The 41,414-nt window shown below is 31.4% G+C and carries 39 protein-coding genes and 1 pseudogene; 33 read left to right on the top strand and 7 right to left on the bottom strand.

All coding sequences use genetic code 11. The features are described from left to right. The first annotated feature begins 94 nt into the window (after positions 1–94). The 3 genes from IJI80_RS05100 (at position 95) to IJI80_RS05090 (ending at position 1,994) form a co-directional block, all read left to right on the top strand. Positions 95–535: an RNA-binding protein gene (locus tag IJI80_RS05100; protein ID WP_292788192.1), complete on the top strand. Its 441-nt coding sequence runs from the start codon at positions 95–97 to the stop codon at positions 533–535. Positions 536–670: 135 nt separating this feature from the next. Beyond that, positions 671–1,627, top strand: a complete 957-nt coding sequence (gene rnp3, locus IJI80_RS05095) for a ribonuclease P protein component 3 (RefSeq protein ID WP_292788190.1) — start codon at positions 671–673, stop codon at positions 1,625–1,627. Next, positions 1,617–1,994 (top strand): Rpp14/Pop5 family protein, encoded by a 378-nt coding sequence (locus IJI80_RS05090; protein ID WP_292788188.1) that lies wholly within the window; start codon positions 1,617–1,619, stop codon positions 1,992–1,994. The genes rnp3 and IJI80_RS05090 overlap by 11 nt, the downstream gene beginning before the upstream one ends. 241 nt (positions 1,995–2,235) lie before the next feature. On the opposite strand, the gene IJI80_RS05085 is transcribed toward IJI80_RS05090, so the two are convergent. Beyond that, positions 2,236–4,680, bottom strand: coding sequence for a putative glycoside hydrolase (locus tag IJI80_RS05085; RefSeq protein ID WP_292788186.1), 2,445 nt, complete (start codon positions 4,678–4,680; stop codon positions 2,236–2,238). 642 nt (positions 4,681–5,322) lie between these two features. Here IJI80_RS05085 and psmA point away from each other — a divergent pair. From psmA to IJI80_RS04975, 22 genes and pseudogenes are all read left to right on the top strand, one after another. Beyond that, entirely contained in the window at positions 5,323–6,216 is an 894-nt protein-coding gene (psmA, locus tag IJI80_RS05080) for an archaeal proteasome endopeptidase complex subunit alpha (RefSeq protein ID WP_292788184.1), read from the top strand. Positions 6,217–6,516: 300 nt separating this feature from the next. Next, a complete protein-coding gene (locus IJI80_RS05075) occupies positions 6,517–7,221 on the top strand; it encodes a ribosome assembly factor SBDS (RefSeq protein ID WP_292788182.1) in 705 nt (234 codons plus the stop codon). A 139-nt stretch (positions 7,222–7,360) separates the two neighbouring features. Next, a pseudogene (gene rrp4 / locus IJI80_RS05070) lies at positions 7,361–8,149 on the top strand (exosome complex RNA-binding protein Rrp4); the annotation flags it as partial. A gap of 740 nt (positions 8,150–8,889) precedes the next feature. After that, entirely contained in the window at positions 8,890–9,600 is a 711-nt protein-coding gene (gene rrp41 / locus IJI80_RS05065; RefSeq protein ID WP_292788180.1) for an exosome complex exonuclease Rrp41, read from the top strand. A gap of 11 nt (positions 9,601–9,611) precedes the next feature. Next, the gene (gene rrp42 / locus IJI80_RS05060) at positions 9,612–10,403 is read left to right on the top strand and encodes an exosome complex protein Rrp42 (protein ID WP_292788179.1); all 792 of its coding nucleotides are present in this window, start codon (positions 9,612–9,614) and stop codon (positions 10,401–10,403) included. Between the two features lie 520 nt (positions 10,404–10,923). Continuing rightward, complete coding sequence (gene rpl37A, locus IJI80_RS05055; RefSeq protein WP_292788178.1) at positions 10,924–11,193, top strand: 50S ribosomal protein L37Ae; 270 nt, start codon at positions 10,924–10,926, stop codon at positions 11,191–11,193. Continuing rightward, positions 11,194–11,325, top strand: coding sequence for a DNA-directed RNA polymerase subunit P (locus tag IJI80_RS05050; protein WP_292788177.1), 132 nt, complete (start codon positions 11,194–11,196; stop codon positions 11,323–11,325). Positions 11,326–11,550: 225 nt separating this feature from the next. Beyond that, complete coding sequence (locus tag IJI80_RS05045) at positions 11,551–12,042, top strand: ribonucleotide-diphosphate reductase subunit beta (protein ID WP_292788176.1); 492 nt, start codon at positions 11,551–11,553, stop codon at positions 12,040–12,042. 19 nt (positions 12,043–12,061) lie between these two features. After that, positions 12,062–12,337, top strand: a complete 276-nt coding sequence (locus IJI80_RS05040) for a KEOPS complex subunit Pcc1 (protein ID WP_365953864.1) — start codon at positions 12,062–12,064, stop codon at positions 12,335–12,337. A gap of 127 nt (positions 12,338–12,464) precedes the next feature. Continuing rightward, entirely contained in the window at positions 12,465–12,812 is a 348-nt protein-coding gene (locus IJI80_RS05035) for a prefoldin subunit beta (protein ID WP_292788174.1), read from the top strand. A 137-nt stretch (positions 12,813–12,949) separates the two neighbouring features. Next, positions 12,950–13,243: a DUF3194 domain-containing protein gene (locus tag IJI80_RS05030; protein ID WP_292788173.1), complete on the top strand. Its 294-nt coding sequence runs from the start codon at positions 12,950–12,952 to the stop codon at positions 13,241–13,243. A gap of 36 nt (positions 13,244–13,279) precedes the next feature. Further along, on the top strand, positions 13,280–14,038 hold the full coding sequence (locus IJI80_RS05025) for a 4Fe-4S binding protein (protein ID WP_292788172.1): 759 nt from the start codon (positions 13,280–13,282) through the stop codon (positions 14,036–14,038). 370 nt (positions 14,039–14,408) lie between these two features. Next, entirely contained in the window at positions 14,409–14,921 is a 513-nt protein-coding gene (locus tag IJI80_RS05020) for a hypothetical protein (protein ID WP_292788170.1), read from the top strand. A 295-nt stretch (positions 14,922–15,216) separates the two neighbouring features. Further along, entirely contained in the window at positions 15,217–16,413 is a 1,197-nt protein-coding gene (locus tag IJI80_RS05015; protein ID WP_292788168.1) for an NAD(P)/FAD-dependent oxidoreductase, read from the top strand. 455 nt (positions 16,414–16,868) lie between these two features. Then, positions 16,869–17,657, top strand: coding sequence for a TlyA family RNA methyltransferase (locus tag IJI80_RS05010; RefSeq protein ID WP_292788166.1), 789 nt, complete (start codon positions 16,869–16,871; stop codon positions 17,655–17,657). 403 nt (positions 17,658–18,060) lie between these two features. After that, the gene (feoB, locus tag IJI80_RS05005; RefSeq protein WP_292788164.1) at positions 18,061–20,088 is read left to right on the top strand and encodes a ferrous iron transport protein B; all 2,028 of its coding nucleotides are present in this window, start codon (positions 18,061–18,063) and stop codon (positions 20,086–20,088) included. 41 nt (positions 20,089–20,129) lie between these two features. Further along, the gene (locus IJI80_RS05000) at positions 20,130–20,339 is read left to right on the top strand and encodes a hypothetical protein (protein WP_292788162.1); all 210 of its coding nucleotides are present in this window, start codon (positions 20,130–20,132) and stop codon (positions 20,337–20,339) included. Between the two features lie 72 nt (positions 20,340–20,411). After that, positions 20,412–21,035, top strand: a complete 624-nt coding sequence (locus IJI80_RS04995; RefSeq protein WP_292788161.1) for a metal-dependent transcriptional regulator — start codon at positions 20,412–20,414, stop codon at positions 21,033–21,035. A 38-nt stretch (positions 21,036–21,073) separates the two neighbouring features. Further along, the gene (locus IJI80_RS04990; RefSeq protein ID WP_292788160.1) at positions 21,074–21,769 is read left to right on the top strand and encodes a HisA/HisF family protein; all 696 of its coding nucleotides are present in this window, start codon (positions 21,074–21,076) and stop codon (positions 21,767–21,769) included. 103 nt (positions 21,770–21,872) lie between these two features. Beyond that, entirely contained in the window at positions 21,873–22,052 is a 180-nt protein-coding gene (locus tag IJI80_RS04985) for a hypothetical protein (RefSeq protein ID WP_292788158.1), read from the top strand. Positions 22,053–22,204: 152 nt separating this feature from the next. Next, on the top strand, positions 22,205–22,591 hold the full coding sequence (locus tag IJI80_RS04980; RefSeq protein ID WP_292788157.1) for a metalloregulator ArsR/SmtB family transcription factor: 387 nt from the start codon (positions 22,205–22,207) through the stop codon (positions 22,589–22,591). 82 nt (positions 22,592–22,673) lie between these two features. After that, complete coding sequence (locus IJI80_RS04975; protein WP_292788156.1) at positions 22,674–25,259, top strand: cation-translocating P-type ATPase; 2,586 nt, start codon at positions 22,674–22,676, stop codon at positions 25,257–25,259. A 94-nt stretch (positions 25,260–25,353) separates the two neighbouring features. On the opposite strand, the gene IJI80_RS04970 is transcribed toward IJI80_RS04975, so the two are convergent. Next, a complete protein-coding gene (locus tag IJI80_RS04970) occupies positions 25,354–25,776 on the bottom strand; it encodes a hypothetical protein (protein ID WP_292788155.1) in 423 nt (140 codons plus the stop codon). Between the two features lie 134 nt (positions 25,777–25,910). Here IJI80_RS04970 and IJI80_RS04965 point away from each other — a divergent pair, with 134 nt between their 5' ends. Next, positions 25,911–26,885: a bile acid:sodium symporter family protein gene (locus tag IJI80_RS04965; RefSeq protein WP_365953852.1), complete on the top strand. Its 975-nt coding sequence runs from the start codon at positions 25,911–25,913 to the stop codon at positions 26,883–26,885. Positions 26,886–27,003: 118 nt separating this feature from the next. Then, the gene (locus IJI80_RS04960) at positions 27,004–29,418 is read left to right on the top strand and encodes a glycosyltransferase (protein WP_292788152.1); all 2,415 of its coding nucleotides are present in this window, start codon (positions 27,004–27,006) and stop codon (positions 29,416–29,418) included. Between the two features lie 119 nt (positions 29,419–29,537). Here IJI80_RS04960 and IJI80_RS04955 read toward each other — a convergent pair whose 3' ends face one another. Beyond that, the gene (locus tag IJI80_RS04955; RefSeq protein WP_292788150.1) at positions 29,538–30,077 is read right to left on the bottom strand and encodes a YgjV family protein; all 540 of its coding nucleotides are present in this window, start codon (positions 30,075–30,077) and stop codon (positions 29,538–29,540) included. Positions 30,078–30,269: 192 nt separating this feature from the next. On the opposite strand from IJI80_RS04955, the gene IJI80_RS04950 reads away from it, so the two are divergent. Beyond that, on the top strand, positions 30,270–31,103 hold the full coding sequence (locus IJI80_RS04950) for a PfkB family carbohydrate kinase (protein WP_292788149.1): 834 nt from the start codon (positions 30,270–30,272) through the stop codon (positions 31,101–31,103). 185 nt (positions 31,104–31,288) lie between these two features. On the opposite strand, the gene IJI80_RS04945 is transcribed toward IJI80_RS04950, so the two are convergent. Beyond that, positions 31,289–32,746 (bottom strand): NAD(P)/FAD-dependent oxidoreductase, encoded by a 1,458-nt coding sequence (locus IJI80_RS04945; RefSeq protein WP_292788147.1) that lies wholly within the window; start codon positions 32,744–32,746, stop codon positions 31,289–31,291. 270 nt (positions 32,747–33,016) lie between these two features. Between IJI80_RS04945 and IJI80_RS04940 the strand changes: the two genes are divergently transcribed. Next, complete coding sequence (locus IJI80_RS04940; protein WP_292788145.1) at positions 33,017–33,634, top strand: CatB-related O-acetyltransferase; 618 nt, start codon at positions 33,017–33,019, stop codon at positions 33,632–33,634. A gap of 125 nt (positions 33,635–33,759) precedes the next feature. Here the strand turns inward: IJI80_RS04940 and IJI80_RS04935 are convergent, their stop codons facing one another. From IJI80_RS04935 to IJI80_RS04925, 3 genes are all read right to left on the bottom strand, one after another. Further along, positions 33,760–35,424, bottom strand: coding sequence for an AMP-binding protein (locus tag IJI80_RS04935; RefSeq protein ID WP_292788143.1), 1,665 nt, complete (start codon positions 35,422–35,424; stop codon positions 33,760–33,762). A 103-nt stretch (positions 35,425–35,527) separates the two neighbouring features. Further along, entirely contained in the window at positions 35,528–36,097 is a 570-nt protein-coding gene (locus IJI80_RS04930) for an XRE family transcriptional regulator (RefSeq protein ID WP_292788141.1), read from the bottom strand. Between the two features lie 178 nt (positions 36,098–36,275). Next, positions 36,276–36,683, bottom strand: coding sequence for a hypothetical protein (locus tag IJI80_RS04925; RefSeq protein WP_292788139.1), 408 nt, complete (start codon positions 36,681–36,683; stop codon positions 36,276–36,278). A gap of 544 nt (positions 36,684–37,227) precedes the next feature. Here IJI80_RS04925 and IJI80_RS04920 point away from each other — a divergent pair. The 4 genes from IJI80_RS04920 (at position 37,228) to IJI80_RS04905 (ending at position 41,245) form a co-directional block, all read left to right on the top strand. Then, complete coding sequence (locus IJI80_RS04920) at positions 37,228–38,439, top strand: ammonium transporter (RefSeq protein ID WP_292788137.1); 1,212 nt, start codon at positions 37,228–37,230, stop codon at positions 38,437–38,439. A gap of 26 nt (positions 38,440–38,465) precedes the next feature. Beyond that, positions 38,466–38,804, top strand: a complete 339-nt coding sequence (locus tag IJI80_RS04915; RefSeq protein ID WP_292788136.1) for a P-II family nitrogen regulator — start codon at positions 38,466–38,468, stop codon at positions 38,802–38,804. Positions 38,805–39,072: 268 nt separating this feature from the next. Next, positions 39,073–40,236, top strand: a complete 1,164-nt coding sequence (locus IJI80_RS04910; protein WP_292788134.1) for an adenosylcobinamide amidohydrolase — start codon at positions 39,073–39,075, stop codon at positions 40,234–40,236. Positions 40,237–40,414: 178 nt separating this feature from the next. Beyond that, on the top strand, positions 40,415–41,245 hold the full coding sequence (locus IJI80_RS04905) for an ATP-binding cassette domain-containing protein (RefSeq protein WP_292788194.1): 831 nt from the start codon (positions 40,415–40,417) through the stop codon (positions 41,243–41,245). The last annotated feature ends 169 nt before the right edge of the window (positions 41,246–41,414 follow it).

Raw genomic sequence — 41,414 nt, 5'->3', positions numbered from 1 at the left:
TTTTTAATTATAATCTTACTTTTTTTACAATTATTATCATTTCATTTTATAATTTAATTAAATTGAATTGATTTTATTATTGGGATTGTTAATCATGATTCATAATATCAGATATCGTGTCTTTATTTACGAAAATGAGGATAAAGATGAAGTTTTAGAAGCTCTTTTGAATATATTGCCTACTGCAGAACCTGAAGTGGAAGAGGCAGAAGGTCTTTTGGAAGAGAAAATGCTTATTTTGACTGGAACCGTTTCCAAAAAAAGGGAAACAAAAGAATTCCTAAACACTCTTGTGGAATCCATTGGAGAAGACCAATTGATTAAATTATATAATGATTTGGATAGGAAAATGGATGAAAAGGGTAATCTGTTCTTAAGGTTATCTAAAGAAAAGGCTTTGGAAGAAGAGTGGGAGATTCTCGATGGTGGAGACAGCATCCATCTAAAGATCAAAATAGCTGCTTATCCTGCTAAAAAAGAGGTTGCAATTAAGAAAATCTCTGAAATATTCCCTGAGAATATCAAGAATGATTAGAAACTATTTTAAACAGTAAAAATAAATTATAAAATATATTCTTTTTTATGAGTTATTTTAAAGAGAATTAATCAATATTGTTTAAATAAATTATTTTTATATAAATTATTTTTAAAAAGCGATTAAGGTAATCAAATGAAATTTTATGACTTGAATTTAAGAGGACAGAATTACGAAAATGACTTGGCTTTAGTCAAGGAAGCCAATAAGTTCGGTTGGGATTATCTTAATTTGAATTATTCTCATGACAATTTTGAAAAAGCTCTAGAATATAAGGATGATTTGATTGATGAATTGTCAAATATAGACTTCAATCAGACCTATAGGAATAAAAAAACTAATTTTGAGCATGCTGAGCTTTCTATGGGAATAAATATTCTCAATGCTGATTCCAATGAAATTAGAAAAATCATCAATAGATATCGCAATAAATCCAATTACATCAGTTGCTTAGGTGGAGACTTAAAGATCAATCGCAGTGTATGTGAAAACCGCAGAATTGATGTTTTGTCAAGACCTTACTATAAGAGAAAGGATTCTGGAATGAATCACGTCTTGGCAAAGGAAGCTCAAAGGAATAATGTAGCTATTGAATTATGCTTTAGGGATATTTTAAACAATCGCCTTAAATATAGGGCTCGTGTAATAAGCAGTTTTAAGGAAATAATGATGTTTCATCGCAAATTCAAGTTTCCTTTGATTCTAACAACAGATTCCAAATCAATTTATCATGTCCGCTCTACAAGAGACATTGCAGCTTTCTTCAAATCCATTGGGTTTAGTGATGAAGAAATCTATAATGGATTTTACTATTACCCTAAAAAGATTGTTGATTTCAATAAGGAAAGACATGACATGATTGTAAATGGTGTAAAACTTATTGATACCGATGATTTCACAGACACTTATGATAATATGGATAGTGATTTGGAAGAATTTAATGAATCTGAAGACTTTCAAGATGATTTAATTGATGATGATTTTATGGATGATGATTTTGAATTGATTGATGATATTGATGAGGTTTTGTTAGATGATGATTTTGAATTGATTGATGATATTCAAATTAAGGAGGATGAATATGAAGCTTAAGGTATTGCCTCCTACACTTAGGAAGAATCATCATTATTTGATTCTTGATATAAAGTCAGAAGTGGAAATTTCTATAGAGGATATGCTTTCATATAGCTGGGATGCTTGTATTAGATACTGGGGAGAGAACCATTCAAGCAACTTTGATTTATGGGTTATGAGACACTACCTTATTGAAGAAAGCACTCAAAATAATGAAGCTATTTTCAATTATAAGACAGTCTTAAGATGTGGGAGATCTTATGAAGATGATGTAAGGGTTGCACTGTCTACTTTAACAAGGCAAAATAAAAAAAGAATTGCCATCAACACAATTGGAGTTTCAGGAACAATCAAATCTGGAATTTCTAAATTTATTGAAGATTAGTTTTCTTAAATTAATTTTATTTTTTATATTTTTTAAAAAAGATTTCATACCCTTTTATTTTATATATTTTTTAAAAAATGGGTTTTAACTTTTTTTATTATTTTTAATTATTCTTAAAAGAGTTTTAAATATTTTAGAAAATTTTTGTAAAATCTAATTAATTTATAAAAAAATAGCAATGAATCCATCAATGATGGATTCGAAATTTAAATATTTATTCTTGGATTATTTTTTTAATCAGCTATTTTAGGGAAAGGAAGTCTAGCATTTGGCTAAGTCCCCATCTGAACATCAATACTCCATCACCATTTCCATTCAATGCAGCTTGCGCATCTGTTTTAAGTGCATTATAAGAAAGTTTGGTAACATCAGCATCTGATTTATATGATTGTAATCCCACCCAAACTTTTGCTCCTTTAGAGTTTGTTTTATACCATTTTGTAGTAGTGGTAATCCAAGTGCTATTCTTATGATAATTGCCTTTATAAATCATTGGCATGACTATATCCATATATTTACTTATCACTGAGTAGTCTTGACCATAATAATAAGCGCTACTGGTTTTTTCTGGCATAATGGATGCAGAAAGAATGGTTTTTGGATGTGAAGCATGAAGTGCATTGCATGCTCTTTTCACAAAGGTGCTTATTGCATTGGTTGATCCTTTAGTTTTGTAAGCGTTTCCAGGATATCTTAAATAATCAAAGTGAATGCCTGAAACACCTTTTACACTTGCATAATGTTTTGCCTTGGCAATTATTTTATCAAATTCTGCATAATTTGGAGCGCCATTCTTCACTGGGTTTATCCAAGTTGAACCATAATGGAATGTTTGCATCCAGATATGGACTCTTATGCCTAATTTGTTTGCATTGCCAATCCAGTTCTCTACTGTGGATTCGCCATGCAATGTTAATGCTTGGAAATTTAGGAATATGTCAGTGGTTCCTTTATTTGCAAGGAGATTAAGATCTACTTTTTTCATGTTTGATCCGAATAACCAATATCCAAATCCATTGAAATCCCTTTTCTCAACAGAGATTTTTTGCTTATTTGAACTTGGGGCATAGTAATTGTCACCGGCAAATGAAAAGTGTACAGTGGTATTGCCTGGGCGTACATTTGCAGTGAATTTAGCAATTCCATTAGCATTTGTTGTAGCTTGATAATTTACATTGTTAACTGTCAATTTTAGAACTTTATTTGCTAATCTGTTATTGTTCAAATCAGTTAATTGGACATAATAATACTGAGGGCCTTGGTAGAATGAATCGGAACTTCTCCAAGTAATATTTGTTCCAGTTCTTTCCCTAACGGTAATGTTTGTTTTTCCGCTTGCAGCATTTACTTCAGAGTCCCCATTAAATTTATAAGACATTTCATAATTGCCTATTCTCATTCCAATTGTAAGATAAGCGATACCTGAATTATCTGTTACTCGAGTGTAATTCATATTTTTCACGCTTATTATGATTTTCCTATCTGGTATTGCAAACCCGCTTGCAGTTAATTTTACTTTAAATTTTGTCTTTGCACCATATCCGAATACTTTAGTGCCCACTGCATTTAATTTAGAACTTTTATTAGGCAAGATGATTACTTTACTCTTAGCGCTTGATGCCTTGTAGTATTTGTTTCCTGCGAAGTAATATTTTACAGTGTAAGTGCCCTTTTTTAATTTAGGGAGAGTTAAGATTGCAACACCTTTGGAATTAGTCTTTTTCTTGTATGATTTACCATTGACAACAAATTTAACTACTTTTCCACGGCCAGGCGCATAATTAAATTGATTATGCAAAGTAACTCTAATCACTTTTTTATCACCAATAAGGAATATGTAATTCTTTGCTAAAAGTTTAGTTTTAGCTGTTTTCACAACTTTGACATAATTGACTTTACTTAAGCCATCAATATTATAGGAAACTATTTTGTAGGTTCCTTTCTTAAGATTTATTAAGGATAAGCTTGCTACACCATTGCCGTTTGTTTTCACTTTGTAAGTTTTGCCATTGATCTTAAATTTAATATGTGTGTAAATAAAGGGTTTTCCATTATTAGTTAGGAAAGTAGCTTTGAATCTTCTGGCATCTTTTACAACTTTAGAAATATCGCTTGATTTGATGGTGCTTAAAATTTTTACAGTTGATGTCATTTTAGTGCCGCTTGTAAGATCCTTAACTAATATTTTATAAGTTCCTACATTTGCATTAATTGACAGTGAGACATATCCGTTTTTATCAGTTGTTCTATTGTAAACCTTATTATTGAATGTAATTGAAACAAGTCTATTTGGAATAGCATTTCCATTCTCATCCACCAATCTGGCAGAGTACTTAGCAGTTCCCTTATAATATTTAGTAAGGTCTTTAGCTGTAATGCTTACTGTTTCCTCCTCAGGTTCTGTTGTATCATCGCTTGTTTCATCATTGCTTGTTCCATCATCATTTGTTTCATCATTAGAGGAATCATTGGAATCCCCTTCATTTAAAATTGTATCTTCACCGATATTCCCAATTTCATTATTGTTTATATCACTTTCAATAGCAGTATCTAAACTTTCTCCATCATTTAGATTAATATTGTCACCTTCACTTGCTGAAACACTTGAAATTGAAAGGATTAAAGCAAATATCAATAATGTGATTAAAATATTTTTCTTACTAAAAATAGTTTTTCCAATGCGCATAAATAGTCCTCAATCCTGGCTTTTATTCATTTTCCTTATTTTTAATCATATGTTATTTTTTTGAATAAAAGCTTAATATTTTTATAAATATAGTTTTATTTTTTATTTTTTATTTTATTTAATGTTTTTCTATTTTTTTTATTTGGGCTTATTTTATCTTTTTAGGCAAAATTTCGCCTTTTTTAATAATATTCCAGTTCTTTGAATTAAGATAATATGGATCATGTTCATAAAAAATCATAAATAAATCATTACATTTATAAGTAACTTTATAATAATATATTATTGACAGAAATATCAATAAAATACATATTACCAAATAACAGAATGTTTGGTTTATTTTTTAAGATTAATTTGAATTTGTTTAAATGCAATTGTTTAATGAAAATTACAGTTAAAATTTTATATTTTCTTTTTAAATAACTGTGATTTTGAAATAAGATGAAATAAGATAGAATAAGTAAATATTAAATAATTCAGTATTTGATTTAAATTTCATTTAAATCTTTTAATTATTATTTAATAGATTATAAACATCATTGCTTAGCTTAGATAAATTGGATTGATTTTAAATAAAATATGTAATTTATTAAGTAATTTGTTTGTGAAATTTAAAATTTTAGAAAAAATAGGTGATATTAAATGCAACCTTTACAACAACAAAATGCTGGATACGACAGAGCAATTACTGTATTCAGTCCAGATGGAAGACTTTTCCAAGTAGAATATGCAAGAGAAGCTGTAAAAAGAGGAACCACCTCTTTAGGTCTTAAATCCAAAGAAGGTGTAGTTCTCATTGTAGATAAAAGAACTGTAAGCAGATTAGTTGAAGCAAAATCTATTGAAAAAATATTCCAAATCGACAATCATATCGGTGCTGCTACCTCTGGTCTTGTAGCTGATGCAAGAGCATTGATTGAAAGAGCACGTATTGAGTCTCAAATTAACAGAATAACTTATAATGAACCAATTCTCGTTGGAGGTTTAGCTAAAAAAATCTGTGACATGAAACAAATGTACACTCAAAATGGTGGTGTAAGGCCTTTCGGTTCAGCACTCATCATTGGTGGAGTGAATGGTGATGACGTTAAATTATTCGAAACAGACCCAAGTGGAGCTTTAATTGAATACAAAGCAACTGCTATTGGATCTGGTGTACAAGCAGCTATGGACGTCTTTGAAGAAAGATATGATGATGACATTAGCTTAGAAGATGCAATCAGCTTAGGTTTAGATGCACTTTATGAAGCTACTGAAGGCAGAACTACCGCTCAAAGCGTTGAAATAGCTGTCATTGAAGTAGATACTCAAAGCTACAGAAAACTTTCTGATGATGAAGTATCTGAGTATGTCGAAGCTCTTCTTGAGAGAAATGCTGAAGAAGAGGAAGAAGAATCTGAGGAAGAGGCTGAAGAAGTAGTTGAAAAAGAAGCAGATGAAACTGCAGAGGCTGAAGCTTCCGAAGAGACTTCTGAAGATGTAGTCGATGAAAATGTTACTGAAGAAAGCGATGGTGAAAAAGATTCTGAAGAGTAAGGCTTTAAGGGAAACTGCAAAGTTTGGCGTAAAGCTAGTTCTTTCAGAAAAAGTCTTAAGCAAACATAAACATTTAAGGATGATCGTTAAGTATATCTAATAAAACTTACTGGTTTGAAAAAGCCCTAAGTTTTCTAAAATTATTTAACTATCTCTTAAATTTTTATATTTTAATTTTTGAGTTCATTTTGAACTCATTTTCATTTTTACATTTTTATTAATGTATTTAAATTTTCATACATTTTTTATTTTTTAAATGTATTAAAAGATATCAAATTAATTGGTTTTTGGTGAGTAAGCATGGTAAATGTAGATGATGCTATTATTGCAAGATTAGAATCTTTTGGAGAAAAATTTGAAATTTTAGTTGATCCTGATTTAGCTGCAGACTTTAGAAATCCAGATAATGAAAAAGAAATTGAAATTGAAGACATATTGGCTGTTGAAGAAATATTCAAGGATTCCAAAAAAGGAGATAAGGCTTCTGAAGAAGCTATGGAAAAGGTATTTGGAACAACTGATGTTTTGGAAGTGGCTAGCCAAATTCTTAAAAAAGGGCATGTTCAATTAACTGCTGAGCAGAGAAGACAAATGCAAGAGGACAAGAGAAAACAGGTTATTGCCAAAATAGCTAGAGAAGGTATTAACCCTCAAAACGGTCTTCCCCACCCTGCAATGAGAATTGAAAATGCAATGAATGAGGCAAAAGTTAAAGTCGATGCATTTAAATCTGTTGATGAACAGGTTCAAATAGCTTTAAAAGCAATTAAAGTTTTAATCCCAATTAAATTTGAAAAAGTTAAAATGGCTGTTAGATTGCCAAGCACAGCGGCAGGTCAAGCCTATTCTGCAATTCGCCCATTTGGAAAAATTGTAAATGAAGAATGGCAACAAGATGGTTCTTGGATTGGAATTGTGGAAATGCCTGGTGGTCTTCAAGATGATTTTAATCATAAAATGGCTTCTATCTCAGGAGGAGAAGCTGAAACTAAATTAATAAATTAACTATATGTTTCAATCTATGGCAATAAATGGCTATGGATTTTAATTTGATTAGAGAATAAGAGACTAATTGAATTAACTTATAGGTGTTTTAATTTAGGTGTGTAGTTGAATTTAATATACTCTTATGGGAAGTATATGTATGATATATGTGAATGAAAAAGATTTAGTTGTTCCTGGAGAATTATTAGCAGAGGATGATTATTATCCAGGAAGAGGAACCTTTGAAGATGATGGAAAAATATGTTCCAAACTCTTAGGTTTAGTTTCTTTAAGAAATAAGAAAATTAGTGTAATTCCTTTGAAAAGCAAATATCTTCCTAAAAAAGGAGATGTGGTTATTGGTAAAATCGATGATGTCAGATTTTCAATGTGGGGAGTAGACATTAACTCACCATACTCTGGTATCTTGCCTGCATCTGAAGTATTCGGAAGAGAGAAAAAGGAATTAAGTAGAGTATTTGATATCGGGGATGTTCTTTTCTTAAGAATCGTTGATGTTGATGAAGTTAAAAAGGTTAAATTAGGTTTAAAAGGCCGTGGAATGGGCAAATTCAAAGGTGGAGTTATCGTAGATATCGCTCCAACCAAAGTACCTCGTTTAATTGGTAAGAAAGGTTCCATGATCAACATGATCAAGGATAAAACCGGCTGTAAGATTGTAGTCGGTCAAAATGGTCTTGTTTGGGTAAAAGGTAATGAAGACATGGAACAAATCGTTAAAAACATTATCAAGTTAATCGAAAAAGAAGCTCATACATCTGGTTTAACTGATAGAATTAAAAACAAGCTTTGTTTACTTATTGACGGCGAATTGCCTCCAGAAGAGGAAGAAGTTGAAGAAGTAGAGGAAGAGATTGAAGAGGATGCATTCGAAGATGGCTTGAAAAAACCTGAACTTCAAGATTTCAGAGATGAGGTCGAAAAGGAATTAGCTGAAGAAGGATTCATTGACGAAGACTCAGAAGAAGACTTAGATGATGATTCTGAAGATGATGAATTTGAAGAGGACTTAGAAGACTTCAATGATGAAACTGAAGATTACGAGGATATTGATGAAGAAGACTTAGATGATGAGGATTCTGAAGAGGAAGATAAAGATGATGATTTAGAGACTTCAGATGATGACATCGAAGACTTTGAAGACGATATCTCTGATGAGGAATTGGAAGATGTAATCTCTGATGCTATTTCTGAAGACGGAGATGAAATTGTTGAAGAATCTGAAGACGAAGAAGATTCTGAAGATGATTCTGAAGTTGAAGAAGATTCTGAAGATGATGAAGATTTAGATGATTCTGAAGAGGAATCTGTTGAAGAATCTGAAGATGAAGAAAACATTGAAGAAGATTCCGAAGAAAGTCCAGAAGAGGAAGATGAAGAAGCTGTTGAAGAATCTGAAGATGAAGAAAATGAAGACGAAAATGAAGAGACTTCAGAAGATGATTCAAAGGATGAAAAATCCAAAAAGCCTAATTTCATGGACACTTATGAATACATCAATGAGCAAAAAAAGAACAATAAATCTTCTTTTGATTTAAGTCGTGCAGATAATTCTAAATCTCCTACTTTAAACATTTCACAAGGAAGAGGTATTTAAGCTGTTGAATTTAAAATTTAATAATTATTGTTTGTATTAAATGATTAATGATTAATGTGATGCAAGAAGAGGTGTTTTTTATTATCTCAAATGACAAAGAATTAAGAGCTGATGGAAGAGCTTATGATGAGCTCCGTCCAATTAAAATTGAAGCTGGAGTCTTGAAAAGAGCAGATGGTTCTGCTTACTTGGAAGTTGGTGGAAATAAAATTTTAGCATCTGTTTATGGTCCTAGAGAATCCTATATCAGACGTTTATTAAAACCTAATACTGGTGTAATTAGAGTAAGATACAATATGGCTCCATTTTCAGTAGATGACCGTAAAAGACCTGGTCCAGATAGAAGATCAACTGAAATTTCCAAAATAGCTGCTGATGCACTCAGACCTGCTTTAATGTTGGAATCTTTCCCAAGATCTATGGTTGATGTATCAATTGAAGTTATTGAAGCAGAAGGTGGAACCCGTTGTGCAGGAATTACCGCAGCTGCTGTTGCTTTAGCTGATGCAGGAATTCCAATGAAGGATATTGTAGTGGGCTGTGCTGCAGGTAAAGTGAATGACCAAATTGTATTGGACTTATCTGAAAAAGAGGATAAGGAAGGACAAGCTGACGTTCCTATCGCAATCATGCCAAGAACCGGTGAAATTACTTTACTCCAAGCAGACGGTAACTTAACTGAAGAAGAATTTGAAGAAGCTTTGGATTTAGCTATGGAAGGATGTATGAAAATTAGCGAACTCCAACATGAAGCTTTAAAAAACAGGTATAGTTCTGAATAGGTTGTGAAAATATGGATATTGTACCAGAAATTACTAGAAGAAGTATTACAAGACTTATAAATGATGGTAAAAGAGCTGATGGAAGAGCTTTTGATGAAAGAAGAGATATTTTCATTGAACCTAATGTGATTGAAAAGGCAGAAGGTTCTGCAAGAGTTAAATTAGGTGACACCCAAGTTATTGTAGGTGTGAAACCAACTATTGGTGAACCATTTGGTGACACTCCTAATTTAGGTGTATTAATGACTAATTGTGAACTATTGCCAATGGCTGCTCCTGGATTTGAACCAGGTCCACCTAGCCCTGAATCCATTGAGCTTGCTCGTGTAGTAGACCGTGGAATTCGTGAAAGTGAATTAGTGGACTTGGAAAAGCTTTGTATTGAAGAAGGCAAAAAAGTATGGATGCTTTTCATTGACTTACACGTTATTGATTACGATGGAAACTTATTTGATGCATCTAATCTTGCTGTAATGGCAGCTTTAATGAACACTAAATTGCCTGTTGCTGAATACATTGATGATGAAGTTGTATTGTCTGAAGATGAAACCATGGATTTACCTATCAGAGACAAATTGGCTTTATCCACCTTTGTAAAAATCGGTGATGGCTTGATTTTAGATCCTTCTTTAGAAGAGGAAGAAATCTTGGAAGCTAGAATAACCATTGGTGTTACTGATGAAGGAAACCATGTCTGTTCTATGCAAAAAGGTGGAGAAGCACCTTTAACCAGGGATGAAATCCTTGATGCTGTACATATGGCATTTACCACTAAAGACGATTTATTAAGTAATTTAGACTAGTTTGGAACTAATCCTTACTAGTTTTAATATTTTTTATTTTTCTATTAATTTTTTATTTCTTATAATTTATTTTCAATTTTATTTTTATTTTTAAAAATCCTTTGAATATAAATAATTATTGTAAAAAATGGTTTAATTTAATGTTAAATTGTAAATTTAAAGATTTATTTAAATCTAAAATAAAAAACAGCTATTTTTCTCAAATTAAAATATCTAAAAACCATTAACTTTATATACTTTCAAATACTATATTATATTATTAGTTAAGTTTATAGCCTAATTGCTGTAATGGCTTTATACTTTTAACGAATTCTCTTTATTTTAATTATTATTTTAGTTTTATAATTAGTAAAGCAGATTTTTTTATTTAATCTTACAATTTAAGACAAGAGTATGTCTTATCACTATCATATTTATTGTTTATCATGTGAAGGATTAAATAATATTTCAGATTAAGCTTTGTAGGTGTTGAAGCTTAATAACTTATTTAATTAATTCAATTTTACTGGAGATATTTTAAATGGCAAGAACAAAAAAAGTAGGTATTACTGGCAGATTTGGTGCTAGATACGGAAGAAAAGCAAAAAGACAAGTTAAAAAGATCGAAGAAAACATGAAAAAGAAACATGTTTGCCCTAAATGTGACAGACCTTACGTAAAAAGAGTAAGCGCTGGAATTTGGGAATGTAAAAAATGTGGTACTGTCTTTACCGGTGGAGCATACGTACCTGAAACTCCAATGGCAAAAGCTGCTACCCGTAACATTAAAAGAGTAGTTGGAGGAAACTAATTGTACAGATGTCCTGAATGTGGAACTGAAGTGGACCATAAAGGTTACATGGAAAATAAATGTCCTAAATGTAGATATAGGATTTTATTTAAAAAAGTTCCAGAAGTTAGAAAACCTGTAAAAGCAAGATAGTTATTAATATTTTTTATTAGTAATTAATTCTTTAATTATCTTTAATAACTATTTGGCTTATGGCAGTCGCAATCACTGCTTTCATTCCTATTTTTATTAGCTATTTAGTTATTTTAGCTGCTAATTTTAATATTAATATATTAAAATTAGTTTTTTATACTTTTCACTAATTTTATGCATTTTCAATTCTAATTCTTATTTAAATTATATAAAAAGAGGATTATCATGCTTATTTCTACATCAAGAAAACCATCTCAGAAAACAAGAACTTTCTGCAAGAATTTTTCCCATGCCTTTGGTTTTGACTATACCAATAGGGGAAAAAGCAGCTTAAGGGATTTGCTTATTAAAGCAAAGCAATTAGGTCATGACAGTCTTGTTTTAGTGTATCAGATTAAGGGAAATCCAAGCAAATTGACTTTTTATGACCTTGAGGCAAATGAGAAATTGGCTTTGCTTGTTTCTGTAAACACTACAAATGAGCGTCTTCACATCAGTCCTAAGGATTTGAAAATCAGATCCACTGTAAGGGAACTGGATGTTTTGGCTGAAGTCTTAGGGATTGAAGTTACTACCGAGCCTCAAGACTCAAATTACATTAGGATATCCTATGCTGATTATGATGATGACAAGAACTTTGCAATTCTCTATTTTGTAAATAAGAAAGGAGAACAAATAGATTTCCAAATAAACGTTAAAAAGATAGTTGAAAATTAGATAGAAATTTTTAGGAGAGATTCATATTAGTGAAAGTGATATATTAAAGTCAATCAATAGTGACATTGTCATTGATTTTGACACAGAAAAGCAAGCTAAAATAGTTTACGATTCAATATTGCTTGAATTTGAGACTTCTCCTGATTACAGATCTTCCATGGATTTGAAATTGGATAAGAATTCTATCATAATCACAATAGATGCAGAAGATGCAACATCATTTAGAGCATCCATCAATTCAGCTATCAAATGGATTAAATTATCTGTTGAGATAAATGAATTGACTGAAACTTAATTATCAATCAATAGTTTTAAATATTTAACTAATGATATATTATACTATAATGATTTATTAGCTAATTATATTGAATAATTAAAAATTAAACTAATATTATTATAAAAAAAAGATTAAAGGTGAAAATATGGAAATTCCACAAAATATACAACATCAATTAAACCAATTCCAACAATTACAACAACAAGCTCAAGCTGTAACCATTCAAAAACAAAACGTTGACATTCAATTAAGAGAAACTGAAACCGCTCTTGCAGAACTTAAAAAGACTCCAGAAGGAGCTGAAGTATTCAAATCTGCAGGAAACTTACTCATTAAAGTTGAACGTAATGAAACATTAGAAGAGCTTGAAGACAAAGTTGAAACTCTTAAATTAAGACAACAAACCATGACCCGTCAAGAAGAAAGAGTCATGAAAAAACTTGAAGAAATGCAAGCAACCATCCAACAAGCTATGGGTGGAATTCAAGGATAAATAGATTAAATTTATTTTTTTCTATTTTCTTTTTTTATTTTTCATTTTTTTAATTCGTATTGTATAAAATAATTTTTTTGTTTTATTCAATCCATTAAATTTTAATTTTTTATTAATAATTTTTTTAAGGTGTTATCATGGTATCAAAACTTAAAGAATTATCTGAAGATGATCTTGAAGACATTTCAAATTTTTTATCTGAAACTATTGTGAAGAAAATCTCATCTTCAGTAAAGTCCCAAAAGGAAATTTTGGATATGGATGTAAGCATTGAAATTGATTATCCTAATGAAAAAGGGGAACTTGATGTATGGGCGTCAATAGAAATTGATACAGATGAGTTGTCCGATTTATCTAATGAAAGAATCGATGAAGTAATCGATGAGTCTTACTTAGAACTTGATGAATACATTAACGAACATTACAGATAATGAATTGAATTTGATTTCATTAAAATAGGTGAGAAAATGAGTAAGGTTATTGCAGTTTTTTTCAGTCCATCTGAAACTACAAAAAAAGTAGTTAGTCAAATAGCTAACAATTTTGATGAGGAAAGTGTTGTTTGTGACTTGTTGTATTTCAATGATGAAAAGAATTTTGAATCAGATGATATTGTTGTAGTTGGTATGCCTGTATTTGCAGGAAGAATTCCAAAAACCGCAAGGGATAGGTTATCAAAATTGACAGGTGACAATACTAAAGCTATTGCTGTTGTAAATTATGGAAATGCCCATGTAAGTGATGCATTGATTGAACTTGTTGACTTGTTGAAGGAAAACAATTTTGATGTAATCGCAGCAGCATCCACTATAAGCCATCATTCCATCTTTGATGGTGTTGCAGTTGGAAGGCCTGATGAGGCAGACATTGAAAAGATCAATGAGTTTGCACAAAAATGCATTGAAAAAATTGAAGCAGGCGGTTCTTTAGAATCAGAAATTCCAGGAAACAGGCCTTATGTCGACTATAAGCAGCTTCCATTTGTCGTAAGCTGTGATGAAGCAAAATGTGTATTTTGTCTTGAATGTGTGGGTGTTTGTCCTGAGAAAGCTATTCCAGATGATGATCCTGCAGATGTAGACCTTGACTTATGTTCAAGATGCACATCATGCATTAACATTTGCCCAGAAAATGCAAGAGCTTTCACTGGAGATGCATTTGAAGCAACAAAACCTAAATTTGAAAGTGCAAATGCAGAAAGAAAAGAGCTTGAATTCTATTATTAGATAAATGACTTTTCTAATTTTATTTTTTTTATTTATATTTTTACACTTTTTTTATTTCTTTTTATTCTTTTTCATATTTTATATTTTTATTTTAATTATTTTTATTTTAGTTATTTTTTAGTTATTTTTATTTCAGTTATTTTTTAGTTATTTTTATTTCAGTTATTTTTCAGTTATTTTTTTATTGATCTTTTGAAAATTTTTTAATATTTTATTTCTATTTCATAAAAATTATGATAGAATTATAAAAATTTCTTCACAATAGTATGATTTAATTTAAAATTATTAAATGAATACTTAATCAAATGAATAATTTTATTTATAAAAAATGATATAAATAATATTACAAAATGGATTAAGGTGCATTTAAATGAATAAAAAACTATTTGCTCTATTGATTGTAGCGATTTTAGCTATTGTGAGTATAGGGGCGGCCAATGCTTTTGATCTTGGAACTCTCCTGAATGGTGGAAATGTTGTAACTGTTGATGGAATAGATTTTAATCTCCCTGATGGTTTTGAGGAAATTGTAAGAAACAGCACAACAAAATATAACAAAACTGTTGATAATATAGCTTATTTCTCAGAAATAAAAAATTATAAAAATGGAAATGATACACTTACATTCAGTGTTTCTAAAAACCCTAGCCATAAGGCAACTGATGATACTGCTCGTCGTTATGGCGGTAATAGTGAAACCATTAATGGAGTTGCAGGTTATCTGGAGTATCATCCGGAAAATGTAACTAGATTTGTAAGTGGCAATTACATTTATACCATTACTACTTATCCATATTACACTTTTGCATATGCAAAAGATGATAAGTTGGTCGTTGTTTCTGCATCTGAAAAAGAATTTATATCTGAATCAGTGAGAGCTTAATATTTATTTTAGATTTAAAAATGTAGGTTTAAATTGCTTAAACCTATCATTATATTTTTTTGGCTGATTTTATTGGTTCTTTATTTAAAATAAATTTCATATTCTAATCTTTTTTTTAAAATTCCCTTTTTTTAAATTAATTTTTTAAAATTTCCTATTAATAATTAATTCGGCATTCCTTTTTAGAAAATTGAATTTCTAAAAATTTAAATATTACATTTTCTTAATTATTATATAATTCTAAAATTTAAACTAGAAAAATTAATTAAAAACATTATTGATTTTGATGATAATTATGATGGAAACTGATGTATTGGTAATTGGTGCAGGTCCTGCTGGCTCTGCTGCAGCTAAACATGCTGCTTTAGGGGGAGCAAGTGTAATATTGATAGATAAAAAATCAGAAATAGGAACTCCTAAAAGGTGTGCTGAAGGAATTTATGATCATGGTCTAAAATGGTTGGAGATTGAACCAGATCCTCAATGGGCTGTTCAGAGAATCAATGGAGGAACCCTAATTGCACCTGATAGAACAAGATTGACTCTTGATGAGACAATTTTGCCTGAAAAAGGTTATATCATTGAACGAAAAGTCTTTGATAAGTATATGGCTATGGATGCTGCAAGAGCTGGTGCAAAAATAATGGTAAAGACATTGGCAAAATCTATCATGAAAGATGAAGATTCTGAAGGTTCATTTTATGTAATCGATTGTGAACATATGGGTGAAATCATTGAAATAAAGGCTCGCATAGTAATTGCTGCAGATGGTCCTGAATCTAGAATAGCCAGGGCATTTGGAATAAACTCAATAACAAGTCCAAAGCATATGATGTCTGGAGTTCAATATGAAATGGCAGGTGTTGATTGTGAGAGAATGGATCTGATTGAACTTCATTTAGGGGCTTTTGCAAGTGGAGGCTATGCTTGGGTATTTCCAAAGGGAGATGATATCGCAAATGTTGGAATTGCAATATCTTCAGCAAGCAAAAAGCCAGCTATCGAATACTTAAATGAATTCATTGAATCATATCCTCCATTAAAGAATGCCAAAGCCGTTGAACTTAATGTAGGTGGAGATCCAATAGGAGGATTGATTGGACAAATATATAGCGATAACCTATTGGTTTGCGGTGATGCAGCAGGTCAGGTAGATCCAATCACTGGTGGAGGAATAATCTTGGGAATGCTAGGAGGAAAGACTGCAGGTCAGGTGGCTGCAAGAGCCATTAGAGACAAGGATTATTCTGCTGAAAGGCTTAAGGAATATGATGTTCTATATGATGAGTATACTCAAGGTGCTATTCCTAAATTGGCTATTGCCCGTGATGTATATCTTTCTTTAAGTGATGATGATTTGAATAATATTATTCATGCATTTGTAGGGCTTGATTACAAGAATATGACTCCAAGTGATATTTTAAAAGTATTTCTAAAAATATCTCCACGTCTTGCTTTAAAGTTTACAAAGTTATTTAAGATTCTATTTTAATCAATAATCTATTTTTTATTTTTCTCTTTTTTCATATTTTTTTTAAAAAATAATATTTTCTTAATAATTTTTAAAAAACATACAATTTTTTTAAATTTTATTCAAATCAATTAAAATTTATTATTTTTCAAGTAAACTTTATATACTATAAAGTATAAAATATGTTTAAGGGTTCATTCTCTTTATTTTTAATCTTAGCTAGTATTTTTAAACACAATATGAATAAGAAAAGAGATGAATTCTCTTTTCTTTTCTCCCCATTTTATTTTTTTTATTATTTTCACTGCTTTTATTATCATTTTTATCTTTTAAATTAGGGCTTTTTTCACTCTCACAATTGCTGATTTTTAAGTTATTTGATATTTTTCTTACACATCTATTTTAATAAGTAAAATGAACAAATATAATTATGCTTTTAAACACTTACTTAAGATTTAATGATTGCTGGTGTTGCAATGAAAGAAAGATTGGACAAATATTTGGTAAGCAATGGATTTGCAAATACAAGAACCAAGTCAAAGGAATTGATTAAATCCAATAATGTAAAGGTAAATGACAAGATAGTTACAAAAGCAAGCTACATGGTCAAAGATCATGATAAAATTGAAATAATAGATAGCAGTTCTCTTAAATATGTATCCCGAGCAGGATTAAAGCTTGAAGGAGCTATTGAATCCTTCAATTTGGACTTAAACAATAGGAGCATTATGGATATTGGATCTTCAACTGGGGGATTTACTGACTGCTCTTTAAGGAATGGCGCTAAAAGGGTTGTTGCCATTGATGTAGGAACTGACTTGATGGCAGATTCCCTCAGAAATGATGAAAGAGTGGAATTGCATGAACAGTTGAATTTCAAGAATGCCCCAAGTAACTTATTTGAGGGCATAGATATGATAGTCTCTGATGTATCATTCATCTCCTTAAAGCATATCATTGATAGAATAGCTATTGAAGATGAGGATTTTGAATTGGTTTTTCTTATTAAGCCCCAATTTGAATGTGGAAAGGAATTGGCTAGTAAATTCAAGGGAATAATCAGTGATAGGGAAGTTCATAAGGATGTGATTCTTGACATAATCTCCTATTTCAAGAGTCATGATTACAATATCATCAATTTGGATCTTTCTAAAATTCAAGGAAAAAGCGGCAATATGGAGTATTTGGGACATTTCAAAAGAAATGTGGAATCACTTGAAATTGATGTTGACAGAATTCTCGATAAGGCATTTCCTGAAATTTGATATTCTCTTTTTTAAATTTTTATTTTTTAATTTTTACATTTTTTAATTATTTTTAACTTTTCCAACCTTAAAAGTATTATTTTTTTAAATTTAGATTTTTAGAAAGTATTATTTTTCTTAATTTTCATTGCTTAAAAATGCTCTTTCTGTAATTTAATATTATTTTTTTATTAATAAGTAATATTTCTTATAGAAATATTTATATAATTTATAAGCGAAATAATAATTTAGGTTTACCTAATTCTTATTTAAACTATGATTATGGCTAATTTTTTTATATAATACATTATTAAATAAGTAAATTATAAAAAGGATAAATAATTAGCTTGAATTGAAATATAAGGTTAAAATAAGAGTTTTAGGAATATAATTAATATTTTTATTCAGTCATTGAGAAGGTAAAATGGGGAACGACACTAATTCTAAGTTTAATTCAGATGAGGAAAAATCAACCGATAAAGAAAGTTCATACTACAAGAATGTTCTATTGATTGGAAGTCCTAATGTAGGGAAGAGTTTAACATTCAATAAATTGACTGGTATGACTGCAATGGTTTCCAATTATCCTGGTACTACTGTAGATATCGATGAAGGTAATTTCACCTATGAAAACAAGACAGTCCATATTACAGACCCTCCAGGACTTTATGATCTTAATACAATCACAGAAGAGGAAAGAGTAGCTAAATTATTAGTATTGGATGGGCAGTTTGACCTGATGGTTCATGTAGTTGACGCTAAAAACATTGAAAAGTCAATTGACCTTACATTGCAGTTGATTGATGCGGGAAAAGATGTTATCTTAGTCTTAAACATGATGGATGAGCTTGAAAAGATTGGAGCAAGTATTGATGCTGAAAGCTTGTCCCATGACCTCGGAATCCCTATTGTTTTGGCTGCAGCTGCAGAAAACAGGGGATTGGATGAATTGAAGCATGCAATTGTAAACTATGATTCAATTGAAAACCAGTTACTAAGTGAATCAAAAACATTGTTGGATGTAGATTATGGAAGGGCTATTGAAATAGCTATTTCTGAGATAAAAAACAATATTAATGAAACTTATCCTGTTTCTAAAAGATATTTGGCTGTTTCTCTTCTTGAAGGTGATGAAGACAGTGAAAACCTTGTAAAAGAAAAGGAGGATTATGCTGTCTTATCAAAGGTTATTGATGCTCAAAAAGCCAAATTTGATCAGCCAGTCAAGTATTTGACTAAGCTTAGGCTTGCTGATTATGCTAAACACATCAAATCAAATTACACAACAATAGATAGTATAAATGTTCAAGACAAGGATAGTTTAGGTGAAAAGTTAAGCAGAATAATGATTCACCCAATATATGGACTAATCATACTTGCCTGTGTACTCTACTTTGGTCTTTATCTGATAGTTGGAGTGCTTGGAGCAGGTATTCTTGTAGACTTCTTGGAAAACACAATCTTTGGTCAGTACATTAACCCTGCAGTAACTGCAGTGGTTGTTCAATACATTCCATGGGTACCGATCCAAAATCTTTTTGTTGGTGAATACGGTATTGTCACCCTTGGTTTAACCTATGGTTTCGGTATCATCCTGCCAATTGTATCTCTATTCTTTATAGTATTTTCAATACTTGAAGACAGCGGGTACCTTCCAAGACTTGCTTTGCTAGTTGATAATGGATTTAAAAAGATAGGTTTGAGCGGTAGAAGTGTAATTCCATTTGTGCTTGCAGTTGGCTGTGGAAGTATGGCAACAATGGTTACAAGAACATTGGAAACAAGAAGGGAGCGTAATATTGCTACAATGCTTATGGCACTTACAATTCCTTGTTCTGCTCAATTGGGAGTTATTATGGCTCTTTTATCCCAACGTCCAAAATCCATCTGGATTTGGCTTGCTGTAATTGTATTCAACTTTGTTGTAATAGGTTTCCTTGCAAAAAGATTCGTTCCAGGGGCACAGCCAAGCTTCTTTATGGAATTGCCTCCTTTAAGATGGCCTAAATTGTCTCATATCATTAAAAAGACTTGGACACGTCTTGTAATGTATATCAAGGAATTGATTCCAATTTTCATATTGATCAGTGTTATCATTTGGGCCCTTGACTTATGTGGTATTTTCCAATGGATTATTGCTTGCATCAGTCCTGTAGTAAATGCAATTGGTCTTCCAACATCAACAAGCTCTTCATTTGTACTTGGATTCTTTAGAAGAGACTTTGGTGCAGCAGGACTTATGACAATTCAAAATCAATTGACAGGAGTTCAATTGCTTGTTGCATCTGTCACATTGACTTTATTCTTGCCTTGTGTGGCTCAATTGATGATTATGATAAAGGAAAGAGGAGTGAAATTAGCTGGTTTGATTGCTGTAATGAGCATAGTACTTGCATTTACAATGGGTTTTATAGTAAACCTAATTTTAACTAGTTTACATGTGGTTTTATAATTTTTAAGGATTTAATCGTTTAATATTGATGGGGTTTTGAAATGGATGAAAATAAGATAAAAGACCAAATAATCAAATGTGAATTCTGCGGTTTCACATTTCAAAAGTGTGATGGAATTAGTTGTGATTCATGCCCTATTAATTGCAAAACAGTAAAATGTCCAAATTGCGGATATGAGATTCTGCCAGAGTCTAAATCATATAAGTTTATGGAAGACAGTTTTAGAAAGATTAAGAGCATGATTAAATAGTTTCTAATAATTTTAGTGTTTAAAAGATTAAAAGCATGATTTAAATAGTTTCTAACAATTTTGGTGTTAAAAATGGAAAAAAGGGAAATAGAACATTATTTGCGTGATATTTGGGTTAGAGAATTTGAAAAGGAAGAGAAATTGGTCATTGATGAATTTGATAGTGATGATATTGAATTATTGGCTAAAAAGGAATATGTTAAAATCGATGATGGCTTTGTTAACTTGACTGAAGAAGGGGAACGTTTGGGAAGGTCATTGGTTAGAAAACATAGGATTGCAGAAAAGGTTGTAGCAGACTTGTTTTTAGCTGATATGGATGAAATGGAGGAATTGGCTGACCAGATTGAGCATGTAATGAGTGAAGAGGTTGAAGACAATATCTGCAGAATATTGGGAAACCCTGAAAATTGTCCTCACAACAATCCAATCCCAAAAGGAGAGGAGGATAAGGATTTAGGAAACGAATATTCAGTGCCTTTAGTATCATGTCACAGTGGAGAATCAGGTGAAGTTTCCCATATCAAAACAGAAGATGCTCGTAAATTGAGAAAAATCATGAATTTAGGACTTATTCCAGGTTCTAAAATCTGTTTAATCCAAAAATTCCCTAATTATGTGTTCCAATTGGGAAACACTCAACTTGCTGTTGACAAGGAATTGGCTAACGAAATATTTATAAAATTAGATGAATAATTTATAATTATCAAAAATATGGTACTTATGGTGAAAATATGTTAGAGATTATTCCTGTTTTAGATTTAATGAATTCTGTTGCTGTATCCGGTAAAAGCGGTAATAGAGACACTTACACTCCTTTACAAACCATTTATGCATCTTCATCTGATCCTGTGGAAATAGCCAACTCATTAAAAAGGGCTAATGCAAAAGAGATGTATATAGCTGATTTGGACCTTATTGAAAGAAATGGAAATCATAATATCTATAAGATTAAGGAAGTCAATACCATTTTGCCTGTTATTGTGGATGTAGGTGTAGACAATTTAGAGACATTTGAGTTCATGCTTGATTTCGCTTATAAAATCATTGTAGCCACTGAAACCTTAGAATCAATTGAAGAGCTTGAAAAGATCTTTGATAAGTATCCAAAGGAAAGAATCATTGTAAGTGTGGATGTAAAGAACAATGAATTGTACACTAAGAATATGGATTTGAATTTGGAAGGGTTCAAGGAAGTTTTAAGAAGAATTGATCCAAATGAAATAATCTTGCTTGATATCTCTTCAGTTGGAACAGAAGCTGGATTCAACAAGGAACTACTTGACAAGTTTGATGAATTCAAGGACAAAATAATCTTAGGCGGTGGAATCACTAAAGATGAGATTCCTTTAATCAATGAAATGGGAATCAAAAAGGCTTTGGTTGGAACTGCTTTGCATAAAGGGGAAATAAATATTAACAATTTCTGATTCTTTTTTTAATCTTTAATTTTTAGCTATTTTTTCTGCTTAAATTTAAATATTAAATGAAATAAATTATTATATAATTGTAAAAAATGATTATTGTGATATAATGGCAAATGGATTTATTATTATATTTTCTCATATCTTACCTTTAATAATAGGATTTTTCAGCATTTTATTAATCATTAATGGAATAATGGATGAACAAAAGCACATTACTGCTTTAGGGATAGGTCTTTTCCTACTAGCAGCTATAGGTCCATTCTTTGTTTTACGTTTATTCCTATAGTTAAATTCTAATTTACCTTTTTTTATTTTCTATTTTTTTATTACTTTTTCTCTTATTTTCTTACTTTTTTTAATAACATATCATAATATCATGATATGAAAACATTTAAATATATTGATGTGACAAAATATTATTATAAAAAGGTGTTCCAAATGCAAAATCAAAATTCACAAAATAAAGAAAGTAATCAAAAAGATGATGTGTGTGAAATATATCATCCTCATGAAGATTCAATAGAAAGAGCAAAAAAGCATGTTTTAGATGATGATGAGTATTCTGACCTTTCAGAGTTCTTTAAGATTTTTGGAAATCCAACAAGGCTTAAGATAATTTCTCTTTTGAGCTATGAAGATTTATGTGTATGCGATATCTGTGAAGCATTGGGATTGAATCAAAATGCAGTTTCCAATCAATTAAGGATATTGAGAGCACATAATATTGTTAAATTCGAGAAAGAAGGAAAGCAAGCAAGATATTCATTAACTGACCTTCATGTTGAAATGATTTACAAGATGGGTTTGGAACACTTGAATGAATAATTCAAGCTTTTGGTTATTCTTAAATGTTAGAAATTTATGAAAGATATAATTTTAATTATTATTTAATTATTAAGGTGTCAATATGGTAGAAAACAGATGTTATGATCCAGATTGTAATGAAGAGGAATGTTTCAATCCTGCCCATTACAATTATATTTGTTTTGATCCTGACTGCAAAGATGAAAAATGTTTGAATGAAGAGCATTATAAAAAGCAGTTATTAAAGGATTTTCAAGAAAGCACTGATTTAAGTGTTTTTGATCATAGAGAAGAGATAGATTACAGTGAAGATGTTGATGTAAGTCTTTGTGCATGCCCAGATTGTGCAGATGACCCAGATTACGACCATGATCATGATCATGATCACGACCACGGACATGACCACGGTCACAGTCATGACCATCATGACCATCATGAGCATGATCATGGACATGACCACGGTCACAGTCATGACCATCATGACCATCATGACCATGAGCACAGTCATGAGGAGGAGCATCATCATGAGCATGATCACGACCATGAACATGAGCATGATCATGGACATGACCACGGTCACGAGCATGAACATGAACATAGTCACGACCATGAGCATGATCATGGACATGACCATCACCATGATCACGACCACGATCATGGAGATAGCTGTGGCTGTGATGATGATTTAGATGATTTTTCACTTTGCGCTTGTCCTGATTGTGCAGATGATGATCACGACCATGACCACGGACATAGCCATGGACATGACCACAGCCATGGGGATGGAGAACTTCTTGCAGAAGGAAAACCGCTCATTTACAACAGACCTATTCAAATCATGGTTTCAAGCGGTATCCTATTCATTGCAGGCCATATTCTTGAATACATGTCCTTCAGCCCTACAATTGTAACCCTCATTTATATGTTTGGTGCTCTTATAGCAGGTTATGAAATCGCTGTCCTTGCATACAACTCACTTGTCAAACGTCATACAGTCGGTCCTGCACTTCTTGTAGTAATCGCTTGTATCGCTTCATTCATCATCGGTCACGGTGAAGAAGGTGCAGCTGTAACTTTGCTTTACTACATAGCTGAGTTCCTGGAAGACCTTGCTGAATTCAGAGCAAAACGTTCCATCAAGTCATTGGTTGAATTAGCTCCTGAAACCGCAAGAGTTAAAGTTGAAGGTGGAGAAGAAGTTCGTAATGTCGATGATGTTAAAATTGGTGAAATCGTAGTTATCAGACCTGGAGACAAAGTTCCTTTAGATGGAAATATCGTTTCAGGTATCTCTTCAATCAATCAGGCATCCATTACTGGTGAAAGCCTTCCTGTAACCAAGACTGTTGGAGATGAAGTCTTTTCAGGTACCGTTAATGAAGACGGTTATTTGGAAATGGTTGTAACAAAAGAAGCTAAGGACTCAGTTATTTCCAAAATCGTAACACTTGTTAAAAGGTCTCAATTGAACAGATCAAACACTGAAACTTTGGTAGAGCGTATTTCCAAGTATTACACTCCATTGATGATTGTAATTGCCGCTTGTGTAGCATTCGTACCTCCATTGCTCTTTGGCCAAAACCTTGTTGACTGGGTTTACAAGGCACTTTCAATCATGGTAATTTCATGTCCTTGTGCATTCTTGATTTCCACTCCAATAGGTATGGTATCTGCAATCACTTCCGCTACCAAAAAAGGTGTGCTCATTAAGGGAAGTACCTATGTAGAGGAAATGCGTAATGTTAAAGCGGTAATCTTCGATAAAACAGGTACTTTAACTGAAGGAAAACTTGAATTGAGTGACATCAATGTATTGAATGATAATTATACCGAAGAGGAAATTGTCAGAATTGCTGCTTCATTGGAAAACAACTCATCTCACCCTATAGCAAATGCAATTGTTAATTATGCTACATCTAATGATATTGAGTTTGAGGAAATTGAAGACTTTAAGAATGTTCCTGGTAAAGGCATTATCGCTAATGTTGAAGGAAAACAATTCTATGCTGCAAATGAGTCTTTAATTGAAGGCAGTGAGTTTAACATTTCCCAAGAGGAAATCAACCAGTTCTCTGCAGAAGGTAAGACAGTCGTCTTCATTGGTGATGAGGAAGGAGTTATTGCAAGCTTAACTGTTGTTGATAAGATTCGTGAAAATGCTCCTGATGTAATCAAGGACCTTAAGGACCAAGGTGTAAAAACAATAATGTTAACTGGTGACAATAAGATCGCTGCAAATAAGGTGGCTGATGAAATAGGTCTTGATTATGTTTACTCCAATCTTTTGCCTGAAGATAAGCTAAATATTCTCGATACCATTAGAAACAAGTTTGGTGATGTGGCTATGGTTGGTGACGGTATCAACGATGCGCCAGCATTGGCACGTGCAAACATCGGTATTGCAATGGGTGCGGCAGGTTCAGATGTAGCTATTGAAACCGCTGATGTTGCTCTAATGCAAGATGATATCAGTAAGTTGCCTTACCTATTCAGTTTAAGCCAAAAGACAATGAATATTATTAAACAAAATATTTCACTATCCATTTTCGTAAAGGCTCTCTTTGTAATCCTTGCAATATTAGGTTTAATTACATTGATGATGTCTGTAGGTATAGGTGACTTGGGTTTAACTTTAGTAGTTATATTAAATTCATTTAGAATTGCTAGAGTTAAAGATCCTTTATTTTAGAAAAAAATTTTCAATTGGTCATTATGACCAATTTTCTACTTTTTTTTATAATTTATTATTTTTTTAGTTCATTTTTTTTTAGCAATGTTTTTTTTTAATCAATGAGATTATCTATTTTACCAAAAAGTTCATGATAACTTTCAAAAAGATTCTTGAATTCTGTATCATTTTTAGACATTATAGCTATTTTAATCTGTTTATCATTTTTAGTGAATTCCACTTGGTCAGATTCATTGCACTCAAATGTATCAATAATCAATGATTTGATTTCATTATACTTTTCTTCAGTTAGATTGTACATTCTGCTATGATTTAATATGTTCATTGCATGAATAAGCCCATTTTCTTCATTATCAAGGCAGGAAGAGAGTCTGATTTTAGTATTCATATAATAAGGAGCTTCTAATTTGTCTCGACGAAGCACAATTGAAATTCTTGATATCACATGATCATCATTGACGTTTTCATTTAGGAATTTAATCAATTGGAACTGTTTTATATTTGCATTATTATTCATGAAAGTCATGGTAATATATTATTTTTAAAAATATTTAAGTTTAGTGCAGTTTAAGAATAAATTTTTTATTTTTTTAATTAGTTATTTTTTTAATTATTTTATTTTCATATTACTTAGAATATAAACATTTATTTATGTATTTAACAAATATTAAAGTTATGAAAAGAATTTTTAAATTTGTTGAAAAATATTTTTTTATAATCATTCTTATTGCAGTTATAATTGCCATAATCATTCCAAACTCATTTAATTGGGTTATGGAAGAGTTTATGGGAATAAATGTTATTAATGTTCTTTTAGGTGTAATTCTCTTTGGAATGGGTACAACATTAAAAATAGAACACTTTGTAAATGTTTTCAAAAGGCCTAAAGAGATCTTATTGGGGGTAAGTGCCCAATATCTATTAATGCCATTGATAGCATTTGCAATTGCAAGTTTGTTTTCATTAAATGAGGCATTGACTGTAGGGCTTGTTCTTGTTGGAACAGTTCCTGGGGGAACTGCATCTGATGTAATTACCTTTTTAGCAAAAGGTGATGTGGCTCTTTCAGTATCACTTACTGCAGTTTCCACAGTTATTTCACCTATCTTAACTCCAATAATCACATTGCTTTTAATTGGAAATACAATAGCATTCAATCCAGTTGATATGTTCATTTCAATTGTGCAGATTGTTATCATTCCAATAGCTTTAGGTTTGTTCCTCAACTATAAATTCCCAGACTTTTGTGAGAAATTGAAAGATTTCTTGCCTACATTGTCTTCTATAGTGATTGCAATAATCGTTGCAGGTGTCATCGGAGTAAACAAGGAAGCAATCATCAGTTCATCTCTTGTAGTGATTGCAGTTATTGTCTTGCAATATTTCATAGCGATGCTTTTAGGGTTTGCTGTTGGATACTTGTCTGGAATGAAAAGAAAGCAGATGATTACCATTGCTATAGAACTTGCTTTCCAGAACTCTGGATTGTCTACAAGTCTTGCAAAAACACATTTTCCAGCTTTGACATTAGCAACAGTTCCTGGAGCATTATATTCCGTATGGCAAAACTTTGCAGGGTCAATTCTTGCATATGTGTTTACCAAATATTATAATGATGAAGAGTAATTTTTTAAAGCATCTTTCTCTTCAAATTTCTTTTTTTTATTAGGATTTTAATTTTTAAGCAAAATATAAATATAATCTTTTTTAAATATATTTACATTATAGATATAAAGGAGAAACCATGAGCATTAAAATGAAACTAAAAAGGAAAGCGGATGTTTATAAGATTGCAAGTATTAATTCTGCAGTTTATCGTGCTTATGATAAGAAAGTAGATAAGAATTTAATCTATATGGAATCTAGAGATGGGAACGATTTCACAGGTAATATTCTTAAGATTGCTGAAGAGATTTCCTCAGGTAAGTATGGAAACTTTAAAATCCATGTATTTGCAAAAAAAGAAGTTCACTCAAAAATTAGACAATTGGAAAAAAACTATAATTTTAAAATTGATAAGATCATTTCAAAGGAATCTCTTGCAACCGTAACTTTAGAAAAAGCAAAATATATTTTCACTGATACAGGCATTAGGCCTAAATACATCAAAAAACCTGAACAAATACTTGTTAACACATGGCATGGAACACCATTGAAGGTTATGGGTAGGGATAACATGCCTGAAGAGCATAGGACTGGAACTATCCAACACACATTTCTTTCAGCTGATTACTTAATTTATCCTAATGACTATATGATGGACAAAATGCTCAATGCTTATATGGTTGAAAAGATACTTCCTGGAAAGATTCTTTTGGAAGGCTATCCTAGAAACAGTGTATTTTTCGATGAGGATTCAAAAGAGAAGTTCAAATCCAAATTTAACTTTGAAGATAAGGAAGTATTTGTCTATATGCCAACTTATAGGGGAACATTGCATAAAAGAAAAGATGCTCAACAAAGCAATCAAATCAATGATTATCTATTGGAATTAGATTCCAAACTAACCGATGACCAAGTTTTATTGGTTAAGTTGCATGTTTTCAATCATTCTCAAATTGATTTTTCAAAATTCAAGCATGTTAAACCATTTATAAACGGTTATGAAACATATGATGTGCTTAATATGGCGGATGTTTTAATAACCGATTATTCCAGCGTATTCTTTGATTTTGCAAATTCCAAAAGAAAGATTATTATTTTCAATTATGATGAAGATGAATACTTGGCTGATCGTGAAATTTATTTCCCAATTTCAGATTTGCCTTTCCCAAAGGTTCAAAATATTGATGACTTGGTCAAGGAATTGAATTCACCTAAAGATTATGATGACAGTGAATTTGTAGAAAAATTCTGTACATATGACAGGCCAGATGCAGCAAAATATATTTGTCAGCATATATTTAAAGGAGAAAAGGTCTGCAAAGAAATAAGTGTTGAAAACAATGGCAAACCTAATATATTGATTTTTGCAGGGTCTCTCTTAAATAATGGAATCACTTCCTCACTTTTGAATCTGCTATCTAAAATTGATAGGGACAAATACAATATCTTTTTCTCATTCAGGCAATGGGATGACAATATTGTCGCTAACCATGCAGAAATTTTTGAAAGAATCCCTGATGATATTGAGTATATTTCATTACGTTCTGCAATAAACCCTACAATTCGTGAGCAACATGCATTTGATAATTTCCTAAAGAATGGGCATGACCCTAAAGGCACAAAATATCCAAAAATGATTGACAACATGTTCAAACGGGAAATTAAACGTTATTTCTATGGGGTCAATTTTGATAAGATCATTCATTTTGATGGTTATGGAAGCATTGAAATGCTTTTATTTAAAAATTTTGAAGAGCCTAATGCTTTATGGGTTCATAATGATATGGTTCAGGAAATTGAATATAAGCAAAATCAATACATTAACGTATTGAGGGAAGTTTATGCTAAATATGATAATGTGGTTGTTGTTTCAGATGATTTAATAGAACCTACAAGTCAACTCAGTGGCAGAAAGGATAACATTAAAGTTGTCCATAATGTTTGTGATTATGATGAAATCAAATCTAAAGGTGAAGATGAGATTGAGTTATATAAGGATACAACCATTCTTACAACTAGCATTTATGGTATAAAAGGTGTTTTAGACCGTCCAGGCAAAAAGTTCATATCCATTGGTAGATTTTCTCCAGAAAAAGGACATGAGCGATTATTGAATGCATTTGACAGTTATTGTGAAGATTATCCTGATACTCAACTTATAATCATTGGAGGATATGGTAAGCATTATGAGCCAACCTGTGATGTTAGAAGAAATCTAAAGCATTGGGAAAATGTCACTCTTATTAAGTGGATTCCAAATCCAATGCCAATTATAAAGCAGTGTGATCTATTCATTTTACCATCACATTACGAAGGATGGGGTTTGGTGATTATGGAAGCAGACATTTTCAAGCTTCCTGTTGTTGCAACTGATGTTGTTGGTGTACAATGGTTAAAGGATGTTAACGGAAATGTTTATGAGGATTCTGAAGAAGGAATCTTACAAGGATTATATGATTTCCATGACAATAAACTAAGTTTATTGGATGTTGATTATGAAGAATATAATAAACATGCTGTTGACGAATTTTATGAAATTTTAGATGGGGATTAAGTTAATTACTTAATTATTCTCCTATTTTTTTATTTTTAATCATTTTAATTTATTTTATCTATTTTTTATTTATTTTATCTATTTTTATTATTTTATCTATTTTTTAATCTTTTTTTAATCTAATTTTGAAGCTTAATTTCTTTTTCTTCCTTGATTAATTTTAACAAAGAAACAAATCCAATGATTGCAGTAATCACTTGGGTAAGGCAGGAGACAATATCATAAATTCCTATAAAGTAAACTGCATAAATCAAAACATTTACAATAAATGCAATTTTAATCCATTTTATGGTCTTTAAATAGTAATTGCAAATGGTTAGCTGTATGATTCCAATCATAGGAAGAAGTCCTATCAAGCCCATTGTATTGATTATTGGACAAATGATAAGGGTTATAATAATAAACAGTATGGCTAATTTGGAGCTTAACCTTTCATTCATTACCAAATAATTCCTCGCTGCTGCAATGAGCATTGTAAGTATTCCAGTCCATGAGAGGAAGAATACAGAAGAAACAGTAAGTATAAGGGCTTCAATAACTTGATATTTGTATGCCTCTCTTTTATCATTGACTATGCAACTTATAATAAGTGCAATTGATGCAAAAAAAGATATCATGTTTCCAATGATGATATTGATGGGCAAGCTTAAAATATCCATTTTATTACCTATTCATTGTATTAGTTTATAAAATTTGTTTTTATTTATATTATTTCATTTTATATTAATTTAATTTCTTTTTTATACTAATTAATTCTTTCACTAACTTTATATATTTTTAAAAAGAAAATAAATTTAAATTAAAGATTTTATATTTTTTTCCTGTTTATAAACAAATAATGATTGATTGCCATGACACTTGTTTTAATTGGGCCAGCATGTGAAGATTTAATAATCATTGGAGATAATGAAAGCTCTAAAATAGGTGGAGCCAGTTTTTTCCAAAGTTTTGTCTATGAAGAGTTTTACAATGATTATTTAGTGATATTGAATGCTTCAAATATGGACTTAATCGATGAATTTCCAGATAAATCAAAAGTAAAGCTAATTTTAAAGGATGAAACTCATCATTTCATTAATGAATATCCTGATAAGGATGATCTTGATATAAGAAAGCAATCAACCAATTTTGCTGATATACCCATACTTGCTGATGAGATAAAAAATATTTTTGATGAGTGTAAAATTGATGATGGTGATATTGATGCATTTGTCTTGACACCACTTAATAGCAATGACTTTCCAATTGCAACTTTGAAATTTCTGAAATCTTTTGAAGTTCCAATCTATATTTCACTTCAAGGTTTTTTAAGATTCAAGAATGAAAATAATTCGATGGTATTGAAACTATCCGATGACCTAAATTATATTTTTGATATTAGTGATACAATTTTCATGGATGAAGGGGAATTTGATATAATAAAATGTGAAAAATTTGAAGGTTTAACATTAGTTATCACAAATGGAAGTAAAGGTTCAAGAATTATTGATGATAATGACACAACTATTAAAATAAATGCAGTTAAATGTAATAATATTGTAGATGCTACTGGATGTGGCGATACTTATATGGCTGCATATATATCAGCAAGGTTAAAAAACAAAACTTTTAAAAATTCTGCAGATTTTGCATCAATGATCGCAAGTAAAAAATTGGAAAATTTTGGACCTTATAGAAAATCATAAAAAATTAAAAAAATAGTTATAGGATTTTTTTTATAAATATTGAATTTTTAAAAATAGGAAAAATATAAAATTTTTATAAAATTATAAAATAGGAAAATGGAATAAAATTATAAAAATTATAAATATAGAAAAAAATAATATTATAAAAAATGGAAAATAGAAAAAAAGAAAAAATTACTTCCTATTTAAAAAGTATAATGTATGTTGTGCAATTTATACAAACATACGGAACTGCTTGAAGGGAATGCATAAATCATATGGTCAAGCTCTTCAAGGCTTATTTTTTGATTGATGATGAAAGTAAACATATTTGCTACATTTTCAGCATCTGCTGCTATGATTTCTGCACCAACTATTTGAAGATTTTCATCCACTATAACCTTAACTTCTGCAGTCCTATCGTTTTTAAGCTCAAGGGAATATGACTTTCCATATTGGATTCTATGAACTTCATATTCATCCATTTCCTCAGCTACAAATGCTGGAACACCCACTGTTGCGATTCTAGGAATTGTATATGCAACTGCAGGAACAACTGGATATACTATTTTTTCAGGATTCTCTTCCAATAACGCTTTTCCAAGGTATTTGGATTGGTGAATTGCAACGGTTACAAGCTTTGCGATTCCACTGTCTGCAACATCTCCGCAGGCATAGATGTTTGGCACATCAGTTTGGAGGTATTCATTTACTTTAATTCCATTTTTAGTGTATGTCAAGCCGACATTTTCAAGGCCAATTTCCTCTACATTAGCCTCTCTGCCCATAGCTGAAATTACATAATCTCCAGTTAAGTTTAGTCCACTTTCACAGTTTACTGTAAATGCATTTTCATAAGCTTTATTGTCTATTTTAGCATCAGGATCCCTTAATTTTTCATCGGTATTCAATGCATTTTCAAGATTAAGGACTCTTTCTTCCGGATTATCAATCTTTACATTTTCATCTTTAATGATTTCAGTTACAGTTTCATTGAAATGGAATCTGATGTTCTTTTCTTTAAGTATTTCAATTACATTTTGAACATATGGTTGGTGGAAATATTTTAAAGCCATGTCTCCTCTAATAATAACATCAGCTTCCAATCCCGCTTCTGCAAGTATTGAAGCGAATTCCATACCCACAAATCCAGCACCTATGATTATTGCATGCTTTGGAAGTTCTTCAATGTCTAAAAAGTCTGTGCTGTCATGCAAGTATTCCTTTCCAGGAATATTAGGGATAACTGGTTTCAAGCCAGTGCAAATTACTATTTTTTCTGTAGTGAACTGTTTGTCTCCTACTTGAACGGTATGCTCATCAATGATAATCCCTTTTCCATGAGCAACATCAAGGTCATATTCCTTAAATTTTCCATCTAGGAAAGGGGCCATATTTGCAATGCGTTTACGTTTCAAGTCCATTAATGCTGTCCAATCAACATCGAAGTCCCCGGATTTTCCACAGCCTTCGAAGTTATCGGCCAATGCTTTAATTTCGTATGGAGCATCAAGGATGGCCTTTGAGTTGCAACCTCTATTTGCACAGGTTCCTCCATAAAGGCTTTCTTCAACGATTAATATTTTAAGGCCTGCTCTTCTTAAGAAACGGCCTCCTTGCCAAGCTGCATTTCCACTTCCGATATATATTACATCATAATCCATAAAATGTCCCCAGTAATAATTAAATGTCAATATTCATTTTAATGTAAATCTTTATTTTTCTTTATCATTTTATTTAATATTTAATCATATTATTTAATTTAAATATAAATCATTATTTTATTTTTTATCATATTTATTTTTTTATTTAATTAAATTTATTTTTAAAATAGTTTTTTTTTTAAAAAAATTTTAAATAATTTGTATGATATATTAAAATACATAATATTTATTAAATTTTTAAACTAATTTTTTTCAGTTTTGGTGTATAAGATGATATCTGAAAAATTATTTACTATGAATAGATTCACAAGAAAATTCTTGCTTTGGTATTTAAAAAGAAAAGAGGGTGGAGAATGGAGATCTAAAACCATTAGGGCTCTTTTTAAGAAATATTATAAGATTGATGCAGGAATTAATTCTTATGGATGGGCTCATGATTTCATTGACGGTCCCTTAAAAATTGGCAATTATGTAAGCATTGGTAGAAACTTTAGAAGAATTTCAAAGAATCATCCTATTGATGGGGTTACAACTCATCCTTGTTCATTTAATCCAGAGTTCGGTTGGGTAAATGAAGATTGGAGAGTGGATGAGCTTTTAGAAATAGGCAATGATGTCTGGATTGGAGATAATGTAACAATTCTTCCTACTTGTCATCATATTAGTGATGGTTCCATTATTGCTGCGGGAGCAGTCTTGACAAAAGATGTAGGTTCCTTTGAAATTTGGGGAGGAGTTCCTGCAAAATTCATTAAAAACAGATTTGATGAAGATACTGCTCGAGAATTGGCAAATACAAACTGGTGGGATTTAGAAGAAAATGAATTAAAAGAATATTTGGATGTATTAAATAATCCACAAGAGTTCATAAATAAATTCAAAAAATAATCTAATAGATCATTTTTCCTTTTTTTAATGATTATAATTAAAAATAGTTAAATAGTTTTAAATAGTTAAAAATTTAAAATATTAAAAAATTATGAAAATTAGTAAAAAAAATAAATTGAGAAGAATTATAATTCTCCTCTTTCTCTTCTTTCATCAAGAAGCTTTAAACCGATTTCTCCTAATTTGTACTTTTGGATTTTACCACTGGTTGTAAGTGGGAATTCATCTACAAAGAATACATATTTAGGAACTTTATACCTTGCAATGCTTCCGATACAGAAGTCTCTGATATCTGCTTCGGTAACATCTTCAAATCCTGGCTCCTTGATAATGAATGCACCAACGATTTCACCATATTTCTCATCAGGAATACCTGCCACTTGAACGTCTTGAACACATTCATGAGTGAAGAGATACTCTTCGATTTCTCTTGGATAGATGTTTTCTCCACCACGGATAATCATGTCCTTGATCCTTCCTACAATTGAGTAGTATCCGTCTTCGTCCACAGTAGCTAAGTCTCCAGAGTGTAGCCATCCATCAGGTTCAATGGTTTCAGCGGTTTTTTCAGGCATGTTGTAGTAACCTTTCATTACATTGAAACCTCTGCACATGATTTCTCCAGTTTCTCCAGGTCCAAGTTCCTCACCGGTTTCAGGATCTACGATTTTCACTTCAATATTAGGGAATTTTCTTCCTACAGTAGTGGTCTTTTTCTCAAATGAGTCTGCTGCATTGGTTTGAGTGAAACCAGGTCCTGCTTCTGTAAGACCGTATACACTGGTAATCTCTTTCATGTTCATTTTATTGATTGCATCCTTCATGGTTTCAACAGGGCAAGTAGAACCTGCCATGATACCTGTTCTTAATGAAGACATGTCAAACATCTCAAACATTGGATGGTTCATCATACCAATGAACATTGTAGGCACTCCATAAATTGATGTGCACTTTTCCTTTTGGATTGATGATATAGCAAGAAGAGGGTCATATTCCTCAAGGACAACCATGGTTGAACCATGGGTAATCACTGCCATTACACCTAATACAGTTCCAAAACAGTGGAATAATGGCACTTGCAAGAGGAGCTTGTCCTTTTCAGTATAATTCATGTTCTCTCCAATGTAGTAACCGTCATTTAGAATATTACGGCTTGTAAGCATTACACCTTTAGGGAATCCTTCAGTACCGCTTGTATATTGCATATTGATTACATCATATTGGGTAACTGCATCCTTGATCTTTTGGTATTTTTCCTCATCATAGTTCATACCAAGGAGCAATAATTCATTGGTGTTGAACATTCCCCTGTGCTTTTCTTGGCCTACATGGATAATGTACTTTAAGTGAGGGAATTTTTCACTGTTTAAATTGCCTCTTGCGCTTGTAAGCATTTCAGGTACAAGCTCATGAATGATGTCGAAGTAGCTAGTGTCCCTAAATCCGTCAGTCATTCCAATCGCTTTCATTTCAGATTGGCCTAATACATATTCAAGCTCATGGGATTGGTATGCGGTGTTTACAGTTACAATAGCTGCACCGATTTTAGCGCATGCAAACATAAATGTTAACCATTCAGGCACGTTTTTAGCCCAAATACCTACCCGGTCTCCAGGTTCAATTCCGATTGAGAGCATTCCTTTAGCTAGATTGTCTACTCTTTCATCAAATTCTTTATAAGTAAATCTAAGATTTCTATCTGGATAAATGATAAATTCATGGTCTGGTTGCTTTTCAACCACATTTTCGAAGAATTTACCAATAGGAAGTTCAGTAAATAGTTCACTCATATTTTCACCATTTTAATAATAATTCATTCAGTTGTTATTTCTTGTTTTCTTTAATATTGCTGTTTTTAATTTGCTTTCGTATAAAGGTTAAATTACTATTGGCTTAATAAGGATTGTATAAAACAGCTAATATTTTTGCTTTGTCTCCACTGGAGTGTAAATGATGAGGTACAACTGAATCATAGAATATGCTGTCACCTGCAGCTACAGTAAACTTATCTTTACCGTATTCAACTTCAATTTCACCTTCTAATACATAAATGAACTCTTCTCCTTCGTGGGAAGATAATTTATACTCTTCTTCATATGTGATGTCAATTATGTATGGATCGATATTTCTGTCGATTTTACCTGCACCTAATGAGTGGAATTCTAAATTACTTGCATTAGTTACATCTTCTCTTCCTGAGAAGTATAATACGTTGTTTGGTTTTCCTCCTCTTACAACAACAGGTCCAAGCTGTGGAGTGTCATCAAGGAAAGTTCCTACTCTAACTCCAAGTGCCTTTGCCATTTTTGTAAGTGGAGTGAGGGAAGGGATGATTTCACCATTTTCCATAGCTTGAAGAACTTCTAATTTTACGTCACTTTTTTCTGCAAGTTCTTCAATGCTCATATTTTGTCTTTCTCTAATGCTTTTTACCTTTAAAGCAAATTCTTTGTTTTCTTTCATTTTTTCACCTTTATACATGGTTTTTTTTAAAATTTTGATATTTTTTATTTTTAATTTTATAGTTAGTTAATATAATTAGAATAATTTCATAATATTCTCTTTTAACGAGTAATTTTACATTAAATGCTTAAAAAAAGAGATTTAGAAGTAATAAATTTAATAAAAAAAGATTTTGGAGTTATTCATCATCACCAGTATCTGTAGAGCCAGAACTTGGTCTTGAATCTGAACTATGTCCTCCACCGTTTTCATTGCCGTTTGAATTAGTGTTCTGATTATTGTTTGTGTTCTGATTATGTTGATTTTCAGAATTATCAGAAGCATCATCTTCTATAGTGGAATCTGAATCAGTTTCATTATCTGTTTCATTAACTTCTACAACTTTTTTTGGCTCATAGGCTGCGTTTATAGTTGCTGGAACAAAATTATCGTTGTCCAAGGCAATCATCTTGTCAGTATCATTTATTCCTGGAAAGGATGAACTAACAAAATCTCCTGTAAATGCAGCTGCAAAATTACTCAATCCCAAGGCAAGGATTGCAATAACCAAAAATATGCAGAATTTAGCTTTGCGATCAACTTTCAAATTCTCACCTCTAGAAGTTATTATATTAAATTATAAATAATTATCATATTTTTATTAAATTAATATACATTATTAACTTTCTATATAAATAGTATTTATATATTATGGTACATCTATTATATTTGGCCTATTTTTCTTTAATATCTTTATTTTTAGGGAACATTTTTTGAAAATAATTATTTACCTTTGTTAATTCTTTCATTCATTTAGTATATTTCCTTATTTTTGACTTTAGCAATTTTTATGGGGAATATTTATATACTTGAAAAACAAATAGTATTATGTCGGAAGTCGGAAGCCGTCTTCCGATAGGAAATAAATAATTCACTTGATATCGAAATTAGTTATGATCATAGCTAATGGCAAAAACTAATTAAAAATTAATATAATCCTTAAATTTAATCTAAAATTAGTCTAAAACATCAAATTTAATTAATTAGTTTATTAATCAAACTTAATGATATGTCATTTAAAAACAACATTATTTGAAGATTATTTATTTCCTAAATTTTTAATATTAATTAATTTATGAGTAAATGATAATATGGTTATGTTAAGTACAGGAGATACTGCATGGATACTCATAGCAACTATCTTGGTATTATTGATGAGCATCCCTGGAGTAGCTTTCTTTTATAGCGGTTTAACAAAAAGGAAAAATGTATTGAATACAATGTTTTTAACATTTATTGCATTTTCCATAGCAAGCGTAATTTGGGTAGTTTATGGATATCCGTTTGCTTTTGGAGATGTAAGTATCAGTGGATTGATTGCACATCCTGCAAATTTCTTCATGTCTGGAATAGGCATAAATGATTTGACTGGTTCCATTCCAACAATATTGTTTATTGTCTTCCAATTGACCTTTGCAGGACTTACAGCAGCTCTTGTATCAGGGGCTATTGTAGGCAGGATGAAAACCTCTGCCTGGATGATATTCATCATTGCATGGGTGACCTTGGTCTATATCCCTATTGCCCATTGGGTATGGGGTGGAGGATGGCTGATGCAAATGGGCGCATTGGACTTTGCAGGAGGTACAGTTGTGCATATTAACTCAGGTGTTACAGCTTTAGCATTGGCTCTTGTCCTTGGAAAAAGGAAAAATCCTTCATTGCTACCACATAACTTAGGGTATTCTGTTTTAGGCGCAGGTCTCCTATGGTTCGGATGGATGGGATTCAACGGTGGATCCGCTCTTGCAGCTAATGGGCTTGCAGCTTCCGCTATTCTAGTTTCAAATATTGCAGCAGCAACTGCACTTATCACATGGGTATTGATTGATACAGTTAAAGTAGGAAAACCTACAATGTTAGGTGCTATTACTGGTGGTGTTGCAGGACTTGTAGCAATTACACCTGCAGCAGGGTTTGTTGATGTTCCAGCAGCAATAATTATAGGATTTGTAACTGCATTTGTATCCTACTATGCTATTTACTATTTGAAATCAAGATTCGGTTACGACGATGCATTGGATGTATTTGGTGTTCATGGTCTCTCAGGTGTATGGGGAGCAATAGCTACCGGTATTTTCGCTTCACCTGCAATCAATGGAGCAGCAGGGCTATTATTTGGAAATCCTAACCAGCTTACAATACAGATAATAAGTATTATTGTAACAGCAGTTTATGCATTTGTTGTCAGTATAATTCTTGCAAAAATACTTGATAAAACAATTGGAATCAGAGTTGATGAGAAAGAGGAGATTGGAGGACTCGATGCAAATCTACACAATGAATCAGGATACAGATTATAGGATTTTCTTAAAGTGGAGTGATATTTATGAAAAGGATAATTGCTGTTATTCGTCAGGAAAAGTTTGAAAGTGTTAAAAAAGCACTGATTGATGCCGGCTGTGAAGGAATGAATGTTTCAGAGGTTAAAGGAAGAGGAAGGCAAATGGGTATTAGGGAATCTTACAGAGGTTCCAGTTACTGTATTGATCTCATTCCTAAAACACGTTTAGAGCTTGTTGTCAATGATGAGGACTTGGAACGCATATTGGATGTCATCATTGAAAGTGCACACACTGGTGAAGTTGGAGACGGAAAGATTTTCGTTTCTGATGTAGCTGAAGTTATTAGGATTAGAACTGGTGAAAGAGGGGTTAATGCTGTTTAACCCAAGCTTTTCCGTTGCCTTCGGCAACGCAAAATCTTGACCAAAACTCTTTCCTCTAGTTTTGAGTAATATTAATTAGTTTTTTATTTTTTTCTTTTTTTACTTTTTTAATTTTCTTTTTTCTATTTTTTCATTTTTTTCTAATTTTTTGATTTTTTATATTTTTAATTTTTTTATATATTTAAATACTATTTTTAATAAATTATTATTAAGAAAATTTAAAATCATTAAATTAATTATTTCTATTAACTATTTTTAGAGGAATCATATGTCAATTGATGATAAAAACAATGAATTTGAATTGATTATTAAAACAAGTGATGGTGATGAAATACTAAAGAATTCAGACACTGTACTTGTTAAATTTGGTCCTAAAAGGAATGGAATAGTCAGTTCTTGGTTAAATGGGGGATACAATGAGGATTTATCTGCTGTTTTCAATCATCAATTGTCTCAGGAAAACATTGATAAGTATGGTGATGGAGGCATATTGGATTTCCTAAATGATCTGTCAGCTGATTTTTTCAATGATTTGGATTTAAGAAGCGATATGTTAAGTGGTCTTATAACCTCTGCAGACATGAATAGTTATTCAATAGCTTGTGAAAATTATAGGGATATTGAAGTTATTGCAATTACTACAGCAGGTGCAAGAGTAAATGCAGTTTCTGCAGGAGATCTTGCTTCATATTATGAAATCAATGCAGATTATCGTTATGATTTAAATGATGCTGAAAGTATTAATCAAAACAGTAATCAAAGCAATAATCAAAATTTTAATCAAAATCCAAATAAGCCAGGAACAATCAATACAATACTTTTAATAAATACAAGATTGGATGAAAGCTCTCTTCTATTGGCAGAAATGATTGCTGTAGAGGCAAAAGCAGTGGCTCTTAGGGATTTGATGGTGTCAAGCAATTATTCCAATGAGATAGCTACAGGCACAGGAACTGATGGAATAGCTATTTTTTCAAATATGGATAGTGAAAACTTTACAGATAATGTCAGCAAACATGCTAAAATTGGAGAACTTATAGGTAAAGTTGTCATTGATTCAATAAAGGACGCTTTGGCTAAACTGCAATGGTTGACTCCAACTTATCAATTGAATGCATTGGTTAGATTAGACAGATTCCAATACAATTTAGATGATTTTTATAATAATTATCTGCCAAATCATATCAAAATGGATGCTGAAGATGATAAAAGGGAATTCATCGTCTCTTTAATTGAAGTCTCTAAAAATCCAGAGCTCGTTTCATATGTTTCATTGATAATTCATCTTTTGGATCAGTATAAATCTGGATTATTAAGCAAAAAAACAGTTTTAAAGGCTTCCAATTCAATTTTGGAAAACCAATTGAATAAAGACGAATGGCTTTCCATGAAATTGCTTTTAGATTATATCATCAAGACTCAATTAGAATGATTTTCAAAACAAATTTTTCTTTTTCTTTTTCTATTTTTCTATCACATGTTGGATATTTTTTCAAACCTAATTTATTTAAAAGTATTACTTTTTTTAAGATTTTATAGGGTTTTTTATTACTTTTTAAACATTTATATACTCTTATTTATATAATATTTAATCAGTTGGAGGTTTTAGTATTTTAGAGGCAAGAAATATAGTTTTTGAATATCCTGATGGGACAAGGGCATTGAACAATATTAATTTTAAAGTAGATAAAGGAGAAATGGTTGCTCTTTTAGGAAGGAATGGCGCTGGAAAATCAACTCTATTTTTACATTTCAATGGTATTAATATTCCAAAATCCGGCGAAGTTTTTATTGATGGAGAGAAGTTGGAATATGATAAGGAAAGCCTTTTTAAAGCTCGTCAAAAGATAGGAATTGTATTTCAAAACCCCGATAATCAACTCTTTGCTCCAACTGTAGAAGAGGATGTTGCCTTTGGACCAATGAATTTAGGACTTCCAATTGAAGAGGTTGAACAAAGGGTTAAGGATTCTCTTGAAAAGGTAGGAATGGCAGGCTTTGAAAAGAAATCCCCTCACCATTTAAGTGGTGGACAAAAGAAGAGAGTAGCTATTGCAGGTATTTTAGCCATGAAGCCTGAACTTATGATTCTTGATGAACCTACTTCCGGTTTGGATCCGAAAGGAGCTTCTCATATTCTTAAATTATTGTATGAATTGAATAAGGAAGGAATGACTATTGTTATCTCCACTCACGATGTGGATTTGGTTCCTGTTTATTCAAGTGAGATTCATTTGATAAGTGATGGGGAAATCATTGCTGAAGGAAAACCTAATGAGGTATTTTCTGATGTGGACACAATCAGGGAAGCTGATTTGCGTCTACCAAGAATGGCGCATCTTGCTGAAATCTTGGAAAAGGAAGACAACATTGACTTTGAAGGAAATTATCCTTTAACTATTGGTCAGGCACGTAGAAAGTTCCTGGAGTTATTGGAATAATTAATTCACTGCTCAATATTATTTTAGCTATTCACTATTTTTCTATTTTTTATTATTTTAGCTATTCACTATTTTTATATTATTCTATTATTCTATTATTCTATTATTCTATTATTCTATTATTCTATTATTCTATTATTCTATTATTCTATTATTCTATTATTCTGTG

Source organism: Methanobrevibacter sp. (assembly GCF_017432245.1).
Taxonomy (GTDB): Archaea; Methanobacteriota; Methanobacteria; order Methanobacteriales; family Methanobacteriaceae; genus Methanobrevibacter.
This window is presented reverse-complemented; position numbering and strand designations above follow the sequence as displayed.

Bases quoted from the DNA above. Each gene is read 5' to 3' on its own strand.
- IJI80_RS04985 (WP_292788158.1), top strand. From the start codon at position 21,873: ATGGCAAATGGATTTATTATTATATTTTCTCATATCTTACCTTTAATA.
- IJI80_RS04965 (WP_365953852.1), top strand. From the start codon at position 25,911: ATGTATTTAACAAATATTAAAGTTATGAAAAGAATTTTTAAATTTGTT.
- IJI80_RS04970 (WP_292788155.1), bottom strand. From the start codon at position 25,776: ATGAATAATAATGCAAATATAAAACAGTTCCAATTGATTAAATTCCTA.
- IJI80_RS05020 (WP_292788170.1), top strand. From the start codon at position 14,409: ATGAATAAAAAACTATTTGCTCTATTGATTGTAGCGATTTTAGCTATT.
- IJI80_RS05035 (WP_292788174.1), top strand. From the start codon at position 12,465: ATGGAAATTCCACAAAATATACAACATCAATTAAACCAATTCCAACAA.
- IJI80_RS05000 (WP_292788162.1), top strand. From the start codon at position 20,130: ATGGATGAAAATAAGATAAAAGACCAAATAATCAAATGTGAATTCTGC.
- IJI80_RS05090 (WP_292788188.1), top strand. From the start codon at position 1,617: ATGAAGCTTAAGGTATTGCCTCCTACACTTAGGAAGAATCATCATTAT.
- IJI80_RS05015 (WP_292788168.1), top strand. From the start codon at position 15,217: ATGATGGAAACTGATGTATTGGTAATTGGTGCAGGTCCTGCTGGCTCT.
- IJI80_RS04960 (WP_292788152.1), top strand. From the start codon at position 27,004: ATGAGCATTAAAATGAAACTAAAAAGGAAAGCGGATGTTTATAAGATT.
- IJI80_RS04945 (WP_292788147.1), bottom strand. From the start codon at position 32,746: ATGGATTATGATGTAATATATATCGGAAGTGGAAATGCAGCTTGGCAA.
- IJI80_RS04940 (WP_292788145.1), top strand. From the start codon at position 33,017: ATGATATCTGAAAAATTATTTACTATGAATAGATTCACAAGAAAATTC.
- IJI80_RS04920 (WP_292788137.1), top strand. From the start codon at position 37,228: ATGGTTATGTTAAGTACAGGAGATACTGCATGGATACTCATAGCAACT.
- rpl37A (WP_292788178.1), top strand. From the start codon at position 10,924: ATGGCAAGAACAAAAAAAGTAGGTATTACTGGCAGATTTGGTGCTAGA.
- IJI80_RS05010 (WP_292788166.1), top strand. From the start codon at position 16,869: ATGAAAGAAAGATTGGACAAATATTTGGTAAGCAATGGATTTGCAAAT.
- IJI80_RS05030 (WP_292788173.1), top strand. From the start codon at position 12,950: ATGGTATCAAAACTTAAAGAATTATCTGAAGATGATCTTGAAGACATT.
- IJI80_RS04980 (WP_292788157.1), top strand. From the start codon at position 22,205: ATGCAAAATCAAAATTCACAAAATAAAGAAAGTAATCAAAAAGATGAT.
- feoB (WP_292788164.1), top strand. From the start codon at position 18,061: ATGGGGAACGACACTAATTCTAAGTTTAATTCAGATGAGGAAAAATCA.
- psmA (WP_292788184.1), top strand. From the start codon at position 5,323: ATGCAACCTTTACAACAACAAAATGCTGGATACGACAGAGCAATTACT.
- rnp3 (WP_292788190.1), top strand. From the start codon at position 671: ATGAAATTTTATGACTTGAATTTAAGAGGACAGAATTACGAAAATGAC.
- IJI80_RS04950 (WP_292788149.1), top strand. From the start codon at position 30,270: ATGACACTTGTTTTAATTGGGCCAGCATGTGAAGATTTAATAATCATT.
- IJI80_RS04955 (WP_292788150.1), bottom strand. From the start codon at position 30,077: ATGGATATTTTAAGCTTGCCCATCAATATCATCATTGGAAACATGATA.
- IJI80_RS04990 (WP_292788160.1), top strand. From the start codon at position 21,074: ATGTTAGAGATTATTCCTGTTTTAGATTTAATGAATTCTGTTGCTGTA.
- IJI80_RS04915 (WP_292788136.1), top strand. From the start codon at position 38,466: ATGAAAAGGATAATTGCTGTTATTCGTCAGGAAAAGTTTGAAAGTGTT.
- IJI80_RS04910 (WP_292788134.1), top strand. From the start codon at position 39,073: ATGTCAATTGATGATAAAAACAATGAATTTGAATTGATTATTAAAACA.
- IJI80_RS05025 (WP_292788172.1), top strand. From the start codon at position 13,280: ATGAGTAAGGTTATTGCAGTTTTTTTCAGTCCATCTGAAACTACAAAA.
- IJI80_RS05045 (WP_292788176.1), top strand. From the start codon at position 11,551: ATGCTTATTTCTACATCAAGAAAACCATCTCAGAAAACAAGAACTTTC.
- IJI80_RS05075 (WP_292788182.1), top strand. From the start codon at position 6,517: ATGGTAAATGTAGATGATGCTATTATTGCAAGATTAGAATCTTTTGGA.
- IJI80_RS05100 (WP_292788192.1), top strand. From the start codon at position 95: ATGATTCATAATATCAGATATCGTGTCTTTATTTACGAAAATGAGGAT.
- IJI80_RS04995 (WP_292788161.1), top strand. From the start codon at position 20,412: ATGGAAAAAAGGGAAATAGAACATTATTTGCGTGATATTTGGGTTAGA.
- IJI80_RS04930 (WP_292788141.1), bottom strand. From the start codon at position 36,097: ATGAAAGAAAACAAAGAATTTGCTTTAAAGGTAAAAAGCATTAGAGAA.
- IJI80_RS04975 (WP_292788156.1), top strand. From the start codon at position 22,674: ATGGTAGAAAACAGATGTTATGATCCAGATTGTAATGAAGAGGAATGT.
- rrp42 (WP_292788179.1), top strand. From the start codon at position 9,612: ATGGATATTGTACCAGAAATTACTAGAAGAAGTATTACAAGACTTATA.
- IJI80_RS05085 (WP_292788186.1), bottom strand. From the start codon at position 4,680: ATGCGCATTGGAAAAACTATTTTTAGTAAGAAAAATATTTTAATCACA.
- IJI80_RS04935 (WP_292788143.1), bottom strand. From the start codon at position 35,424: ATGAGTGAACTATTTACTGAACTTCCTATTGGTAAATTCTTCGAAAAT.